52 protein-coding genes and 2 pseudogenes (1 of these 54 only partly in view) are annotated in these 56,925 nt (G+C 64.6%); 28 read left to right on the top strand and 26 right to left on the bottom strand.

Annotated features, from left to right (window positions below; all coding sequences use genetic code 11):
• The 8 genes and pseudogenes from HWY30_RS21975 to HWY30_RS21940 form a co-directional block, all read left to right on the top strand.
• A protein-coding gene (locus HWY30_RS21975; RefSeq protein ID WP_244144958.1) for a type II secretion system F family protein crosses the window boundary here: on the top strand, positions 1-479 show its end. It extends 508 nt beyond the left edge of the window; the window shows 479 of its 987 coding nt (coding positions 509-987); its start codon lies beyond the left edge, outside the window; its stop codon occupies positions 477-479.
• Positions 480-514: 35 nt separating this feature from the next.
• Positions 515-1,447 carry a type II secretion system F family protein gene (locus HWY30_RS21970; RefSeq protein WP_244144957.1) on the top strand — a complete coding sequence of 311 codons (933 nt, stop codon included), beginning with the start codon at positions 515-517 and terminating at the stop codon, positions 1,445-1,447.
• Positions 1,444-2,322 (top strand): tetratricopeptide repeat protein, encoded by an 879-nt coding sequence (locus tag HWY30_RS21965; RefSeq protein WP_090809305.1) that lies wholly within the window; start codon positions 1,444-1,446, stop codon positions 2,320-2,322. The genes HWY30_RS21970 and HWY30_RS21965 overlap by 4 nt, the downstream gene beginning before the upstream one ends.
• Positions 2,319-2,837 carry a TadE/TadG family type IV pilus assembly protein gene (locus HWY30_RS21960; protein ID WP_090809307.1) on the top strand — a complete coding sequence of 173 codons (519 nt, stop codon included), beginning with the start codon at positions 2,319-2,321 and terminating at the stop codon, positions 2,835-2,837. The genes HWY30_RS21965 and HWY30_RS21960 overlap by 4 nt, the downstream gene beginning before the upstream one ends.
• Positions 2,825-3,553, top strand: a complete 729-nt coding sequence (locus HWY30_RS21955) for a TadE/TadG family type IV pilus assembly protein (RefSeq protein ID WP_176078928.1) — start codon at positions 2,825-2,827, stop codon at positions 3,551-3,553. Before HWY30_RS21960 ends, HWY30_RS21955 begins: the two co-directional genes overlap by 13 nt.
• Positions 3,554-3,709: 156 nt before the next feature.
• Positions 3,710-5,461: a VWA domain-containing protein gene (locus HWY30_RS21950; protein ID WP_143037260.1), complete on the top strand. Its 1,752-nt coding sequence runs from the start codon at positions 3,710-3,712 to the stop codon at positions 5,459-5,461.
• Positions 5,458-6,738, top strand: a complete 1,281-nt coding sequence (locus tag HWY30_RS21945; RefSeq protein ID WP_090809311.1) for a glycosyltransferase family 87 protein — start codon at positions 5,458-5,460, stop codon at positions 6,736-6,738. Before HWY30_RS21950 ends, HWY30_RS21945 begins: the two co-directional genes overlap by 4 nt.
• Positions 6,739-6,746: 8 nt before the next feature.
• Positions 6,747-7,808: pseudogene (locus HWY30_RS21940) on the top strand (glycosyltransferase family 2 protein); the annotation flags it as partial.
• Here HWY30_RS21940 and HWY30_RS41760 read toward each other — a convergent pair.
• On the bottom strand, positions 7,780-8,790 hold the full coding sequence (locus tag HWY30_RS41760) for a glycosyltransferase family 87 protein (RefSeq protein WP_425199394.1): 1,011 nt from the start codon (positions 8,788-8,790) through the stop codon (positions 7,780-7,782). The pseudogene HWY30_RS21940 and the gene HWY30_RS41760 sit on opposite strands and share 29 nt — an antisense overlap.
• Positions 8,791-9,099: 309 nt before the next feature.
• Entirely contained in the window at positions 9,100-9,462 is a 363-nt protein-coding gene (locus tag HWY30_RS21935) for a GtrA family protein (protein WP_090809315.1), read from the bottom strand.
• A 210-nt stretch (positions 9,463-9,672) separates the two neighbouring features.
• Here HWY30_RS21935 and HWY30_RS21930 point away from each other — a divergent pair, with 210 nt between their 5' ends.
• Together HWY30_RS21930 and HWY30_RS21925 are read left to right on the top strand one after the other, a co-directional pair.
• Positions 9,673-10,299: a LysE family translocator gene (locus HWY30_RS21930; protein WP_090809317.1), complete on the top strand. Its 627-nt coding sequence runs from the start codon at positions 9,673-9,675 to the stop codon at positions 10,297-10,299.
• Between the two features lie 111 nt (positions 10,300-10,410).
• Positions 10,411-11,040, top strand: a complete 630-nt coding sequence (locus HWY30_RS21925; protein ID WP_090810447.1) for a 2-hydroxychromene-2-carboxylate isomerase — start codon at positions 10,411-10,413, stop codon at positions 11,038-11,040.
• 16 nt (positions 11,041-11,056) lie between these two features.
• Here HWY30_RS21925 and HWY30_RS21920 read toward each other — a convergent pair whose 3' ends face one another.
• Positions 11,057-11,311 carry a DUF2866 domain-containing protein gene (locus tag HWY30_RS21920; protein ID WP_090809319.1) on the bottom strand — a complete coding sequence of 85 codons (255 nt, stop codon included), beginning with the start codon at positions 11,309-11,311 and terminating at the stop codon, positions 11,057-11,059.
• A gap of 342 nt (positions 11,312-11,653) precedes the next feature.
• Between HWY30_RS21920 and HWY30_RS21915 the strand changes: the two genes are divergently transcribed.
• Positions 11,654-12,769 (top strand): GGDEF domain-containing protein, encoded by a 1,116-nt coding sequence (locus tag HWY30_RS21915; RefSeq protein ID WP_090809321.1) that lies wholly within the window; start codon positions 11,654-11,656, stop codon positions 12,767-12,769.
• A 27-nt stretch (positions 12,770-12,796) separates the two neighbouring features.
• Here HWY30_RS21915 and HWY30_RS21910 read toward each other — a convergent pair whose 3' ends face one another.
• Entirely contained in the window at positions 12,797-14,536 is a 1,740-nt protein-coding gene (locus HWY30_RS21910) for a peptidoglycan D,D-transpeptidase FtsI family protein (protein ID WP_090809323.1), read from the bottom strand.
• A 321-nt stretch (positions 14,537-14,857) separates the two neighbouring features.
• The gene (locus tag HWY30_RS21905; RefSeq protein WP_090809325.1) at positions 14,858-16,399 is read right to left on the bottom strand and encodes a methyl-accepting chemotaxis protein; all 1,542 of its coding nucleotides are present in this window, start codon (positions 16,397-16,399) and stop codon (positions 14,858-14,860) included.
• 550 nt (positions 16,400-16,949) lie between these two features.
• Here HWY30_RS21905 and aepX point away from each other — a divergent pair.
• Genes aepX through HWY30_RS21890 form a run of 3 tightly spaced genes read left to right on the top strand, consistent with a single transcriptional unit; the run spans position 16,950 to position 20,931 of the window.
• Positions 16,950-18,680 carry a phosphoenolpyruvate mutase gene (aepX, locus tag HWY30_RS21900; RefSeq protein ID WP_090809327.1) on the top strand — a complete coding sequence of 577 codons (1,731 nt, stop codon included), beginning with the start codon at positions 16,950-16,952 and terminating at the stop codon, positions 18,678-18,680.
• On the top strand, positions 18,677-19,840 hold the full coding sequence (gene aepY, locus HWY30_RS21895; protein ID WP_090809329.1) for a phosphonopyruvate decarboxylase: 1,164 nt from the start codon (positions 18,677-18,679) through the stop codon (positions 19,838-19,840). The genes aepX and aepY overlap by 4 nt, the downstream gene beginning before the upstream one ends.
• Positions 19,841-19,863: 23 nt before the next feature.
• A complete protein-coding gene (locus HWY30_RS21890; protein WP_090809331.1) occupies positions 19,864-20,931 on the top strand; it encodes a 2-aminoethylphosphonate aminotransferase in 1,068 nt (355 codons plus the stop codon).
• Between the two features lie 45 nt (positions 20,932-20,976).
• Here HWY30_RS21890 and HWY30_RS21885 read toward each other — a convergent pair whose 3' ends face one another.
• From HWY30_RS21885 to hyfB, 12 genes are all read right to left on the bottom strand, one after another.
• On the bottom strand, positions 20,977-21,129 hold the full coding sequence (locus HWY30_RS21885; protein WP_166618176.1) for a hypothetical protein: 153 nt from the start codon (positions 21,127-21,129) through the stop codon (positions 20,977-20,979).
• 129 nt (positions 21,130-21,258) lie between these two features.
• Positions 21,259-21,966 carry a PIG-L deacetylase family protein gene (locus HWY30_RS21880; protein WP_090809333.1) on the bottom strand — a complete coding sequence of 236 codons (708 nt, stop codon included), beginning with the start codon at positions 21,964-21,966 and terminating at the stop codon, positions 21,259-21,261.
• A gap of 350 nt (positions 21,967-22,316) precedes the next feature.
• Positions 22,317-22,904, bottom strand: a complete 588-nt coding sequence (locus HWY30_RS21875) for a nucleotidyltransferase family protein (RefSeq protein WP_090809335.1) — start codon at positions 22,902-22,904, stop codon at positions 22,317-22,319.
• A gap of 131 nt (positions 22,905-23,035) precedes the next feature.
• Positions 23,036-25,249 (bottom strand): xanthine dehydrogenase family protein molybdopterin-binding subunit, encoded by a 2,214-nt coding sequence (locus tag HWY30_RS21870; protein WP_090809337.1) that lies wholly within the window; start codon positions 25,247-25,249, stop codon positions 23,036-23,038.
• Complete coding sequence (locus HWY30_RS21865; RefSeq protein ID WP_090809339.1) at positions 25,246-26,247, bottom strand: FAD binding domain-containing protein; 1,002 nt, start codon at positions 26,245-26,247, stop codon at positions 25,246-25,248. Before HWY30_RS21865 ends, HWY30_RS21870 begins: the two co-directional genes overlap by 4 nt.
• An 11-nt stretch (positions 26,248-26,258) precedes the next feature.
• On the bottom strand, positions 26,259-26,981 hold the full coding sequence (locus HWY30_RS21860; protein ID WP_090810449.1) for a (2Fe-2S)-binding protein: 723 nt from the start codon (positions 26,979-26,981) through the stop codon (positions 26,259-26,261).
• Positions 26,982-27,250: 269 nt separating this feature from the next.
• Entirely contained in the window at positions 27,251-27,760 is a 510-nt protein-coding gene (locus tag HWY30_RS21855; RefSeq protein WP_090809341.1) for an NADH-quinone oxidoreductase subunit B family protein, read from the bottom strand.
• Positions 27,760-29,319, bottom strand: a complete 1,560-nt coding sequence (locus HWY30_RS21850) for a hydrogenase large subunit (protein ID WP_090809343.1) — start codon at positions 29,317-29,319, stop codon at positions 27,760-27,762. The genes HWY30_RS21855 and HWY30_RS21850 overlap by 1 nt, the downstream gene beginning before the upstream one ends.
• A 3-nt stretch (positions 29,320-29,322) precedes the next feature.
• Positions 29,323-30,786: a hydrogenase 4 subunit F gene (locus HWY30_RS21845; RefSeq protein WP_090809345.1), complete on the bottom strand. Its 1,464-nt coding sequence runs from the start codon at positions 30,784-30,786 to the stop codon at positions 29,323-29,325.
• Positions 30,779-31,438, bottom strand: a complete 660-nt coding sequence (locus HWY30_RS21840) for a formate hydrogenlyase (RefSeq protein WP_090809347.1) — start codon at positions 31,436-31,438, stop codon at positions 30,779-30,781. Before HWY30_RS21840 ends, HWY30_RS21845 begins: the two co-directional genes overlap by 8 nt.
• Positions 31,439-32,389, bottom strand: coding sequence for a respiratory chain complex I subunit 1 family protein (locus tag HWY30_RS21835; RefSeq protein ID WP_090809348.1), 951 nt, complete (start codon positions 32,387-32,389; stop codon positions 31,439-31,441).
• Positions 32,383-34,389 carry a hydrogenase 4 subunit B gene (gene hyfB, locus HWY30_RS21830; protein WP_090809351.1) on the bottom strand — a complete coding sequence of 669 codons (2,007 nt, stop codon included), beginning with the start codon at positions 34,387-34,389 and terminating at the stop codon, positions 32,383-32,385. The genes HWY30_RS21835 and hyfB overlap by 7 nt, the downstream gene beginning before the upstream one ends.
• A 251-nt stretch (positions 34,390-34,640) precedes the next feature.
• Here hyfB and HWY30_RS21825 point away from each other — a divergent pair, with 251 nt between their 5' ends.
• Both HWY30_RS21825 and HWY30_RS21820 read left to right on the top strand, forming a co-directional pair.
• The gene (locus HWY30_RS21825) at positions 34,641-35,408 is read left to right on the top strand and encodes a YoaK family protein (protein ID WP_090809353.1); all 768 of its coding nucleotides are present in this window, start codon (positions 34,641-34,643) and stop codon (positions 35,406-35,408) included.
• Between the two features lie 81 nt (positions 35,409-35,489).
• Positions 35,490-35,675, top strand: a complete 186-nt coding sequence (locus HWY30_RS21820; protein WP_090809355.1) for a CopG family transcriptional regulator — start codon at positions 35,490-35,492, stop codon at positions 35,673-35,675.
• Between the two features lie 61 nt (positions 35,676-35,736).
• On the opposite strand, the pseudogene HWY30_RS21815 reads toward HWY30_RS21820, so the two are convergent.
• Positions 35,737-36,075 (bottom strand): annotated as a pseudogene (locus tag HWY30_RS21815) (spermidine synthase); the annotation flags it as partial.
• 35 nt (positions 36,076-36,110) lie between these two features.
• Positions 36,111-36,455, bottom strand: a complete 345-nt coding sequence (locus tag HWY30_RS21810; RefSeq protein ID WP_090809357.1) for a zinc ribbon domain-containing protein YjdM — start codon at positions 36,453-36,455, stop codon at positions 36,111-36,113.
• 383 nt (positions 36,456-36,838) lie between these two features.
• Between HWY30_RS21810 and xth the strand changes: the two genes are divergently transcribed.
• Entirely contained in the window at positions 36,839-37,648 is an 810-nt protein-coding gene (gene xth / locus HWY30_RS21805) for an exodeoxyribonuclease III (protein ID WP_090810451.1), read from the top strand.
• Positions 37,649-37,744: 96 nt separating this feature from the next.
• Here xth and HWY30_RS21800 read toward each other — a convergent pair whose 3' ends face one another.
• Together HWY30_RS21800 and HWY30_RS21795 are read right to left on the bottom strand one after the other, a co-directional pair.
• Positions 37,745-38,011, bottom strand: coding sequence for a CsbD family protein (locus HWY30_RS21800; protein WP_013091250.1), 267 nt, complete (start codon positions 38,009-38,011; stop codon positions 37,745-37,747).
• 181 nt (positions 38,012-38,192) lie between these two features.
• A complete protein-coding gene (locus HWY30_RS21795; protein ID WP_090809359.1) occupies positions 38,193-38,876 on the bottom strand; it encodes a Pr6Pr family membrane protein in 684 nt (227 codons plus the stop codon).
• A 283-nt stretch (positions 38,877-39,159) separates the two neighbouring features.
• On the opposite strand from HWY30_RS21795, the gene HWY30_RS21790 reads away from it, so the two are divergent.
• Positions 39,160-40,572 (top strand): DUF2252 domain-containing protein, encoded by a 1,413-nt coding sequence (locus HWY30_RS21790; protein ID WP_090809361.1) that lies wholly within the window; start codon positions 39,160-39,162, stop codon positions 40,570-40,572.
• 35 nt (positions 40,573-40,607) lie between these two features.
• On the opposite strand, the gene HWY30_RS21785 is transcribed toward HWY30_RS21790, so the two are convergent.
• Positions 40,608-41,441 carry a polysaccharide deacetylase family protein gene (locus tag HWY30_RS21785; RefSeq protein WP_090810454.1) on the bottom strand — a complete coding sequence of 278 codons (834 nt, stop codon included), beginning with the start codon at positions 41,439-41,441 and terminating at the stop codon, positions 40,608-40,610.
• Between the two features lie 271 nt (positions 41,442-41,712).
• Here HWY30_RS21785 and HWY30_RS21780 point away from each other — a divergent pair, with 271 nt between their 5' ends.
• From HWY30_RS21780 to HWY30_RS21755, 6 genes are all read left to right on the top strand, one after another.
• Positions 41,713-42,477 carry an SDR family oxidoreductase gene (locus HWY30_RS21780; protein WP_090809366.1) on the top strand — a complete coding sequence of 255 codons (765 nt, stop codon included), beginning with the start codon at positions 41,713-41,715 and terminating at the stop codon, positions 42,475-42,477.
• A 102-nt stretch (positions 42,478-42,579) separates the two neighbouring features.
• Entirely contained in the window at positions 42,580-42,855 is a 276-nt protein-coding gene (locus HWY30_RS21775) for an oxidoreductase-like domain-containing protein (protein WP_090809369.1), read from the top strand.
• Between the two features lie 41 nt (positions 42,856-42,896).
• The gene (locus HWY30_RS21770; protein ID WP_090809371.1) at positions 42,897-43,766 is read left to right on the top strand and encodes an NAD-dependent protein deacetylase; all 870 of its coding nucleotides are present in this window, start codon (positions 42,897-42,899) and stop codon (positions 43,764-43,766) included.
• Positions 43,767-43,822: 56 nt separating this feature from the next.
• Entirely contained in the window at positions 43,823-44,431 is a 609-nt protein-coding gene (locus tag HWY30_RS21765) for a DUF938 domain-containing protein (protein WP_090809373.1), read from the top strand.
• Between the two features lie 268 nt (positions 44,432-44,699).
• Positions 44,700-46,109, top strand: a complete 1,410-nt coding sequence (gene gndA, locus HWY30_RS21760; protein ID WP_090809375.1) for an NADP-dependent phosphogluconate dehydrogenase — start codon at positions 44,700-44,702, stop codon at positions 46,107-46,109.
• 276 nt (positions 46,110-46,385) lie between these two features.
• Positions 46,386-46,721 (top strand): DUF4148 domain-containing protein, encoded by a 336-nt coding sequence (locus HWY30_RS21755; protein ID WP_090809377.1) that lies wholly within the window; start codon positions 46,386-46,388, stop codon positions 46,719-46,721.
• Positions 46,722-46,874: 153 nt separating this feature from the next.
• On the opposite strand, the gene HWY30_RS21750 is transcribed toward HWY30_RS21755, so the two are convergent.
• The gene (locus HWY30_RS21750) at positions 46,875-47,195 is read right to left on the bottom strand and encodes a hypothetical protein (RefSeq protein ID WP_090809379.1); all 321 of its coding nucleotides are present in this window, start codon (positions 47,193-47,195) and stop codon (positions 46,875-46,877) included.
• Positions 47,196-47,423: 228 nt separating this feature from the next.
• Here HWY30_RS21750 and HWY30_RS21745 point away from each other — a divergent pair, with 228 nt between their 5' ends.
• The 3 genes from HWY30_RS21745 to ltaE all read left to right on the top strand — a co-directional run bounded on the left by HWY30_RS21745 (position 47,424) and on the right by ltaE (position 49,883).
• Positions 47,424-47,735, top strand: a complete 312-nt coding sequence (locus HWY30_RS21745) for a cupin domain-containing protein (RefSeq protein ID WP_090809381.1) — start codon at positions 47,424-47,426, stop codon at positions 47,733-47,735.
• Between the two features lie 149 nt (positions 47,736-47,884).
• The gene (locus HWY30_RS21740; protein WP_090810456.1) at positions 47,885-48,688 is read left to right on the top strand and encodes a peptidoglycan DD-metalloendopeptidase family protein; all 804 of its coding nucleotides are present in this window, start codon (positions 47,885-47,887) and stop codon (positions 48,686-48,688) included.
• Between the two features lie 187 nt (positions 48,689-48,875).
• The gene (gene ltaE, locus HWY30_RS21735; RefSeq protein ID WP_090809383.1) at positions 48,876-49,883 is read left to right on the top strand and encodes a low-specificity L-threonine aldolase; all 1,008 of its coding nucleotides are present in this window, start codon (positions 48,876-48,878) and stop codon (positions 49,881-49,883) included.
• A 141-nt stretch (positions 49,884-50,024) separates the two neighbouring features.
• On the opposite strand, the gene HWY30_RS21730 is transcribed toward ltaE, so the two are convergent.
• Positions 50,025-51,395: an MFS transporter gene (locus HWY30_RS21730; protein ID WP_176078930.1), complete on the bottom strand. Its 1,371-nt coding sequence runs from the start codon at positions 51,393-51,395 to the stop codon at positions 50,025-50,027.
• A 782-nt stretch (positions 51,396-52,177) separates the two neighbouring features.
• On the opposite strand from HWY30_RS21730, the gene HWY30_RS21725 reads away from it, so the two are divergent.
• A complete protein-coding gene (locus HWY30_RS21725; RefSeq protein ID WP_090810458.1) occupies positions 52,178-54,631 on the top strand; it encodes a glycogen/starch/alpha-glucan phosphorylase in 2,454 nt (817 codons plus the stop codon).
• Between the two features lie 113 nt (positions 54,632-54,744).
• Here HWY30_RS21725 and HWY30_RS21720 read toward each other — a convergent pair whose 3' ends face one another.
• Complete coding sequence (locus HWY30_RS21720) at positions 54,745-55,134, bottom strand: DUF6232 family protein (protein ID WP_090809387.1); 390 nt, start codon at positions 55,132-55,134, stop codon at positions 54,745-54,747.
• A gap of 391 nt (positions 55,135-55,525) precedes the next feature.
• A complete protein-coding gene (locus HWY30_RS21715) occupies positions 55,526-56,842 on the bottom strand; it encodes an IS701 family transposase (protein WP_176078927.1) in 1,317 nt (438 codons plus the stop codon).
• Positions 56,843-56,925: the final 83 nt, after the last annotated feature.

Here is a 56,925-nt window from a genome sequence, read left to right as displayed (position 1 = left end):
TTCCCGTGGTCAAGGTATTGCCCATGGTGGCTCAGGAGTCAACACAGCCACTGGCCGGCGAGTTCAAGCGCATTGGCGATTCGCTCCAGCTCGGGATGGATCTGGGGGAAGTGCTGAGCGCGGCGGTACATCGCGTTCACGTGGCCGATTTTTCCTTTTTTTGCGTGTGCTTGCTGCTGCAGCGCGAAACGGGCGGACAACTGGGCGAAACGCTCGAGAACCTGGCTGGGATAGTGCGTGCCCGCCGCGAAATTCGTCAGAAGACCAAAGCGTTGACGGCGGAGACGCGGATCACGGTCAAGATCCTGGCAGCCATTCCCGTTCTCATCGTGGTGTCGCTGTACATGTTGAATCGCGCCTACATCATGCTGCTGTTCACCACGCCGACCGGCCATTCCATTCTGACCTTCGCCGTGACGGCGATCGTCGCGGGCGTTGCAGTCATCAACAAGATCGCCAACCTGGATACCTCGCGATGAGCACGATGCGTATTGATCAGCTGGCCAATCTGTTGATGCTGCTGCTGCTGCTGGGTGCGCTCGTCCTGTGGTGGGCGTTTAACCGGGGCGGGTATCGAGGCCGGATTGCGGAACGGGTACGCGAGGTGAGTGTGGGCGCTGCTACGGGAGCCGCTTCCTCGGGCAACGACCCGTCGAAAAATGGCTTCGTGTTCGTCCGCCGTGTCGTGGCGTCATTGATCCGGTTCGGTGAACGCATGCCGCTCTTCACGTCCGATCAGCGGCTGAAGCTGGCACGGGATCTGGTCAAGGCGGGTTTTCGCGGTCCCAATGCCGTGCCGACCCTGATCGCACTGAAATTCGTCTCCGGCGTGCTGTGGGCCGCGTTGGTTGTGCTGTGGGTAGCCGATCTGTTCGCGCTCGGCCATGTCGTGGCGATCCGCGTGCTGATGATGTTGGCGGCATTCGTGTTCGGGATGATCGTGCCGGAATACGCGCTGGACATGTACGCGCGCCGGCGGCGAAAGCAGATCCTCGCGTATTTTCCTGACGCGCTCGATCTGTTCGTCATTTGCACCAATGCGGGCAATAGCCTCGGTGTAGCGCTGCGTCGCGTCGCCCAGGAGATGGCGCTGATCTGCCCGGCGCTGGCATCGGAACTCGCGCTGACCGCCGACGAACTGCATCTTTCCGGCGACGGCGCGCGCGCGCTTCAAGCCATGGCCGACCGTGTCGACGTGCCGCCGGTACGCGCGCTGATCTCGACGCTGACCCAATCGATGCGCTATGGCACGCCCATTTCGCAGGCACTGCGCACGCTCTCGCGCATCGAGCGTACCGCCCATATCGTGCGTATCGAGGAAACCGCAGCCAAGCTCGCGCCGAAGATGGTCGTGCCGATGATGCTGTTCATCCTACCGGCCGTGGTCGCAATTTCCGCCGGGCCGGCCATCATGCAACTCGCCACTTCACTCAAGCACTTGACATGAAACTCACTCGCTCACTTCCAGCCGCTTTGATTTCCGGCGCCGCGGCGTGCAGGCTTGGTGCCGCCGTGTCGCTGCTGATACTGGCGGCCTGCACGACCACGGTCAAGCAAAGTTTCGGGCCGGTTGCGCCCGTTTCCAGCCCGGCTACGCTGAGCCTCAAAGGGGAACTGCATGTGGCAGAGGCCGCGCTGGAGTCGGGCAATGTCGATCTGGCCACCACCATTTACATGCAGATCGTCCAGTCCAATCCGGATTCCGTGCCGGGCCTGACGGGCCTGGGCGATACGCTGTATGCGCAGGGCGACTATACGCGAGCGAATGTCTACTACAACAAGGCGTTGTCGCTCGATCCGAACGCGCTGCCGGCCATGACGGGCAATGCTCGCGTGGCCATCCGGCAACGACGGCTGGGCGATGCCGTCGCAGATTACCGGCGCGTGCTCGCGCAGTCGCCGAATGATCCGATGGCGGCAGCGGGGCTCGGAACCGCGCTCGACATGCAGGGACACCACGACGAAGCCCAGGCGGTCTTGCGCAACGCACTGCTCGACAATCCAGGTGACCCGCGACTGCAGACCGATCTGGGGCTCTCTCTGGTGGTGGCGGGCAAGCCGCGCGAGGGTGCGAACGTGCTGCTCGACGTCACACGTTTTCCCGCCGCTCCGGCCGAGGCGCGCCAGAATCTCGCGATGGCCTACGGCATGCTCGGCAACAACGAAGCTGCCGAGAAAATTCTGGACGCCGATCTGCCGAAAAAATCAACACAGGACAATCTCCGCTATTACGCGATGCAGCGCATGCGTCTGGCCGAAGTGCAAGGCAATCCGGCGGGCCCGGGCAGAACCTCCCTCGCGACGGAGAAAAAGGCGCAATGAAGCGATCTGTCCGCTCCTGGCCCTGCCTCTCTGCCTGGCGGCGTCTGCGGACTTTGCCGCGGGACGAGCGCGGTGCAAGCGCGATCGAATTCGCGCTCGCCTCGCTGCCCATATTTTTTCTGTTCATCGCTACGATCGAGTTCGCGCTCGATATGACCGTCGACGTGACCGTGCAGATCGCGGCCCAAGCGGCTTCGCGAGCCGGACTGACGATGACCGCGCCTGCCACTGGCACGCGCGCGACGCAGGCGGAGCAGATCGCGACGCAGTACCTGGGGACGTGGAAGAACGTTGGCGCGACCGTGACGGTGACCCAACTCGACTACGTGGCCTTCAGCAACTTCGGTTCATCCACCTACAAAGCGGCCAACGGGCCGGGCAACTGCGGCGACGTGGAGATGTACACCATTCAGGTCACCATGCCGGCCTTTACAGGGCTGGCATCGTGGTTCGGCATGCCCACGCTGAATTTCCAGCGCAACTACATTGTCCAGAACGAAGAATGCACAAGTTAACGAGTGCCCGGAGAAACGGGCTCGCACGGCGCCGCTCACGCGGGGTGGCGGCGCTCGAAGTGGTCATCATCGTGCCGGTGATGATGTTCATGCTATTCGGCTTCACCGAGGTGTATCTGTACCTGCGCGCAGTGAGCATGGTGGAGCATGCGGCGTTCGCGCTCGCCAATTCGCTCGGGCAGATGCAGAATGTGACGGATCAATCCGGCACGACCAATGCGAACAGCCTCGGCTCGTTATGGGCGGACGCGAACCTGCTCGCCAGTCCCGATACACTGACGGCGAACGGCAACGTCATCGTCACTTCCGTTTGTGACAAGTCGTCTTCGGAAAACAACTGCGGCTTGAACGTGGTCGGCACGCCGTCGCTGACCAGCGGTAAGCCGACCATCTGCTGGCAGGCCGAGGCCAACTCGACCTCAGCCATGAAATCCCAGGTCACGACCAGCAATGTTCTGCCGTCCACCTGGCCGTTCTATCAAGGCGACGCCGCGCTCGTAGTCGAGGTTTTCTACCGCTACAACCCGTTTCCTCTGCTCTCCTCGTTCTGGCCCGGCGCTCCGGGTTCGACCGTGCTCTATCGGCGGATCTATGCGCGGCAGCGCGTGCTGAACTGGACCTCGATGCCGTTGATTGACACGACCGGCGCTGCCGTCGCAGCGGGAAGTGGTTTGTCGGCAGGCTGTCCGGGCTCGACGATCATCGTGGGCTCCTGACAGGTGCCACCTTCGATAAGCCAGCGCTCGCGCGAGGTACCGGGGACAATCATGAATCTAGCTACCGCTGTTTGTACCGCTCGCCTGCGCGATGCCGCCGTGTTCGCGCGATGCCGCGAATTTTTTGCCGGCGCAGATCGCGGAGCGGTTTCGCTGATGTTCGCCGTCAGCGCCAGCATGATGCTCGGTGCGTTGTCGATATCGATCGACCTGGGACGCTACGCAATTTCGCAGGCTCGTATGCAGTCCGCACTCGACGTGGCGAATCTTTCGGCTTCGATGGACATGGGCCACTATGCGAGCACGGCCTGTCCGACGACCCTCGCCGCGTGGAAGAACGATGCGCTCAAGTATTACAGCACGAACATGCCGGACGGCTATCTCGATCTGCTGCTTTCGAGCAGCAATTTCAATGCGACCTGCGCGAATAACCCAAGCAGCAACGGCGGTGGCCAACTGGTGCAGCTTTCCGCGACGGGCGAATTGCCGTTGATGATGCCGGCGTTCCTGGCATCGAAGAACACCGGCACCAGCACCGGGTCGACGGGTAGCAACGACATGCAGGTCGCCGCTTCAAACGAGGTAGCGCGTAATCCGCAAACTGAACTGGAACTGGCGCTGGTGCTGGACAACACGGGGTCGATGGCCCAGACGCCAAGCGGCGGTAGCGCGAGCACCCTCTCGCAGGAAAAGATTTATGGACTGAAGACTGCAGCCAATAACCTGTTGACACAACTGTTCGGCCAGTCGGGATCGTCGCAGTACTACATCGGAATCGTGCCATTTGCCAGCACGGTTAACGTCGGCAAGACCCCGTCATGGCAGGGAGCGAACAGCGCGACGATTTCCGCATCGCTGAGTACGGGGACGTGGCTCAAGCAGACGTTCAGCTACAACTCGACCGGCGTGTCGATGAGCGGTACGCCGACGGTTAGCCTGTCGGGTTCGACGTGGGCGTGGAGTGGTAGCGGGTGGGGCGGTTGCGCCGCAGAGCCGCGGGACAGCAGCGGTAATCTGGCCGCGGCAGCCTATTCGCCGTCCTCGACGACGGCGTCGTCGACGTCGCCCTATTTGCAGTTCACGCCTTACTACTACAACGTGCCGTCCACGGGGCTCACGGTCTATACCAAAACGAAGTCGAAACAGCAGACAACCTGCACGACTTCCACGATCTCGGGGGTTCCCTCGACAGTCGGATCCGGATCAGAAGGCACGTGCACCACGACCAGTTCGACACTTCCGGTCAGCCAATGGGACCAAACGTCGACCAATAGCGCTTATACGTTGAACCAGAACAATCTGTGCATTGGTACGCCAGTGACGTTCCTGACCAACGACCAGACGCAACTGACCAATGCAATCGCCGCGATGCAGCCAGCGGGTAGTACGATCATTCCGCTCGGGTTATCGTGGGGATGGCGCATGCTGTCTTCGAGCTGGGCCGGCACCTGGAAGCAACGTTCGACCATCACCACCCCTCTGCCGTTATCGGAGAGCACGATGGGCCTGCAGCGCGTGCTGATCCTGATGACGGACGGGCAGAACGACGTCAGTGCGAGCTACGTTCCGGGCCAGGAGGTCACGCATTTCAACGGGTTGTCCGGAGTCGGCACGAATAGCCTTCACGCTCCATCCGTGGCGAGCACGGATTACAGCAGCGGCACGCTGGCGAGCGGCACGATCAACCTGAACGACATCAACTCCTATCAGGTGGGGGTCTGCACCGCGATCAAAAACGCAGGCATCACGATCTATACGATCGCGTTCGGATCGGGGGCCGCGGCCAATACAGGGTTGCAGTCGTGCGCGTCGCCAGGCGACTACTACACCGCATCCAGCAACTCGGCGCTAAATTCGGTCTTCCAGCAGATCGCATCGAACATCGGCATTCTGAGGCTCCAGCAATGACGATATCGGACAATGCATCGATCGAAGAACTCGCGGTCCCGAAAAGGAATGCAAGCGACCGCGCGAGCCAGCGGTCGCATTGGCTGACACGGCAACGTCTATACGTCTACGCAGGCGCATTGCTGCTGATTTACGTCCTTGTGCCAGCAGTGCAAGTGTTTCGCGAAAACTGGCGGCACCAGTTGTCTTTCGGCAACAATGCGCGAGACTACATCGCGTTCTGGAGTGCTTCCCATCTGGCGCTGCAAGGACACGCCGCCCATGTGTACAGCGCGAAGCTGCTGGGAGCCGTGGAAAAAGCTGTGCTACCTGATCTGAAGGGCACCTTGCCCTGGTTGTATCCGCCGACATTCCTGTTGTTTCTCTACCCTGCAGCGCTGCTTCCTTACGAGCCTTCGGCCTGGCTCTTTTTTGGACTGACGCTCATAGCGTTCGTCGTAGCCATCAACTCGATCGTGCCGGGCAAGATTTCGGCCTTGCTCGCACTGGCTTTCCCAGGAGTGATCATTTCGGCACTGTCGGGACAGAACGGCCTGCTGACCGCCTCACTTATGGGATCCGGACTCGCACTATTGCCGCGGCGTTCGGTCTGGGCAGGCGTTTCGCTAGGACTGCTGTGCATCAAGCCGCATCTCGCCGTACTGATTCCGCTTGCACTGATCTGCTCGCGCTCGTGGAGAACTCTGGTGGTAACCGGATCGATCGCAGCCGTGCTGAGCGCGATATCGGTTGGATTGTTCGGTGTGGAAACACTCGCCGCTTTCGTGCATAGCATGGGGGAAATCCAGGGCATCGTCATTTCCGACAGCAAGCTGCTGCCTCGCATTCCCACGTTTTTTGCGCTGGCAAGGCAGTTGTCCATGCCCGCCGCCGCCGCCTATGCCTTGCAGGCAGCTTCAGCGAGCTTGGCCGTCGCTTCGGTTGTCTACGTTTGGTCCCGGCCGGCCGCCCACGAATTGCGCGCGGCGACGCTCGTCTGCGCGACGCTGGCCTTCACTCCATACCTTTACGATTACGACCTGACCTGGTATGGCCTCGTCATTGCCTGGTATGGCCGGTTCGGGTCGGCTCACGGTTTCCGGCGTTACGAGCGGGAGGGGCTAATACTGCTCGGGTTCGCTCCGCTAATGGGGCTACTGGTCGTACCCCGCGTTCATTTCCAGTTCCTGCCCATCCTTACGCTACTCACCCTCGCGGTGCTCGTCACGCGCGTAAGCAAAGAGAGGCGCGGCGTGAATGGGGGCAGCAGTGTCGCGTTCGTTAAGGGGATCTGCTGATGAACACGATGTCCTCCGTCAACATCCGAGATCTGTCGAAGCGACCGCGGGTTCCGCTGATTTCGATCATCGCGCCGTTTCATAACGAGCGCGATGCGGTCAATCTGTTCTTCACGCAAATACGAAACGTCATCGCCCCTCTTCATGCGTTTCATTTCGAAATCGTTTGCATCAACGACGGCAGCCAGGACGGCACGCTCGACCAGTTGCTCGCGGCTGCCGCCGAGGACGCGCGCATCCGCGTGCTCGACCTGACGCGTAATTTCGGCAAGGAGGCGGCGCTAACGGCCGGACTCGACGAGGCGCGAGGCGATGCCGTTATCGTCATTGATGCCGATCTGCAGGATCCGCCGGAGTTGATTCCCGACATGATCCAATGCTGGCAGGACGGTGCGCCGGTCGTACTGGCGCGTCGCGCCCACCGCAGTTGCGATTCGTTTGCGAAGCGCGTGACGGCCAGTCTCTTCTATCGCGTTCACAATGCCCTGTCGAATGTGAAGATCCCCCCGAATGTCGGTGACTTCAGGTTGATGGACCGACAGGTAGTCGAAGCGCTGCGTCGGTTGCCGGAGCGGCGTCGATTCATGAAAGGGCTCTTCGCGTGGGTAGGCTTTCCCGCCGTAACGCTCCACTACGAGAGAGCACAGCGCAGTGCGGGCCGTTCGAGTTTCTCGGGTTGGCGCCTATGGAACTACGCGATCGAAGGCATTACCGGCTTCAGTACGATTCCGCTACGTGCCTGGACTTACGTCGGGGCATTGATTGCCATGCTCGCGTTTTTATACGGAGGGTTCATGGTCGTGCGCACGTTGCTGTTCGGCAATCCCGTACCCGGTTATGCATCGCTGTTTTCGGCAGTGCTGTTCATAGGTGGAATCCAATTCGTCGGTATCGGCGTGATTGGTGAATACATCGGCCGGATTTATGACGAGTCGAAACAACGGCCGATTTACCTCGTTCGCCAACGTTATTGCGCTGCGCAAACGGTGCGTGATGCGCGTCTCGTCGAGGGTGCACACGGATTCCAACGGAAAAAGCGCATCAGCCGCACGTTTCGACGAGACGGTCGGAGCGCTCATCCGCCAGCCCGGAAAGACGTTGCGTGGGGCGATACGAGGTCCGATGCCGTCGCACGATCGCCGTCAGCATCAGGATCATTGCGACGGGTGCCAGATGAAATGGCAACCGAGAAGTAGCGCCAATCAGCTCGTATACCGGCATTGACCATACCGCGCCAAGCGCGAGCCGGTCCAAGCGCGTTAGCCCGCCCGCTACCGCATCGCGTATTAGAATCGCCGCCGGAAAGCCGAGCCACGCGAGATCGTAGGTCATCAAATAGGGTTGTACGAGCAGGCTGGCGACGAGCAAGGCTGCAGCCCTCAATTCGTACCGTGCGCTCACGAGCCAAAGATAGGCAACGGCAAGCACGGCGGGAATGGCCGCTAGCGCCTGAACGGCGTAAGCCACTGCCACGGGCGCACCGGCGAGTCTGGCGGCGGCGAATAATGTTGGCATCCCGAACCAATGATCCCGGCCATCCAGCAGGACGGCTTGTCTGAATACGGGAAGGTACGAGAAAAACGAAGACCATGCCTCAATTCCTAGTATCGCGATACTCGACAGCATAAATACCGAGCAAAAGAAAATAGTGGCGAGCAACATCTTCCAGCGGCGTCCGCAAATGAGGGCGATCGGGAAGAGCACACCCAGTTGCGGCTTGACTAGGAGCACGGCGAGGCAAGCACCCGCGCAAATCGGCGCCCCGTCCATCAGTACCAGCGCCGCGGCAGCGGCGGCGGCGGTGAAGAGGGTATTCTGTCCCGCAAAGATAGCCAACGGCATCCCGCCAAGCGCGGCGATCAAGATGGACTGGCGCTGTGTTTGTTCCAGGCGGCGGCCGATGCGTAATGCGATAGTGCAATAAACACCTATGCCGAGTGCCAGGAACAGGACGAGGGCGCACGGATAACTCAAATAGCCCAGTGGCCGAATGGCGAGCAGGAACGTCGGCGGATAAGGGCAGGAATCATAGTGCGACGAGGAGCGCACCATGGCTTCTAGCGGTTGCATCCAGCGAGGTGAGAATACCGCTGCCGCGCCGTGCGCCAGCTCGACACGGGCTGCAGCCCAGAAAATCCCGAAGTCGAACCCGACGGCCGGCGCATTGCGGATGCCGATTATGTCGCGTGCGGCGAGGCTGATGGCGAGGGGGATGAATTGTATGCTGAGCAAGAAGCCCGGCACGAAAACCAGCAGGAACTGGAAAGTGGACGTTACCTTCCTGCGCGTCTCTTGTGTAGTCATGGTTGTTGTGTAACGTTCGGGTGCTGTGCGCAGGTCAGGGCGGCAATGACTTCCGCGTCAGCCTTCCATCCGATAGGTCCACCGCGCGTGAGCAATATATGAGCATACTGGAATGCAGCACACGACGATCAGCGTGGGCGCCCAGAGATGCTGTCGACCTACTAGCAGCGGCACGGGTGCTGAAACACCGAAGCCCGCGCAGGAGACGACGCAGAAGCGGGAAAAATTCGAGAACGTTGGCCTGCTCGAAAAACTCCAGAGTGTTTGTAGCAGGAATGAAACGACATTGGCAAGAACAAATCCGGCGAGATTGGCAATTGCTGAATCTGCAATGAGCCGACTGAAAACCAGCCAGGCGACGCACAGATGCGTGCAGGTGGCGACGACGCCGGCTATGGCGAAGCGGATGATCCTGGGCATTTCGGGAACGCGCTAATGTTTGGTTTCGTCATTATCGCAGGTAGAGCGGAACCCAGGCGATGCGTCATGGTGGTGGTTCGCGGCGCGGTGCCGGTCATTGTAATGGAGCGTCCGTGCGCGGGGCGTGCGCAGGGAGGTTTCGTGCATTCGTCTACAATGGTCCGCTGAACGCACCCATAGCTTCGATCCCGCGCGTCGCAAGGAGACGACATGCTTGACCTATCCACGTTGGGGACGTTCGTTGCCGTCGTGCTCGGGCTCTTTCTGATTCCAGGCCCGGCCGTGCTGCTAGTTTTGACACGCACCATGCACGGCGGACGTAAAGCCGGCATTCTGACCGGTCTCGGTATCGCAACTGGCGATTTCGTGCATACGCTGGGCGCCGCGGTTGGCCTCTCCGCGCTGCTGATGACGTCCGCGCTGGCCTTCAATGCGGTGAAATTCGTCGGTGCAGCGTATCTCGTCTATCTGGGCATTCGCGCGTTGCGCGAAAAGCAGGCGAGTGCGCACCTGCCGGTCGTCGCGCCGGTGTCGGGTTCGAAGGCGTTCTTGCAGGCGATTCCCGCCGAAGTGCTGAACCCGAAGACCGCGCTGTTTTTCCTTGCGTTTCTGCCGCAGTTCGTGCGCCCCGAACATGGCTCGACGTTTCTGCAGTTCGCGACACTCGGGCTGATTTTCGTTGCCATGAGCGCGCTTTATACGACGCTGATCGTCCTGACGATGCGGCCGCTGGGCAAACTCGTGAAGCGTTTGACGTGGTTGACGCGCTGGCAGAACAAGCTCATCGGTGTGCTGTTCATTTCGCTCGGCCTGCGCGTGGCAGTGCAAACACGCTGAGTCCGGAAGCGCGAGTTCAGGACGGCGCCAGCAGGATCAGCGACCCAACGACGCGACTGTTAAGCATTGCAAGGCGACGATGCCATGGCTCGCCCGATTCAGGAGACAGCGATGATTGAAGACGCAACTTCGACGGCGCGCGCAATCGAGTTCTGGTTCGACTTCGGCAGCAACTACAGCTATCTGAGCATGATGCGGATCGAAGCGTTGGCGGCCGCGCGCAACGTGACGATCGTCTGGCGGCCGTTTCTGCTCGGTCCGGTATTTCGCCAGCTCGGTTTCGACAACTCGCCCTTCGTACTGCAGAAAGAAAAAGGCGCGTACGTGTGGAAAGACATGGAGCGTCAATGCCGCAAATACGGCATTGCGCTCACGCGCCCCAGCACGTTTCCGCGCGCGGCGCTTCTCGCGATGCGTGTCGCGCTGCTGGGTGCGAACGAGCCGTGGATCGGTGCCTGGTGCCGCAAGATCATGCAGTTGAATTTCGTCGACGACCGCGACATCGGTTCAATCGATGTCGTCAGTCACGCGCTCGACTCGCTTGGCTTACCGGCGCAGAGCGTGATCGACGCCGCGCAAAGCGACGCGAACAAGCTCCGCTTGCGCGAGCAGACCGAACGGGCCATCAACAAGGGGATTTTCGGTGCGCCGACGTTTTTTGTCGGCGGGGAGATGTTCTGGGGCAATGACAGGCTGGAGGACGCGTTGGACCACTGCGACGCGATCGCGGCGCGTCATTGAACATCAGCGGGAGCGCTTAATCAGCCTGCTGACAGAAGCGCCGACCCGGCACGTGAGAGACCACGGCCTGGGCGATTTCGAGCGGAGTACTTTCGGCGGGAACGACGCGACGGCTCGGTTCGGGCGCGTGCTTCATCGTCCATTCGACGAGCCGGTATGAACGGCCCCAGGGCGGTTGCAGCGGATCGGAGACCTTGCAGGAATGAATCTGGCGAGTCCATTCATGGCCGGGCATCGCACGCAGGTGTTCGACTACCATCTCTTCAACCATGATTTACCTCCTTCTTGTGCGCGTAACCGTTTTCGGTCGCGCTTCTGGCACCCCTCAAGAAAAAGCGCCGCCGATGTTCTGGCGGCTCAACAGGGGATGTGCCACATACTTGCAGGGAACAATTAAGCGAAACTTAAGAACCGCAATCATTACGCAAACGGATCTCATTGCGTGTAAGCGAGTGCAAGTGAATGCAAGCGAGAGCTGACAACAGTGGGCATGAACGCTGGCAGGCCGGCCGACACGTCGCGAGCCTGCCCTCAAGACCCCGGCGGATCGGCCGTTATCAGTAGAGTTGGGGCGTCGACCCCGCTTCGCCTTCAGGGCCGCGCTACTGATACCGTGACGAATCTCGCCCAAACGCCGCTTGCCGAGCGCCTTCGCACGCTCGTCGACACCGTGCAGCACAACGAGCGCACCTTGCGCCGCTTCCAGAACGTCGAGTTGCGGTTGATCGGCGCGCAGGATTTCGCATCGTTTCTCGATACGTTGTTCAGCCATCTGCCGCGGGAGTTCTCGCTCGCGAACGTGGTGCTGTGGCTCGACGAGCGCGCGCCAATGCTGCTCGAACTGCTCGAGCCGGGCAACCTGCGCGCGCTCGATCATGCGCAGCTGAAGACGTCGCGCGAGGGCGGTCTCGTCGCGCAATCCTTGTGCGAAGACGATCGGCCGTGGCTCGGCCGCCCTGGCGAACTCGACGACGACACGCGCCGCGCGTTCTTCGGTGCCGCGCCAGCTCACGTGCCGGCCAGCGCGATCCTGCTGCCGCTCGCCGCGGGCACGAGCGTCAGCGGCTATCTATGCCTCGGCAGCGACGACCCCGCGCGCTTCGGCGCGGGCATGGCCACCGACATTCTCGAGCGCTTCGCGAGCATCGTCACCGCGAGTCTCGACAACGTCGCGCATCGCGAGCGGCTCAGGCAGCTCGGCATGACCGATTCGCTGACCGGCCTCGCGAATCGCCGCTATTTCGACGAACGGCTGCGCGAGGAGTTGATGCGCGCGGCCCGTTATCGCGTGCCGGTCGCGTGTCTTTTCATCGATATCGACGGTTTCAAGCGCATCAACGATAGCCACGGCCATCAGAGCGGCGACCGCGCGCTCGCGGCGGTGGCCGCCTGCGTGCGACAGCAGGTGCGGCTTGGCGACACCGTCGCGCGCTATGGCGGCGAGGAGTTCGCCGCGCTGCTGCAAGGCGATCGCAGCGACGCGTTGACCGTCGCGGAACGCGTGCGGCGTGCGGTCGAGAATCTCGACGTGCGCGACGAGCACGGCGTGCTCATTGCATTGACCGTGTCGATCGGCGTGGCCGGGCGCGTGGTCGCCGGCAGCCCGGCCGAGGCGATGTCGCTCGGTCAGGCGATGATGGACGAGGCCGATCGCGCGATGTATCAGGCCAAGCGCAACGGCCGCAATCGTATCGAGGCGCAGGTCGATGCGCTCGATGAGCAGGGCTGATCGACCGTAACCAACACTAACTACGCGTCACACTCCTGCCGCATCCGGCGGTACCCCGAGCAGCTGCAACGCGCCGCCCATCACGCCGCTGAACACCGGTCCAGCGACCGTGCCGCCATAGAACGCCTTGCCAGCCGGATCGTCGATCATCACGGCGACGATCAGGCGCGGATCGCTCATCGGCGCCATGCCGACGAACAGCGCGCGGTAGCGGTTCTTCGCGTAGCCCGCGCCGATCTGCTTGCGCGCGGTGCCGGTCTTGCCGCCGACGCGATAACCCGCCACGGTCGCGGCGCGTCCGGTGCCGCCGTCGCCCGTGGCCATTTCGAGCATGTTGCGGATCGCGCGCGCGGTGCCGGGCGTCGTGACCGATTCGCCGCGGTCGGCGAACGACTCGGGGCTATCCGCGTCGAGCGGCTCGCGCAGCAGGCTCACACGCCTCAGCGCGCCGTCGCCCGCATAGGCGGTGTAGACCTGCGCGATTTGCAGCAGCGATACCGACAGCCCGTAGCCATATGCCATCGTGGCCTGTTCGATCGGGCGCCAGCGTTTATATGGCCGCAGCTTGCCGGCGGCCACGCCAGGGAAGGGCAGCTCGGGCTTCAGACCGAGTCCGTATTGCCGATACTTGGTCCAGATCGTCTCGGCCGGCAGATTCAGCGCGAGCTTTGCCAGCGCGATATTGCTCGACTTCTGCACCGCCTCGGCGACCGTCATCGCGCCATGATTCGACGTGTCGTGAATCACGGCCGGGCCGATCCGATACCAGCCGGGCGCGGTATCGATGATGCTCTGCGGCCGCACCTTGCCTTCGTCGATCGACAGTGCGACGACCAGCGGCTTGATCGTCGAACCCGGTTCGAACGTGTCGATCACCGCGCGGTTGCGCAGCTGCCGGCCGGACAGGTGCGTGCGGTCGTTCGGATCGAAGCTCGGGTAGTTGGCGAGCGCGAGGATCTCGCCGTTGCGCGCATCGAGCACGACCACGCTGCCCGCTTCGGCGCGGTGCTGCGCGATCGCGGCTTTGAGTTGTGTGTATGCGAGTTGCTGGATGCGCCGGTCGATCGTCAGCTGGATCGTGGCGCCGTTGCGCGCGGGCACGAGCGGCCGCGTCTCCGAGATCACGCGGCCGAGCCGGTCGCGGATCACCTCGCGGTGGCCGGGCACGCCTTGCAACTGCGCATTGGCGGCGAGTTCGACGCCTTCCTGGCCGTTGTCCTCGATGTCGGTGAAGCCGACCACGTGCGCGGCCGACTCGCCCTCGGGATAAAAGCGTTTGGTGTCGGCGATCTGCGTGATCCCGGCGAGCCCGAGGCGGGACAGCTGCCCGGCAGTGTCGGCATCGACCTGGCGCTTGAGCAGCACGAAGCTGCGCTCGCCGTTCAGACGCCGACGCAGTTCCGCGAGCGGCAGATCGAGCAGCTTTGCCAGCGGCGCGAACGCGCTTTCGTCGACGAGCTTCGGCGTGGCCCAGATTTCGTAGGTCGCGAGACTGACCGCGAGCATCGAACCATTGCGATCGACGATCCGGCCGCGCGTCGCGTCGAGTTCGAGCAGGCGCTGATAGCGTTTCTGCCCTTGGTCGACGTAGAAGTCCTGATTCACGACCTGCACCCAGAACGCGCGGAGCGCGAGCGTCGCGAACGCGCCGAACACGAGCAGCACGACGAACTTCGAGCGCCACGCGGGTAGTCGCGCATCGAGCAGCGGGTTCTTCGCGGCTAAGGCATAGGGATCGGACGACGGCGGTTTTTTCTGGCGGATCATGGCGGCGGGCAGCGGACCTCACGTACTTTCGATTGAACGAGGCCGCCAAAGCCACGAGGCCTGGCGGCAAGGACTGTCGCCGGGCCGATTGTAAATAAAACGTAATTTAAATGCGAGGAATGTGAAAGGAGGCGCGTTCGAGTTGGAGCAAAGGCGAGCCGAGCCGCAGCTTGATCACGAAAAGCCGCGCGAACTTGCAAAATCAGCGCGGCTGATTCGTTCGATTGATGCGTCGACTCCGACGCGGCGTGTTGAATAGGCGCTCCCTGCCTGTGGGGCGCCTTCTTTTTTCGCGCCCGTCGCGGGCGCGGCGGGGCAAGCTCAAGCCGGCAACGCGAAACTCGCAATCGCGTCGCGCAACACGGCGACCTGGTCCTTCAGCGAATGCGCGGCGGCCGCGGCCTGTTCGACCAGTGCCGCATTCTGCTGCGTGACCTGATCCATCTCGCCGACCGCGCGATTGACCTGTTCGATGCCCGCGCTCTGCTCGCGCGACGCGTGGCTGATTTCTTCGAGGATCTCGTTGACCCGCCGCACCGACTGCACGATCTCGCCCATTGTCGCGCCCGCGTTGGCGACCAGTGACGAGCCGGTCTCGACGGTATCGGTCGAGGTTTCGATCAGCGCCTTGATCTCCTTGGCGGCCGTCGCCGAGCGCTGCGCGAGGCTGCGCACTTCGGCCGCGACCACCGCGAAGCCACGGCCCTGTTCGCCGGCGCGAGCCGCCTCGACGGCGGCATTCAGCGCGAGGATATTGGTTTGGAACGCGATGCCGTCGATCACGCCGATGATGTCGCCGATCTGCCGCGAGCTCGCGGTGATCTCGCCCATCGTGCGCACCACGTCGTCGACCACGCGGCTGCCGCGCGTCGCGACGTTCGCTGCGTCGCTCGCGAGTTGCGCGGCCTGGGTCGCGCTGTCCGCGTTCTGCTTCACGTTCACCGTCATCTGATCCATGCTCGACGCGGTTTGCACGAGCGCCGCCGCCTGCTCCTCGGTGCGCTGCGACAGGTCGGTGTTGCCCGCTGCGATTTCGGTCGCGCCGACGTTGATGTTCTCGGTGCCCTGGCGCACTCGCGAGACCGTGTCGACGAGTCCCGCCTGCATCGTGCGCAGCGCATGCAGCAGGCTGCCGCTGTCGTGCGGCTCGATCGGCACCGGCGTCGCGAGGTTGCCTTGCGCCATCAACCGGGCGTGCTCGACGGCCACTTCGAGTTCGCCGCCGAGCGAGCGGCGGATGCTGCGCAGCACGACCAGCATCACGACCGTAGAGAGCGCACCGAGCGTGACGGTGATCGCGAGCCAGCGCAGCAGGTTGCGGTAGAACGCGCTTTGCACGTCGTCCATGTACATGCCGGTCACGAGGTACCAGTCCCACGGCGCGAAGTGCACCGAGTAGCTGGTCTTCGCGACGGGCTGCTCGCTGCCGGGCTTGGCCCACAAATAATCGACGAAGCCGCCGCCGTCGTGATTGCCCGAGTTGACGATATCGACGAACAGATGATTGCCGGCCGGATCGGTGAACTGCGCGAGGTTCTTGCCGATCAGTTCGGGCTTGATCGGATGCATCAGCATGACCGGCTGCGAGTCGTTGATCGACAAATAGCCGTCCTTGCCGTAGCGCATCGCGCCGAGCGTCGCGAGCGCCTGCTTTTTCGCGTCGTCCTCGGACAGCGCATGCTGCTGGGAGAGCGAGTAGTAGTGGCCGACGACGTGGTTTGCCTCGTCGATCAACGAGCGCAATTGCTCGCGTCGGTCCGAGATCATCGATGCGCGGTTCTGCCACGCGCCGAACGCGCCGATCAGGATCAGGCCGACCCACAGAACGGCGATCATGGACGCCAGTTTTCGGTTCAGAGTCATAGCGATGGGAATAGGCGTTTTGGCCAGTGAGGTCCATTGAATTGCGGTCGGATGCTGCTCGCTGTGTTTACGGCGCGAAATGGCATTGATCGAGACAGGGAAAACCCGCTGCTCGACATCGCTATTCGTCCGATTAATAGGCGAATTTATTGATCGTTTTAAGCGGCGTTCATACGCACAATTCGAAAAAGACTTTTGTGCATCATTCGCGAATCTGAATTAACCGGCGATTATCGGTAAATCGCAGCGATTGAAAAATGCGCGAGAAAATCGACATGAAAAAAGGCCGGCGCTGGTCTGCGTAAAACCTGCTGAGCCCAATCCAGGAGGGTTCGCACCAACATCCCACAAAACGCCAATCAAATCCAAAGATCCCGTTAAATGGTCACGCATGCAAAAAACAACACATTTTTCCACTTAAGCGCAACCACGAAAGACCGTTGAGACCTTCAAAGACTCGTCATAAAAAATTCCGCTATAGTCGCCCTTTTCCGATTGCCAGCCTGGCATCGAAGAACGCCAATAAGCCCGCCACCAGGAGTCCCGAAGAGTGAATGCACGCGATCCCGCTTTCGTTTCCCAGTCCCGCAGCGCGCGCCTGCGCCAGATGCTCGTCAGCAGCGAACTCGAATTCATGATGGAGGCGCATAACGGCCTGTCCGCGCGCATCGTTCGCGAAGCTGGGTTCAAGGCGATCTGGGGCTCGGGCCTCGCGATCTCCGCGCAGTTCGGCGTGCGCGACAACAACGAGGCGAGCTGGACGCAGGTGGTCGATACGCTCGAATTCATGGCCGACGCGAGCGATCTGCCGATCCTGCTCGACGGCGACACCGGCTACGGCAACTTCAACAACGTGCGCCGCCTCGTGCGCAAGCTCGAACAGCGCGGCATCGCCGGCGTGTGCATCGAGGACAAGCAGTTTCCGAAGACCAACAGCTTCATCAACGGCGAGGCGCAGCCGCTTGCCGATATCGACGAATTCTGCGGCAAGATCAAGGCGGGCAAGGACTCGCAGAACGACGAGCATTTCTCGATCGTCGCGCGCGTCGAGGCGCTGATCGCGGGCTGGGGCATGGACGAAGCCCTGCGCCGCGCGCAAGCGTACGCCCAAGCTGGTGCCGATGCGATCCTGATTCACAGCAAGCTGTCGCGCCCCGACGAGATTCTCGAATTCGCGCGCGAATGGGCCGGGCGCGCGCCGCTCGTGATCGTGCCGACCAAGTACTACAGCACGCCGACCGAGGTGTTCCGCGAAGCGGGCATCAGCACCGTGATCTGGGCGAACCATCTGATCCGCGCGTCGACCTCGGCGATGCAGGCCGTCGCGAAGGAAATCCATTCGAGCGAGACGCTCGTCAACGTCGAGGACAGCATCGCGGCCGTCAACGAAATCTTCCGTTTGCAGGACGCCGACGAATATTCGGAAGCCGAAGACCGCTATCTGTCGAGCGGCCGCGCGGCCGGCTCGGCCGTCGTGCTCGCCGCGAGCCGCGGCAAAGGCCTTGAAGCGGTGACCGGGGACCGTCCGAAGGTGATGCTGCCGATCGCCGGCAAACCGCTGCTGCGCTGGCTCGTCGACGCGTTCAAGAAGCAGGGCGTCAACGACATCACCGTGGTCGGCGGCTATCGCGCCGACGCGATCGATACCGCGGGCATCCGCCTCGTGGTCAACCAGCAGCACGCGCAGACCGGCGAGCTTGCCTCGCTCGCGTGCGCACTCGACCACCTGACCGGCGACACGGTCATTTCGTACGGCGACCTGCTGTTTCGCAGCTACATCCTGCGCGATCTGGTGGAAAGCGAGGCCGCGTTCAGCGTGGTCGTCGATTCGTCGCTGACCGATGCGGAGAACGCGAGCGTGCGCGATTTCGCGTGGTGCTCGGCCGCCGACGACCGCGGTCTGTTCGGCAACAAGATCGTGCTGCGGCATGTCGCGAGCGGGCGGGAGCAGTCGTCGGCGGCGGGCGTCGCCCCGGTGCCGCATGGCCGCTGGGTGGGTCTGCTGAACGTGCGCGGCGCGGGTCGCGAGCGCCTGCGGGCGGTCATGCGCGAGTTGCGCACGCGCGACGATTTCGCGTCGCTCGACATGCCCGCGCTGCTGAACGCGTTGATCGAAGCGGGCGAGTCGATCGAGGTGCAATACGTGCACGGCCACTGGCGCGGCGTCAACGATCTCGACGATTTCCGCCGCGCGGGCGACTTCGCGCACGCGCAGGCGCCGTTCGCGACGGCCGTCGGCGGCGGGGCGACGGCGAACGATGCACACGGAGGCGCGCAATGATCGAAGCAGCACAGTTCGTCGAGGCGGCGCGCGAGCGCGGTTTCGACTGGTACGCGGGCGTGCCGTGCTCGTATCTGACGCCGTTCATCAACTACGTGCTGCAGGACGAGTCGCTGCACTACGTGTCGGCGGCCAACGAGGGCGACGCGGTCGCGCTGATCGCCGGCGTTACGCTCGGCGCGAAAAACGGCCGGCGCGGCATCACGATGATGCAGAACTCCGGGCTCGGCAACGCGGTAAGCCCGCTGACGTCGCTGACGTGGACCTTCCGCCTGCCGCAACTGCTGATCGTCACGTGGCGCGGCCAGCCCGGCGTTGCCGACGAGCCGCAGCACGCGCTGATGGGCCCGATCACACCGGCGATGCTCGACACGATGGAAATTCCGTGGGAGACGTTCCCGACCGAGGCCGACGCGATCGGTCCGGCGCTCGATCGCGCGATCGCGCACATGGACGCAACCGGCCGTCCGTACGCGCTCGTGATGCAGAAGGGCAGCGTAGCGCCGTATGAACTGAAGGACGGCGGCGCGCCCAGGCGGCGCACGCCGGTCGAGCCTCGCGCGCGGTTTCGCGACAGCGCCGCGGACGAACTCGCGACGCGCCACGACGCGCTGCAAAAGGTGATCGCGCATACGCCGCTCGACTCCACGGTGGTGCTCGCGTCGACCGGCTTTTGCGGCCGCGAACTCTATGCGATCGACGATCGCGCGAACCAGCTATACATGGTCGGCTCGATGGGCTGCGTGACGCCGTTCGCGCTCGGCCTCGCGCTCGCGCGCCCCGATCTGCGCGTGGTCGCGCTCGACGGCGACGGCGCCGCACTGATGCGCATGGGCGTGTTCGCGACGCTCGGCGCGTACGGCCCGTCGAACCTCACGCACGTGCTGCTCGATAACGGTGCGCACGACTCGACCGGCGGCCAGGCGACGGTATCGTCGCAGGTGTCGTTCGCGGGCGTGGCGGCCGCGTGCGGTTACGCGTCGGCGGTGGAGAGCGACGATCCTGCGATCATCGACGAGCTGTTCGCGGCGCCGCCGCTCGACGGGCCGCGCTTCGCGCGCCTGACGATCCGCCGCGGCACGCCCGACGGCCTGCCGCGCCCGACCATTACGCCGCCCGATGTGAAGACGCGCCTGATGCGCCACATCGGCGCGATCTGAACCCAACGCCAACAGGAGCGCCCATGCTGCTGCTCAACCCCGGCCCGGTGACGCTCACCGAACGTGTCCGCAACAGCCTGTTGCAGACGGATCTGTGCCATCGCGAGAGCGAGTTTTTCGATCTCCAGGAAGAGGCGCGCACGCGTCTCGTCGACGTGTACGGGCTCGACCCGAACGAATGGCAGGCAGTACTGATGACCGGCTCCGGCACGGCCGCCGTCGAAAGCATGACGGCCGCGCTGGTGCCGCACAACGGCAAACTGCTGGTCGTCGAAAACGGTGTGTACGGCGAGCGTATCGCGCAGATCGCCGCGCAATACGGCATCGCGCACGAAGCGCTGAAGCACGACTGGATGGACGCGCCCGATCTGGCGAAGATCGCCGAACGGCTCGACGCCGACAAGTCGTTCACGCACGTCGCGGTGATTCATCATGAAACGACCACGGGCCGTCTGAACGACATCGCGGCGCTCGGCGCCTTGTGTCGCGAGCGCGGCCTGCGTCTGCTGGTGGACGGTGTCAGCAGCTTCGGCGCCGAAACGATCGATTTCGCGGACGCGAGCCTCGACGCGCTCGCCGCGACCGCCAACAAGTGCCTGCATGGCGTGCCGGGCGCGTCGTTCGTGCTGGTGCGGCGCGCGGCGCTCGCGCGCGCGGCGAGCCGCACGTACTACCTCGATCTCGCGCGGCTCGCGCGTTTGCAGGATCAGCGCAACACGCCGTTTACACCGTCGGTGCACGCGTATTACGCGCTGGTCGAGGCGCTGCGTGAGCTCGCCGACGCAGGCGGCTGGCGCGCGCGTCACGCGCGCTATGCGGCGCTTGCCGAGCAGGTGGGCGCTGGGCTGGCGGCGCGCGGCATCGACAGTGTGTTGCCGGCCGGGCAGTCGTCGGTGGTGTTGCGCGCGTACCGCTTGCCCAACGGTATCGCGTATCCGCAACTGCACGACGCGCTGAAGGCGCGCGGCTTCGTGATCTATGCGGGGCAGGGCGGGCTGTCGGCGGAGCTGTTCCGCATCTCGACGATGGGCAACGTTCACGCGGCCGATATCGACCGCCTGCTGCAGGGCTTCAGCGACTTGATGCGCTGACGCTGCGCCGAGCGGCGCGCCGCGACCGCGCCGCTCGCGGCTCCCTTACACAGGATCCTTGTCCGGCGGCCCGTCAGGCCGCTGCGGCTCCTCGGCATGATGCCCCGGCGACGGCGGCACGAGCGGGTCGGCTTCCGGGTCGCGGTTCGGATCGGCGTTCGGGTCGGGAATCGGGCTGGTGTGCATGTCGTAGCTCATTGCGTCACCCTTGCGGTTGAAATGCGCGGGTCCGGCCGAAGCGGCTTGATACCGCCGATCTGTGCCGCCGCGTCGGCTATCTGTCTTCAAGCGTAGGCGCTCGCCGCGCTTCCTGCTCGCTCCTTTTTGCTATTTCTTCGCGCGTTTGCGGCCGGCGCTGAGCTGCCAGTAGCGCTCGGTCGCGAACACGTCGTCGTAGTTGCCTGCGCCGAACGCCCGCAACTGGCTCGCGTACGCGTTGACCGCTTCGCGTTTCAGATGCGCGCGGCGCTGCACGTCGATGGTGTGGCCCGCGCTCGGCGTTGCCGGCGTCGCGACGATGCCGCGCTGCGCGAGATCGGCGAGCCGCGCCTGCACCGCGCCCGGCGTGAGCCGGTGAATCGCTTCCTCGTAACCGAACCAGTCCAGATGCGTGAGCCGCGGCAGGATCTCGCAGCACGCTTCGAATACCCGGGCGTGATCGTCGTGATGCAGGCCAAGCGGCATCAGCAGCGTGTTCGCGGTCGTGCGGTAAATCGTTTCCTCCAGCGCCGCGGCCATCTGGCTGATCGACGGCGAGTCGGCGTACTGGCTGTCGCGAAACGGCATGCGCAGCGGGATCGCGTCGAGCACTTCGAGCGCGCGGTTGTCTTCGATGGTGCGTTCGCGGACCGCTTCATGGGCGTTCGCGAAGCCTGCTTTTTCGTCCCACTCCGTGTGCATGTCGTGCTCGGGCGGCGCGGCGAACACGGTGCAGACAGCGGCGTCGGGATGGGCGGCGAGCAAGGCGCCGCAACTGAAGACGGCGTCGTCGAAATGGGGCGAGACGATGAAAAGGCGTGGAGTGGTTTCGCTCATGGGCTTGCGTTGTGGCGATTCGAGGCGGGACGGATGAGGCATCGAGGCTGCCGGTCGTCAAGGCGCCGCGTGCGAAAAAATGGCGTCACCTCAGCTTAGGCGCAATTGGTGCGGCTTGCGCGCGAAACTTGCGGCGCGCAAAGCGCGTGCCTGAAAGATCGCGGAGGGGCCCTTGAAGCGCACGTTTTTGGTATGAGTCGCCGTCTCGACGGCTCAAGTACAACCAGAAGGTTGAGATCGAAACGCGTCAGATCCAGGGGCTTCATGCCGTATCAGTGTTCCTTGCCCGGCAAGATTCTCGATGTCGACCGGCTGCGGGCAGCCAGTCTCGGCGAGTGTGATGTTAGCGGCTAGAGCGTGCGCAAATCGTCCGGCGTGTCCACGTCGCGCAGAATGCCGGGATCGTCGACGTCGATGCGCGTCAGCGCGTGTGACCTGAGCAGTGCTTTCGCGCCGGTGTCGCCGTCCAGCGCGAGTAGCGCGTCGCGATGCTCGCTGCCGAAGCCGACCGGATGGCCGCGCTGGCCGTAGTAGAACGGCGCGACGAGCGGCGCGCCGTTGTCGAGCGCACGGGCTACCGCTTCGATCGTCGGAACCGCAATGCGCGGCATATCGGCGAGCGCGACGATCCAGCCCTCGGCGTCGTCGCTCGCTTCGATACCGGCGGCGAGGCTCGCGCCCATGCCGCGTTCGGCGCTCGCCGCAAACACGACATCACAGCCGGCATCGTTCAGCGCGCGGGCGAGCGCGTCGGAGCCCGGCCGCACGACTGCGAGCACCCGCGTCACGACCCGCAGCAGCCGATGCGCGGCTTCATGCGCAACCGGCGTGCCGTCGGGCATACGTGCGAGCAGTTTGTTGTGCAGCCCGTGCGGATCGAAGCGCGAGCCGAGACCGGCGGCGAGCAACACACCAGTGGCGAGCGAAGCGTAGGCCATCGGCGGATACCGGTAGACAGGAATGTCCCCGATTGTGCGATGCAACGGTGCGCGAAGCAAGCGGCAAGGCACGCCCGATGCAAGCCGCCCGCCGCTTTCGCTTTCACTCCAACTCCGGCACTGCCGCCGGTTCAGGTCGGCACCGCCTTGTCCAGCGTGATCGGCAGATCGCGCACCCGCACGCCGGTCGCGTTGTACACCGCGTTCGCGATAGCGGCCACCACGGCCGTGATGCCGATCTCGCCGATACCGCGCACGCCGAGCGAGTTGATATAAGGATCGGGCCGGTCGATGAAGGTGATGTCGAGCGTGCCGATATCGGCATTCACCGGCACGTGATACTCGGCGAGGTTCGCGTTCGTGAAGCGTCCGAAGCGCGCATCGAGCGTGCTTTCCTCCTGCAGCGCCGCGCCGATGCCCCAGACGATGCCGCCCATCATCTGGCTGCGCGCGGTCTTCTGGTTCAGCACGCGGCCGACGTCGTACACCGCGACCACGCGCGGCACGCGGATCGTGCCGAGCTCGGCATCGACGTGGACCTCGACGAACACCGCGCCGAACGAGTGGAACGAGTACTTCTGCTTCTCGTCGCCGGGCTTCACGGTTGCGCTCGCCTCGATCGGCTTGCCGCCCGCGCGCGCGATGATCGCCGCGGCCGGATCGCGCTTGCCCGGTTGCGAGCGGCTCACGACCCAGCCGCTTGCGACGGTGACGTCATCGAGCGGCAGGCCATGCACGGGCGACGCCGCATCGGCAAGCGCCAGCGCGATCAGCTGGCTGCGCGCCTGGCTCGCCGCGTCGCGCACCGCGGGCGACACGCTGGCCGCCGACTGCGAGCCGCCCGAGACCGGCGCGCGCGGCAGCGACGAATCGCCGAGCGCGAAGTGGATCTGCTCGGGCGTGAAGCCGAGCGCATCGGCGGCGACCTGGGTCATCACCGTGTAGGTGCCGGTGCCGATGTCCTGCGTGCCCGATGCGACCACCGCGGTGCCGTCCGGCAGAATCTGCGCAAGCGCCGACGCCTCGCTGCGGTTGGCCGGATAGGTCGCGGTCGCCATGCCCATGCCGATCAGCGTGTCGCCGTCGCGCCTCGAACGTGGCGCGTGCGGGCGGCGCGACCAGCCGAACTTCTCGGCGCCGATCTGATAGCACTCGCGCAGCGACTTGCCCGACCACGGCTTGTGCTCCTGCGGATCGCTGTCAGCGTAGTTCTTCAGGCGCAGCGCGAGCGGGTCCATCTTCAGCGCGACGGCGAGTTCGTCCATCGCCGATTCGAGCGCGAACGAGCCGGTGGTTTCTCCGGGTGCGCGCATGAAGGTCGGCGTGCCGACATTGAGTTGCACGAGCCGGTGCGTCGTTATCTGGTTGGGCACCGCGTACAGCATGCGCGTGACCATGCAGCAGGTCTCGGTCCAATCTTCGATCATCGACGTGTTCGAGATGCTGTCGTGACGCATCGCGCTCAGCGTGCCGTCATGCCGCGCGGCGATCACGAAGTGCTGCTCGGTGCGCGGCCGCGCGCCGACCGGGCCGAACATCTGCGGGCGTTCGAGCGCGAGCCGCACGGGCCGCCCGGTTTGCCGCGCGGCCATCGCGCACAGCGATACGTGCGACCACGACGAGCCCTTGCAGCCGAAGCCGCCGCCGATCAGCGGCGAGATCACGCGCACGTCGGACACAGGGATGGCGAACGTCTTCGCGAGCACCTGCGCGGCGCCGCTCACGCCCTGCGTCGAGTCGTAGACCGTCAACTGCGGGCCGTCCCATTGCGCCATCGTCGCGTGGGGCTCCATCGGGTTGTGGTGCTCGATCGGCGTCGTATAGGTCGCTTCGATATGCACGTCGCCGCTTTGCATGCCGTCTTCGAAGCTGCCGCGCTGCGTGTCGGTCTGACGGCCCTGCGGCTTGTCCGGCGCATGCGCGTGCGCCTTCGCCTGCTCGAAGTCGAGCGCCGCCGCGCCCGGCTGATAGGCGATGCGCAGCTGGCGAGCGGCATCGGCCGCATGTTCGAGCGTATCGGCGACGACCACCGCGACCGGCTCGTTGCTGTAGTGCACTTCGTTATCCTGCAGAAGCGACAGATGCCGGCCGGCCGGCGGCGCGAGCGCGGGCCGGCCGCCATTTGGCAGGCGCGGCGCGTTCTGGTAGGTCATCACGAGCAGCACGCCGGGCACGGCCTCGGCGCGGCTCGCATCGATCGACGCGATCGTGCCGGCCGCGATCGTGCTCGTCACGAGCACCGCATGCGCGAGGCGCGCCCCGGGGAATTCGGCTGCATAACGCGCGTCGCCGGTCACCTTCAGCAGTCCGTCGACGCGATCGAGCGGTTGTCCGATCAGATTCATGCGACACCTCCCGCGTTGCCGGCTGCCTGATTGACCGCACGCACGATCGCGCGCTGCGCGAGCTGCACCTTGAAGGCGTTGTCGTGGCGCGGCTGCGCGCCGCTCAACGCGGCCGCGGCGGCGTTCTTCAGCGTGGCCTGGCTGAGCGGCTGGCCGCTCAGCATCTGCTCGGCCACGTTCGCGCGCCATGGTTTGGGCGCGACGCCGCCGAGCGCGATGCGCGCGCTCTGAACACGCTCGCCGTCCATCTGCAACGCGGCCGCGACCGATACGAGCGCGAACGCGTAGCTGGCGCGGTCACGCACCTTCAGATAGTGCGAATGCGCGCTGAAGAGCGGCGGCGGCAGATCGACCGCGGTGATCAGCTCGCCGGGCTGCAAGGTGGTATCGACATCGGGCCGGTCGCCCGGCAGCCGATGGAAATCGGCGAACGCGATCGTGCGCTCGCCGCTGGGGCCGCTCACGCGCACGAGCGCATCGAGCGCGGCCAGCGCGACGCTCATATCCGACGGGTTGACCGCAATGCATTGCGGGCTCGCGCCGAGGATCGCATGCGCGCGGTTGTGGCCGTCGAGCGCCGCGCAGCCGCTGCCGGGCAGGCGCTTGTTGCACTGCGTGAACGCGGTGTCGTAGAAGTAGCCGCAGCGGGTGCGTTGCAGCAGATTGCCGCCGACCGTCGCCATGTTGCGCAACTGCGCCGACGCGCCCGCGAGCAGCGCTTGCGACAGCAGCGGGTACTGCTCGCGCACCAGCGCGTGATTGGCCGCGTCGCTGTTGCGCACCAGCGCGCCGATGCGGATGCCGCCGCCGGGCAGCGTCGTCACCGAGTCGAGGCCGCCAATGTGCGTGATATCGATGAGCCGCACCGGCCGCGCGACGCCGCCCTTCATCAGATCGAGCAGATTCGTGCCGCCGCCGATGAATACCGCGCCCGGCTGTTGCGCGGCGCGCACCGCGCTGGCGACGTCGCCGGCGCGTTCGTAGGAGATCGCATCCATGTCGGTCTCCGTCAGGCGTTGTCGTGCGCGGCGCGGACCGCGGCGACGATGTTCACGTACGCGCCGCAGCGGCAGAGGTTGCCGCTCATGCGTTCGCGGATTTCGTCGTCGGTGAGCGCGGCGGGACGCGCGCGCACGTCGGCGGTCACGGTGCTCGCCGTGCCGTTGCGGAATTCGCCGAGCAGGGCGGTCGCCGAGCACAACTGCCCGGGCGTACAGTAGCCGCACTGGAACGCATCGTGTTCGATGAACGCGGCCTGCACCGGACTCAACGCGCCGTTGCTCGCGAGTCCTTCGACGGTCGTGATGTTCTCGCCTTCGTGCATGACCGCGAGCGTCAGGCACGAGTTGATGCGGCGGCCGTCGACGAGCACCGTGCAGGCGCCGCATTGACCGCGGTCGCAGCCTTTCTTCGTGCCCATCAGTCCCGCGTATTCGCGCAACGCGTCGAGCAGCGTCACGCGCGGTTCGAGCTGCAGCGTGTAAGCGCGGCCGTTGACGGTCAACGTGACGGGGCGCGGCGGCACCACGGGGTTGCCTGGCGGCGCGGGTGAGGCGGGCGCCGGCGCTTGCGTTTGCGCGCGCAGATGCGGCGCCGCACCGATCGTCGCGGCGGCCGCCGCAGATTGCAGGAAGCGGCGTCGTGACGGTTGGGAAGGCGTGGTGGTGGGCTCGGCGGTGGACTCTGATGCGGGGGTGTCCCCGCAATGCTGACATTCTGTAGGCGTAGTCATGACGATCTGTTGACTCCACTGAAAGGTCAATGCAGGCTGACGACGCGTCGATGTCCAACGCATCGCGTTGAAACAAAACTATTGCGCAGCAATTTGAATGCCGTTGCAGCTAACACGGTATTAAAAACTCGCTGCAAGCGCAAAGCCGATCTGCGCAATAAAGGCAGGCCAATATGCGCAATGACCGCGATGGAGCCCGGCTGGAGCCGCGCGAACACGGGCAAAAGTTGCACGTTGCAACGGGGAAAATGCGAAATCGACCTCCGGGCTCAACGCGCCCGGCAGGCTGCGAGGATGCCTCGCAGCAAATCGATCGGCGGCGGCGGACATCCGGGGATCGTTACGTCGACCGGCAAGATCGACGAAACAGGGCCGCACACCGCGTAACTGTCGGCAAAAATGCCGCCCGTGCACGCGCATTCGCCTGCGGCAACGACGAGTTTCGGGGCGGGTGTCGCGTCGTACGCGGCGAGCATGGCCGCTCGCATATTCAGCGTCACCGGCCCGGTCACGAGCAGCAGGTCGGCATGCCGCGGACTCGCGACGAATTTGATTCCAAGTCCTTCGATGTTGTAGTACGGGTTGTTCAGTGCGTGGATCTCCAGTTCGCAACCGTTGCATGAACCCGCGTCGATCTGTCGGATGCACAGCGCCCGCCCGAGCAGATCGAGAATATCCTCGCGAATGCGTCGCTCGTCGTGATGCCACGCGTGTTCTGCCGCCGGTGCGGGTTCGCCGGGAAAATCGGTGCGTGCGAATTGCCGGATCAGTTGCCACATCAGAGATCGTGCCCCGCGTAGTTCAGGTTGAACGACTTGTTGATCAGCGGGAAGTCGGGAACGATGTTGCCGATGATCGCGTGCTCGAGCGCCGGCCAGTTCTGCCACGACGGATCGTGGCAATGGCATCGGGCGATGACGTCGCCGGGGGCGAGATCGAGGGCGACGAATACGTCCCCCCGCCAACCTTCCACCCAGCCTATGCCTTGCGCGGGCGCCGTTGCAGGCGTCGTGGCGACGACCACCGGACCATCCGGTAGATTGGCCAGCAGCGTGCGGATCAGGCGCAGGGATTCATCGATTTCGGCGAAGCGCACCGCGACGCGCGCGGCAACGTCGCCGCGCGCATCACTGACCGCCTTGACCGCTATATCGTCATACGGAGCGGGCCGCAAGTTGGCGCGAACGTCGAAGGTTCGACCGCTGGCGCGGGCGGCCATGCCACGCACGCCAAAATGCTCGACCACAGCGGGGGTCAATCGGCCCGTGCCGAGGAATCGATCCTGCAGCCCGGACTGATCATCGTAGACTTTGCGCATCACGTGGACCTCGCGTTCGATGCGTTCGCATTGCTCCGCCAGCACCGCCGCGTCGTCGGGGCGAACGTCGATCGATACGCCACCCGGCACGATCCGATCCATCAGGTACCGATGTCCGAATGTACGGGCGTTCATCCGTATCCAGTCCTCCTTGAGCCGCGAGAACTGCGCGAGTCCGAAGCCGAACCCGGCGTCGTTGCCGAGCGCGCCGAGGTCGCCGAGGTGGTTGGCCACGCGCTCGCGTTCCAGCAGAAGCGCACGCAGATACAGTGCGCGCTTCGACAGTATCGTGCCGCCGGCTTGTTCGAGCGCCATGCAAAAGGCCCACGAGAACGCGACGGTCGAGTCGCCCGCAATCCTGGCGGCAACCCGATGACCGCGCGATGCAGGAGTACGTTCGAACAGACGCTCGACGCCACGGTGGACATAGCCGAGACGTTCTTCAAGGCGCAACACCTTCTCGCCGACGACCGAGAACCGGAAATGCCCCGGTTCGATGATGCCGGCATGAATCGGCCCGACCGCGATCTCGTGTACGCCATCGCCCGCGACCTGCACGAATGGGTAGTCCGCCTCGCTCGAATCAAAGTCTTCGACACCCGTCGCCTGCCGTTGCAGCGGGAAATAATCTTCGGGCCAGTTGCCGTGATTGAGCCACGGCCGCGTGTCCTCGGCGCCACGCGCCCGCAGGCCGAGCAGATCGAAGATCGCCCGTTGCATGCGAGTCGCGCACGGGAAAACGGTGGCGAGATCTGGATAGTCCCCATCGGCATCCTGCTTACGCCCGATCGCGAGGCGTACCCACAATATGCCGTCATCGCATTCGTACGCGGCATTCACCGAGAAACCGTCTTCGACTGCTTCGCTGCCCCACATTGCAACGAGGCGCCGCTGCTCGGATCTCGCGGTTCGCGCCAGCTCGAGCCAGACTGATTCATCGGCGCTCACTACATGCGCTGGAATCTGGCCCGCACGGTGCGTGAGGCGGGTGGCGGCAATCTGCATCGATTCGAGTCGCATCCGTCACCCCGCCAACATCGTTGCGGCCTGGCGATACCACGTCGCCAGGTAGGGTGGCACATAAAGCCCAAGCATCAGCCCCAAACCCAGATGCACGAATACCGGCAGCGGCGCGGGGCGATGCTCGAGCGGTTTGGCCGTCGTCGTTTCACCGAACACCATTTGCTGCACGCGCGCGAAGATCGCCGCGAATGCGACGGCGAGGCCGAGCAGCAACAACGGCGCCGTCCACGGTATCGTGTTCATCGCGGTCGTCAGGATCAGGAATTCGCTTGCAAACACACCGAACGGCGGCAAGCCGAGAATCGCGAGCGCGCCGAGCAGCATGCCCCAGCCGACCGTCGGGCTGACCTGCAGCAGCCCGCGAATGCCTTCGATCGCCTGGGTACCGGCCTTCTGCGTTGCGTGGCCAACCGCAAAGAAGATTGCCGACTTGACGAGGGAATGGACGGTCATGTGCAGCAGACCGGCGAACGTCGCGACCGGGCCGCCGAGGCCGAACGCGAACGTCATCAAGCCCATATGCTCGATCGACGAATACGAGAACAGCCGCTTGACGTCCTTCTGCCGAAACTGCGAGAACGAGGCGACCAGCACCGACACGAGCCCGAACCCGACCAGCAATCGCCCCGGCAGGCCGTTGCCAAGCGCACCGTCCGCCAGCACCTTGCAGCGCAGCACCGCGTACAGCGCGACGTTCAGCAGCAGCCCGGACAGCACCGCTGAAATCGGTGTCGGGCCTTCGGCGTGCGCGTCCGGCAGCCAGTTGTGCATTGGCACGAGGCCGACTTTCGTGCCGTAGCCGACCAGCAGGAACACGAAGGCGATCGACACGATGGACGGGTCGAGGTGCGTCTTGACGGCGGCAAGGCTCGTCCACAGCAGCGCATCGCCGTCGGTCAGTTGCCGGCTCGCGGCGAGGTACAGCAGGATCGTGCCGAACAAAGCCTGCGCGATGCCGACACCGCACAGGATGAAGTACTTCCAGGCGGCTTCGAGGCTCGCGGCGGTCCGATAGACGCTGACGAGCAGCACGGTCGCGAGCGTGGCGCCTTCCATCGCGACCCACAGCACGCCAAGGTTATTGGTCAGCAGCGCGAGCAGCATCGCGAACATGAACAACTGGTACATGCTGTGATAGAGGCGCATGCGCGTCGCCGTCGTCCGGCCGCGCGCCTCTTCGACCTGCATGTACGGCCGCGAGAACAGCGACGTCGTCCAGCCGACGAACGCAGTCAGCGCGACGAGGTACACGTTGAAGGGATCGACGAAGAAGGCGCGTTCGAACGCGAACGACGGTCCATGTTCGACGGTACGCGCGGCGAGCACGAGCGTCGCCGCGAACGTCACGGCGCTGAAGCCGGCGTTCAGGTTGCGCGCGACATGAGCGGGTCGCACGGCCGCAAGAGAGACGGCCGCCACGAGCGGAATGCCGAGCACGGCGAGCACGACGTGGGCGTCATTCATCTTTGAGTGTCTCGAGGTGACGGATGTCCAGGCTGTCGAACTGCTCGCGAATCTGGAACATGAACACGCCCAGAATCAGAATCCCGACCAGCACGTCGAGTCCGATACCGAGTTCCACGATCATCGGCATGCCATTGGTGGCGGCCGTTGCGGCGAAGAACAGCCCGTTCTCCATCGACAGGAAGCCGATCACCTGGGGAATCGCCTTCGCGCGCGTGATCATCGCCATGAACGACAGCAGCACGCACGCAAGCGCGATCCCGAGCGTGCCGCGCGCGGCCGACGTCGCGAGCTGGCTGATCGGCGACGCGACGTTGAACGCGACGATCACGAGCACGATGCCGATCAGCAGTGTCGTCGGAATGTTGATGAGCGGCTCGACGTCGGCCTGAATGTCGAGCTTGCGCACGAGGCGATACAGGAGCCACGGAATCACGCCGACCTTCAGCACGAGCGTCAGTCCGGCCGACACGTACAGATGCGCATCACCGGTCACGAAACCGAGGATCAGGTTGGCCAGAACGAGCGCGACACCCTGTAGCGTATAGAGGTGGATCAGCGACAGGATCCGACGCTGACTCAGCATCGCGAACGACAGCATCAGCAGCACCGCCGCGAGGAAATTGATCAGTTGCGTCGCGTAGGGGTGCATTCATGCTCCCAGTGGCAGGTGAACGAGCATGCCGATCACCGCGAGCAGGAAGGCGGTCGCGAGGAACTCCGGGACCCGGAAAATCCGCATCTTCGCGTTGGCGGTCTCGATCACGGCCAGCGCGGCGCCGCCCGCCATCAGCTTGACGAAGAGTGCCGGCACCGCGAGCAGCAGCGCGAGCGGATTACCCGCCGCGGCGATCCCCCACGGCATGAACAGCGCAATGCCGATGCACGAGTAGGCGAACAGTTTGAGGCTGGCCGCCCATTCCATCAGCGCGAGGTGCCGACCCGAATATTCGAGGATCAGCGCCTCGTGGATCATCGTCAGCTCGAGGTGGGTGGTCGGGTTGTCGACGGGCAGCCGCGCATTCTCGGCGAGCGAGACCAGCGTGAACGCTATGCCGGCGAACGCCAGGCTCGGATAGATCGTCAGCTCGCTGTGTCCGAGCGTCGCGACGATGCTCGTGAGCAGGGTCGACTGCGTGATCAGCGAGGCCGACAGCAGCACCATCAGCAAGGCCGGTTCCGCGAGGAAACCGACCAGCATCTCGCGGCGCGCGCCGAGCGTGCCGAACGCCGTGCCGATATCCATCGCCGCGAGCGACAGCGCGACGCGCGCGAACGCAAACAGGCCGACGAGCGCGATCGCATCCGCGGCGGGAGACAGCGGCAATTCGGTCGACAGCGTCGGCACGATTGCACAGGCGAGCGTCATTGCCGCCCACACGACATAGGGCGCGCCACGGAACACCGGACTCGCGCCATAAGCGACGACTGATTCCTTGTTGAACAGCTTGTGGAGCATCCGGTACGGTTGCCAGATGCTGGGCGCGCGCCGGTTCTGCAGCCACGCGCGGCACTGGTTGACCCAGCCCGTGAGCAGTGGCGCGGCGGCAAGCGCCAGCACGATCTCGAGGGTTTGCGATAGCACGCCGGATAGGGTCACCATCGTCTCACCAGCAGCAGGAGCAGGATCAGCACGGCGAAGCTGTAGGTCAGGTACACGGCAATCTTGCCCGTCTGCAGCCGCCCCGCCCATTCCGCCGCGCGTTGCGTGAGTGCGGCGATACGGTCGTAGAGAATCGACCACGTGCGGTCGGCGACCGAGACCCGGTAGGCCGGCTGTGCGTCGAACGGCGACGGCAGTTGCCGCTCGATGCGCAGCAGCGGCGCGAAGATCTCCCGGATCGGTTGCCCGAAGCCTTCCGCCGTATCCTGCATCCGCGCGGTCGTAAACGGGAAGCCGCAACTCCACGGCGCGGCCCGTCGCAGCCGACCGTGGTAGAAGCGCCGTACCAGCACCCACGCAAGGCCGCAGCAAGCGACGAAAAACAGCATGAACACGACGGGCATGTAACTCGCCCGCGCGGTCGACACCGGCACGAAGATCAACCAGCCATGATTTTCCGCGCCGATTCCGGCACCGACGAGCACGCGCGTGACCCGGTCCAGCACCTTGACGAACTGCGTAGGCATCAGTCCGAGCAGCACACCGGCCACCGCGAACCAGCAGAACGCGAGCCGTTCCCAGGTATTCGCGTCGTGTGCGCGACTCAGTTTTGCTTCTCTCGGCTGCCCGAGGAAGACGATGCCGAAGAACTTGACCATCGTGTAACCGGCGAGAGCTGCCGTCATCGCGACGAGTGCGGCCGCAATCGGCACCGTCATCGCCAGCACGGAATTCTGCAGACCCGGCGTGAACAGGAAGCTTTGCAGCAGGAGCCACTCCGCGACGAAACCACTCATCGGAGGCAAGCCAGCGCTGGCTGCGACGCCAGTGAGCACGGCCCAGGCGGTCCACGGCATGACACGGATCAGGCCGCCAAGCTTGCCGAGATTGCGCTCCCCGGTGGCGTGCAGCACGGCCCCGGTGCCGAGGAACAGCAGGCTCTTGAAGGCCGCATGCGCGACGATCTGGTAGAGCATCGCGCTCAGCGCAAGCGCGCACAGGGCCGTCATCCCGTACGCGCGAAACAGCACCGCGAGCCCGAGCGAGACGATCATCAGGCCGACGTTGTCGATCGACGAATACGCGAGCAGGCGCTTCATATCGACCTGGATCGTACTGAACACCACGCCGAGCAGCGCGGTGCCGATACCCAGCACGAGCAGCAGCACGCCCCACCAGGCGAGCTGCACGTGCAGCAGGTCGAACACGGTCCGGATCAGGCCATACAGGCCGACCTTCAGCACGAATCCACTGAGCAGCGCCGATACGGGGGACGGCGCCGCGGGATGGGCATCCGGCAGCCACACGTGCAACGGGAACACGCCCGCCTTGGCACCGAATCCAACCAGCGCGAACAGGAACGCGAGCGATGCCCACAACGCGTCGGGCGACTGCGCGCGCAGATTGGCAAACGTGTAGTCACCGGTGCGCGCCTGCAGGATGCCGAAGCAAAGCAGCAGCGCGAGCGCGCCGACGTGGGAGATCAGGAAATACAGGTAGGCTGCGCGGCGGATCTCGCCGATCCGATGGTTGGTCATCACGAGGAACGTCGCGGACAGCGTCAGCGTTTCCCAGGCGACCATGAACACATACGCATCGTCGGCGATGAGCACGAGCGCGATGCTCGCGATGCAAACGTGGTATTCGAAGCAGATGAGTCCCGGCGCGGACCCTTCGCCCTTACGGAAATAACCGGCGGAGAAGGCGCCGATCCCCGCGCTGACGACACCAAGCACGAACAGGAAATAGCCGGATAGCCCATCGACGCGCAGATGGAACGGCAACCCGGGCAGTCCGATCGGCAGCACCGCGGTGGTCGGCTCGGAAAAGATGCCGGCGAGTCCCGCCGCGCCCAGCAGCAGCCCTCCCAGCGCGCCGAGCGGAAACAGCCCGTGTGCAACGAATCGCGTGCGATGCAGAACTCCGAGACCCAGCGTGCCGGTCACAAGCCAGGCGGCCGCGACCAGCAGGACGAAATGGACGACCGTGAAAGGTGCCATCCGGAATGTCTCCAGTACGCTCGGATTGGGACGAGGAGCATGGAATGAGCTCCAGCTTGCCGGGCTCACTCAAACCGCATTATGACATCAGAAAACCAATCTGGATAACAGGATATGATAATGGCGTTATCATGTGAACCACATGTTCGAGCGAATCGGGCGCCTCTGTGCGCAGCTCGCCTGCATGCGGTGCGCGAAGCGTCTATTCGCCGCGTCTTTGCTGTTGTTCCGAGCGATTGAGTGAAGATCCTATGCCTGCGCAGTACTTTCGAAGCCTGACGGGAAAACACCGCAGCACGACCGCGAACCGTCAGCTCGGGTTGTCTCTTGCCTTCGTCGCCGGCGCCACCAATGCCGGCGGCTTCCTCGCGGTCAAGCAATACACGTCGCATATGAGCGGCATCGTGTCGGCGATCGCGGACCAGACGGCGCTCGGGGACATCCGGCTCGTGCTGGCCGGCATCGGTTCGCTGGCATCGTTTGTCGTCGGAGCGGGGGGCTCGGCGGTGCTCGTCAACTGGGGGCGCCGCCGCGGCCTGCAAAGCCAGTACGTGCTGCCATTGGCGGTCGAGGCCGCGCTGCTGCTCCTGTTCGGTCTGCTCGGCAGCCACCTCGCGCTACGCGAAGCGTTCTTCGTCCCCGTGACCGTGATCCTGCTGTGCTTCATCATGGGGCTGCAGAATGCGATGATCACCAAGCTGTCGGGCGCGGAGATCCGTACCACACACATGACCGGCATCGTCACGGACCTCGGAATTGAGTTGGGTAAGCTTTTTTACTGGAATCGATCGGCGCTCATCGACGACGCGCACGCGGTCATCGCAAACCGCGCGAAGCTGAAGATCCACGGCACGATGCTCGCGTCGTTTTTCGTGGGCGGCCTGATCGGCGCAATCGGTTTCAAGCATGTGGGCTACGTGTCGACCGTGCCGCTCGCCGGCGCGCTCGTCACACTCGCGATCGTGCCCGTCGCCGACGATGTGCTGGCCTATCTCTATCGGTTCGAGCGCAGGCACTGACCTCATAGGAGGCGGGGTGAATCCTCGTCGAAAGCAAATGCATTATAATTTGGTTAGCATATTCGCCGACCCGTCCTCGTAATGGAAACGAAAACCGCACGCCTGACCGTCCTGATCGACCCCGCCAAGAAAGAAGCATTTGAAATGCTCTGCTCGGCGCAAGATCTGACGCCGTCACAAGTCGTCCGCCAACTGATCCGCGAGTATCTCGAGCGTCACGGCGTGACCTACAAGACCAAGAGTCCACTCGCCAAGCGGGGAAAGTGACGCCCAGCTCGAGGCCTGGTGCCGGTCAACCGCCGATTTCCCAGTGCCCTTGCCCTTGCCCTTACCCTTGCGCATGCCAGATCAGCCGCTTCGGATCGAGGCGCTCTCCCGCTTTCAGGTGGCAAGCAGTGACGGACAGCTTGCGTTCGCCTGCAAAGTCAAACGAGAGGGCGCGCTCGAACAGGACTTGTCGGGGCGGCAAGCGACGCCCGCTTTTCCAGGCAAACGCGACGAAGTTGCTGTCGTCGCCGCACCGAACGATCGCATAGGAAACGCCAAATACGGATTTCAGCCGCTCGAGGTGCCGCGGTATGGCCGGATCATCGTCCGTAAAGTTGATGACGAGGACGCCCGTCCCGGTTAAACGCTCGCGACAGGCGGCGAAGAACGCGATGTCCGCGCTTCCGGGCGGGGCCGCCAACGGCGAACGGCCCGTCAGACCTTCTTCAGAAAGCAGGCCTTGAGCATGAAGCTGCCGGCGTCCGTCTTGCAGTCGATTTGGTGATCGCCACCGACGATCCGGATGCTTTTCACCTTGGTGCCCATCTTCAGCGTGATCGACGAGCCCTTGACGCGCAAATCCTTGATCAGCACGACCGAGTCACCGTCCGACAGCACGTTGCCGTTCGCATCCTTGACGACGCTGCCCGCCGGTTCATCGCTCGCGTCGGCGCCAGCGTTCGCCGACCATTCGTGACCGCAGTCCGCGCACACGTACAGCGTGCCGTCAGGGTAAGTGTTTTCCATTGCGCATTGCGGGCATGAAGGGGCAGCGTTCATTGCAGCTTCCATTGAAACGATTTTGAGTCAGTCAGTAAAAAAACAGGCGCGCAACCCGCCAGGCCTGAGCCGGTCGTCGTGCCGGCGGCTCGTGGGTGCAAAAAATTATAATGCAATACACATGCTCTTACCGTCCGATTATCATCGGACTTTCAGTCCCATTCATCAGACTTACGGGTAGCTTCGCCGCGGATGTCGACAGGTTTGAACTGGATGGAAAATGTCCGCTTTGCGGGTGATAAATTTGGAACTGGCCAACCGGGCCAAAATGGAGTCGGTGCTATGAGCAAAACCGATCGGGGACAACACCCTGATTGCCGCGCGCGTTCGCGGCCGACCGAGTATCGCGACGTCGCGGAGCAATAGGCGAGGGAGAGATGATCATGGCGAAGCTGCGCATTGCGACGTTCAACATCAACGGTATCCGCTCGCGGCAGGCGGCGCTATTGCAATGGCTCGAGCGCGAGGCGCCTGACGTGGTCTGCCTGCAGGAACTGAAGGCAGTGGATAGCGCATTTCCAGTCGACGCATTGCGCGACGCCGGTTATGGCGCCGTGTGGCAAGGCCAGAGCGCATGGAACGGTGTGGCGATTCTGGCCAAAGGCGACGCACCACTCGAACGTCGGCGCGGTCTGCCCGGTTTCGAAGACGACACGCATAGCCGTTATATCGAGGCCGCGGTCGGCGGCGTACTGATCGTGTGTTTGTACCTGCCGAACGGCAATCCGCAGCCCGGCCCCAAGTTCGACTACAAGCTCGCGTGGTTCGATCATCTGATCGCGCATGCGGCGCAGCTCTACCAGAGCGGCCACCCGGTCGTGATCGCTGGGGACTTCAACGTCGTGCCGACCGACGAAGACATCTACAACCCGCGCTCGTGGCTAAAGGACGCGCTGCTGCAGCCGGAGAGCCGCGAGCGTTATCGCAGGCTGCTCGCGCAAGGCTGGACCGATGCGCTGCGCACGCATTTCGGCGACGAACGCGTGTACACGTTCTGGGATTATTTTCGCCGTCATTGGGATACGAATTCGGGGCTGCGCATCGATCATCTGCTGCTGAGCGCCGACCTCGCGCCGCGCCTGCGCGATGCGGGCGTCGACCGTTGGGTGCGCGGCGAACCGCATGCCAGCGACCACGCGCCGACGTGGATCGAACTGGAAATGGGCGCCGGCCGCAAGAAGAAGAGCGGCTAGTGAAGCGGCGGGCGATCCGCTTGCGGCGGATCGCCCGCTTTGGCGCGACTGCTGCGCCCTGTTGATCGGCGCCTATGATCCGGCGCCGTGCCTGCTTCAGTCGTAGTCGCGACCGCCGCGCGACCACAGCGCGCCCATCACGAACCCGGCGAGAGCAACCACGGCCAGCGTCGTGAACGGGTTTTCGGCCGTCGTATCGCGCACGAGGCTCGTCGTATTCGCGCATAACTGCTGCGCCTTGCCGCTCAATTCGCGCGCCTTGCCCGCCACCTGCGCGCTGGTGTCGCCGACGGCATCGCCGACCGCGCTTTGCACCTTGCCCGCGACTTCCTTTACCGCGCCTGCCGCTGAATTCGTATCCATATGCATCGCTCCTGTTGTCATATTTACGTGCGGGCCCGCTGCAATTGCAACGCGCTCGCACAAGGGCGCCGCGCAAGCCGTGCCAGTGCGGCGTGAGCCTGCGTCAGTGACGAAAGGGGCGCAAGAAGTGCGCCCGGCGACGGGACGCCATGCATCCGGCCAAAGGGGACGTGCTGGAACATCATCGTCGGCGCCCGAAATTGATGCCGACGAACACGGCCAGCAGCATCAGAAAACCGCCGAACAGCAGCGCGGCATTGACGAGCACCTGGCGCAGCCCGAGCGTTTCGACGTCGATGAACGGATACGGATAAAAATCCGACAGGCTGCCGCGCCAGAACGTGATGCCGAGATAGGCGAGCGGATAGACGAGCCACAGCGGAGCGTGGCGCAACCGCAGATGAAAACGCGGCACGAACAGCACCCAGTAGAGCGCGGCGAGCATCGGCAGCACGCTGTGCAGCGACTCGTTGAGCAGGCGCCGGTAGGGCGACAGCGGCCACAGTCCGCGCAACAGCAGGTTGTACGCGAGGCCGACGAACACGATGTACGCGACCACCGCGGTCACGACCGTGGGCTGCCGGAAAAAGCGCACGAGCGGCGAGCGGTGCTTCCGCAGCACGATGCAGGTGAAGCAGAGCGCACTGGCGAGCACCGTCAGATTGGTCAGGTAGCTGCTCATGCGCGCGAGCGCGTCGAACACGGTGAGCCCGCGCGCGAGCGAGCGATCGATCGTCAGGTCGGCTTGCGCGAGGATCGCCATCCACGCGATCAGCGCAATGACCGCCGCCAACGTCAGCGACGACACACTGGGCGTATGCAGCGGCAGCTCGGGCTCGCGCTGCGGAGCGAGGGTAGGGCGCATGCGCTTGATTCTACGCGCGGTGCGCGCGCGGCTGCATGGGCTTTCGCGCCCACGCGCGCCGGCGTTGGCAAAATACTACGGCGTACTACGCGAGCTACTGGCTGGCTGTAAAGCGGGTTGCAAGCTCGCCGCCACGGCTGCAAGCGCCGCGCTCACTGGCGGCGATTCATTGTGTGTTTCGACCCGTTATGATCGCGGCTGCAGCCCTCGATGTTAACGACGCCGTGCGCGGCAAGCAGTCTCTGTCAGCGCCGGCTCAAGACTCGCAAAACGGAGAGAAAGCATGAAAGCCAGCACCATTGCCGAACGGGAAGCGCGCGGCCGCGCCGCGCGCGAGCATTCGAAACGCTCGAGTCACCGGGCGGTCGGCGAGTTGCACCGCGATCCGATCGAGCTGCTGAAACAGAGCAGCGCGGAGCGCGTCGAGAATCTGGTGCCGCTGCGCTATGGGCGCATGGCTGCCTCGCCGTTCTCGTTCTTTCGAGGCAGCGCGATTCTGCAGGCGCACGATCTGAGCAAGGTGCACGACACCGGCCTCACCATGCCGATCTGCGGCGACGGCCATCTGATGAATTTCGGCGGCTTCGCAACGCCCGAGCGGCAACTGGTCTTCGACCTGAGCGACTTCGATGAAGTCTCGATCGGCCCGTTCGAATGGGACCTGAAACGCCTGTGCGCGAGCCTCGTCGTGGCCGCGCGCCAGATGCGCCTGAGCCGCGGCACCGCCGAGAGTCTGGTGATGACCGCGGTCGGCTCGTATCGCGATCGCGTCGCGCAATACGCGCAGTTCGGCGCGCTCGACCTGTGGTACGACCGCATCACGTTCGACCGCATGGCCGAGATCGCACTGACGCCCGAGCGCCGGCGCGCGGTGCGGCGCGGCATGGAGAAGGCCGCGAGCCGCATGCATGAGAGCCTGCTCGAAAAAATGGCCTCGTTCGACGGCAATCGTTGGACCATCCACGATGCGCCGCCCGCGCTGTTTCACGTGCACCGTGCGAACACGTTGTTGACGGCCGAGGAAACCGAAACCTACCGGAGCGGCAACGTCGACAAGATGGTCGAGCAAGTGTGGGACGAGTACCGCAAGACGATGTCGCACGATCGGCGCGAACTGCTGGATCAGTTCACGAGGCACGACGTCGTGTTCAAGGCGGTCGGCGTCGGCAGCGTCGGCACGCGTTGTCTGGGCGTGCTGCTCGTCGATCACATGGGCAAGCCGTTGTTCCTGCAATTGAAGGAGGCGCGGCCGTCGGTCATCGCGCAGTTCTACAAGTCGCCGGCGGTCACGCATCAGGGCGAGCGCGTCGTGCAAGGACAGCGGCTGCTGCAGGCCGCGAGCGACGTCTTCCTCGGCTGGGGGACCGGGCCGCTCGGGCGGCATTTCTATTTCCGCCAGCTGCGCGACATGAAGCTGTCCGCGAATATCGAGCTGTTCGACAGCGATCTGCTCGACGGCTATGCGCGGCTGTGCGGCTGGATCATGGCGCGCGCGCATGCGAAGGCGAGCGGCCAGGCGATCGAGATCAGCGCGTACATCGGCCGCGGCGATCAGTTCGGCGAAGCGCTGAGCGGCTACGCGAGCGCCTACGCGGATCAGGTCGAGCGCGACCACGACGTGTTCATCAAAGCGTGCCGCGACGGCAAGCTCGAAGCGCGCACCGACGAGGACATGGCGGCGGATTTCCGTGTGTAGCGCTGCGTGCGCGTGGTGTCACTTCACGCGCGCCGTCACGCATCGGCGCGCGCTTCGCGCAGCGTGACGAAACGCAGATGGCGCTCGCGTGCCGCTTCGATCACGCTCGGCAGCACCGCGAGAATCAGCGGCTGGCCTTCGATCGTCAGCGCGGCGTTGCCATCGTGCAGCAACAGGATGTCGCGCGCGGCGAGATCATCGAGCAGCCGCCGCGCAACCACGTGAGGGTCACGCTCGCGCGTATCGTAGCCGCGCCGTGTCCAGGCCGCGAGACGCAGATCGAGCTTGCGCAGCACCGGCTCCAGGAAGAGGTTGCGCAGGCCGGCGGGCGCGCGGAAAAACATCGGCCGCGCGCCGCTGACGGTTTCGAGCGTGCGTTGCGCGGCGGCGATCTCGCGCGTCAACGCGCGCGGAAACGTGACCGAAAACGTATGCATGTGCACCTGCGAGTGATTTTCGAGCCCATGCCCACGCGCGACGATCTCGCGCGCGAGTTGCGGATAACGCTCCACCTTCGCGCCGATGCAGAAGAACGTCGCGCGCACGTCGAACGCGTCGAGCAGATCGAGCACTTTTGGCGTGACGACGGGATCGGGACCGTCGTCGATGGTCAGCGCGATTGCATCCGCGTTGCGCGGGTTCGCGGGCAGGCGGGTCCAGTTGGGCCCGAGCAGGGTGGTGCGCGGCAATAGTCCGGCGATCGTGAACAGCGCGTGGTTCGCGACAATCGCGGCGAGCCACCATGGCCACGCGGCCGGTGCGACAGCCACGCCGATCAGCACGATCACGTGCCAGCCGATCGTGCCGTTCAGCAGTGCGGAGTTGCGGCTACGCGGCCAGCGGCGCGGCGGGTTCGGGCATTCATTCATCGAACGTGCTTCCAGTACGCCTTCCTCCGTCCCGGGAAGGCCGTGAATCTTGCGCGATGCGCAGCCGCGAACGATACCACTGTTGCGCTCGTCGACGTGCCGTTCGGCGGCCACGTATCCGGTGAAAGCGCGCTGAAAGACGTCGCGCGGTTTGCGATCGCTGATTCGCTGTTGTATGGTGCGGGGCGAAAAGAGTCGCGCGTGTCGATGGCGATCGGACCGATTGCCGCAACAAGCTCGCGTCGCTACCCAATACAACAGGAGATGCGTGATGTCGGAAACAGGAAACGGAAAAGTGGCGCTGGTGACGGGCGCGGGCAGCGGCATCGGCCGCGCGTGCGCACTGACGCTCGCGCAGCACGGCTATAGCGTGGTGCTCGCCGGCCGCCGCCAGGCCGCGCTCGATGCGGTCGCGCAGCAAGCGCGGGCGCTGCGCGGCGACGCGCTCGCGGTTGCGTGCGACGTGACCGACGCCGACAGCGTCGCCGCGCTTTTCGACACGATCCGCGCGCGCTTCGGCCGGCTCGACCTGCTGTTCAACAACGCGGGACGCAACGGCTCGCCCGTCGATCTCGACGAAGTGAGCATCGACGAATGGCGTTCCATCGTCGATACCAATCTGAACGGCGTGTTCCTGTGCACGCGCGCGGCGTTCGGCCTGATGAAGACGCAGAACCCGCGCGGTGGCCGCATCATCAACAACGGCTCGATCTCCGCGCATGCGCCGCGTCCGAACAGCGCCGCTTACACGGCGACCAAACACGCGATTACCGGACTCACGAAAGCGGTGTCGCTCGACGGCCGCAAATACGACATCGTGTGCGGGCAGATCGACATTGGCAACGCGGGGACCGAGATGGCCGCGCGAATGGCGCGCGGCGTGCCGCAAGCGAACGGCGAGATCGCGGTCGAGCCGCTGATGGACGTGCAGCACGTCGCCGACGCGGTGCTGCATATGGCGAGCCTGCCGCTGTCGGCGAACGTGCAGTTCATGACGATCATGGCGAGCAAGATGCCGTTCGTCGGGCGCGGCTGAGCGGCGCGCAGCACCGGCTCACAACGCCGGGGCGGGGAGCGGGGCGCGCGCGTTCAACTTATACTGGGCGCTCCGCCGTCTTTCCACGCAAAGCAAGCCGCCGTGCCCCGCGCCACACCCAGCGACGACCCGCCGCCACAGCCGCCCGTGCGGCCCGATCTCGACGACTGCTGTCATAGCGGCTGCACGCAGTGTGTGTTCGATCTCTACGATGAAGCGCTGGAGCGCTACGAGCTCGCGCTAGCTGCGTGGCACAAGCGGCAGGCGCAGAAGGCGCGGCCAGCGCGGCGACCGGACACGCAGGGCGCGAAGTCGAAACCGCAAGCCGACGCGCGTCGCTCGACACCCACGCGCGGCAAACCGAGCCCTCGCCGCTGATTCGCGCACGAATTCGCGCACGATCGTCCACCGTCCCCGTTATGACCGACCTTCAGCTCACGCCGACCGAATCTCTCACCGATCCGCACACGCTCGACGATCTGCACCGCTTCGTGCAGCGTCATCCGCGCCTGTTCGTGCTGACCGGCGCGGGCATCAGCACTGACTCCGGCATCCCCGGCTACCGGGACGACAACGGCGCATGGAACCGCTCGCCGCCGATCACGCTGCAGGAGTTCCTTGGCACGCCGGCGATGCGTCAGCGCTACTGGGCGCGCAGCATGGTCGGCTGGCCGCTCGTCGCGCGCGCGCAGCCGAATGCCGCGCATGTCGCGCTCGCGCGGCTCGAAGCGGCCGGTCACGTGCCGACGCTGGTCACGCAGAACGTCGACGGCTTGCATCAGCGCGCGGGCAGCCGCGACGTGATCGAGCTGCATGGCGGCATCGACGGCGTCAGTTGTCTCGACTGCGGCATGCAGCACTCGCGCGCGGCGATCCAGCAGACGCTCGAAGCCGACAACCCCGCTCTGCTCGACGTCACGGCCGAAGCCGCCGCCGATGGCGACGCGCATCTCGAGTGGCACGATCTCGGCGGTTTTCGCGTGCCGGCATGCGCGAACTGCGGCGGGTTGCTGAAGCCGTCGGTGGTGTTCTTCGGCGAGAACGTGCCGAAGGCGCGCGTCGAAGCGGCGTCGCATGCGCTCGATGCGGCCGACGCCGTGCTCGTGGCCGGCTCGTCGCTGATGGTGTATTCCGGCTACCGCTTCTGCGTGTGGGCGCAGCGCCAGGGCAAGCCGATCGCGGCGATCAACCTCGGCCGCACGCGCGCCGATCCGCTGCTGTCGCTGAAGGTGGTCGCGCCGTGCGGCGATACCTTGAGCACGCTCGCCGGTCTGCTGGCTGGCGATTGAGAATGAATAGATCCCGTGGATCACCGTCAAAACCTGAGGAACACCCAGAGCCGACCATGACTGACTCCCGGCAACATTCGCCATCCGCCGAACGCAATCGCGAACCGATCCTCGCCGTGCTGCGCGAGGCGCTGCCGGCGAGCGGCCGCGTGCTCGAAATCGCGAGCGGCACCGGTGAGCACGCGATCTGCTTCGCCGGCGCGCTGCCCGGTCTCGACTGGCAGCCGAGCGATGCCGATGCGCAGGCGCGCGAGTCGATTGCCGCGTGGACCGCGCACGCGGGGCTCGCGAACGTGCGCGCGCCGCTCGCGCTCGACGTGCATCAGCCGGACTGGGGCGTCGATGCGCTCGACGCCGTCGTCTGCATCAACATGATCCACATTTCGCTGTGGAGCGCGGCGCAGGCACTTTTCGACGGCGCGGGGCGGCGCCTCGTCGACGGCGGCGTGCTCTATCTATACGGTCCTTACCGGCGCGGCGGCGCGCACACGGCGCCGAGCAACGAAGCGTTCGATCAATGGTTGAAGAGCCGCGATCCCGAATGGGGCGTGCGCGATATGGAAGCGGTCGTCGCGCTCGGCGACACGGCGGGGCTCACCTGCGAACGGGTGGTCGCGATGCCCGCGAACAACTTCAGCCTGGTATTCACGAAGCGGGCAGGGTAGCGGGTGCACCGACGGGCCGCGCATTCGTCCACGCCTTGCGCCAAACCTCGGTCCGATCCCAAACCGAACCCGCCGCGCAAACGCCGACGCGCGCACAATACCTGTCGTCACGCGCAAACATGAGCACGACAGGAGCACGAGCAACTGGCGTGCTTGCCCCCTCCCAAGCGGCAAGCGCGCATTTCTTTTATCCTTTCACCCTCGACGCCGCGCCCGCCGTTCTCATGGCGCGGCGCCACGACATTTTTTTGGACTCTGGAGAATTCAAATGGGCAAACAGGCAATCGGCGTGGTGGGGCTGGCGGTCATGGGCCGCAATCTGGCGCTCAACATCGAGAGCCGCAGCCACGCGGTGTCGGTCTACAACCGTAGCCGCGCGAAAACCGACGAACTCATCGCCGAATTTCCGGACCGCAAACTGGTGCCGGCTTTCACGCTGGAAGAGTTCGTCGACTCGCTCGAAAAGCCGCGCCGCATTCTGATGATGGTCAAGGCCGGCGAGCCGACCGACGCGACCATTGCCTCGCTCAAGCCGCTGCTCGAAAAAGGCGACATCCTGATCGACGGCGGCAACACGCCTTTCACCGACACGATCCGCCGCAACCAGGAACTCGCGAAGGCGGGTCTGCATTTCATCGGCACCGGCGTCTCGGGCGGCGAGGAAGGCGCGCTGAAAGGCCCGTCGATCATGCCGGGCGGCCCGCGCGACGCGTACGACCTCGTCGCGCCGATCCTCACCGAGATCGCCGCGAAGGCGCCGGACGGCGAGCCCTGCGTCGCGTACATGGGACCGGACGGCGCGGGCCACTTCGTGAAGATGGTGCACAACGGCATCGAGTACGGCGACATGCAGCTGATCGCCGAAAGCTACGCGGTGTTGAAGCAGGTCGTCGGATTGTCGAACGAGGAACTCGGCAAGGTCTACACCGAGTGGAACCAGGGCGAGCTCGACAGCTATCTGATCGAAATCACGTCGAAGATCTTCGGCAAGAAGGACGACGAAACCGGCAAGGACCTCGTCGACGTGATTCTCGACCGTGCCGCGCAGAAGGGCACCGGCAAGTGGACCAGCCAGAACGCGCTCGACCTCGGCGCGCCGTTGCCGCTGATCACCGAGGCGGTGTTCGCGCGGGTGCTGTCGTCGCTGAAGACGCAGCGCGTGGCCGCGAGCAAGGTGCTGGAAGGTCCGCAGGCGAGACCGCTCGAAGGCGCGAAGGACGCGTTCATCGAATCGGTGCGCCGCGCGTTGTACTTCAGCAAGGTGATCTCGTACGCGCAGGGCTTCGCGCAGTTGCGCGCCGCGTCGGAAGAGTACAACTGGGATCTCGACTACGGGACGATCGCGAAGATTTTCCGCGCGGGCTGCATCATCCGCGCGCGCTTCCTGCAGAAGATCACCGACGCCTATTCGAAGGACAAGGCGCTCGCGAACCTGCTGCTCGACCCGTACTTCCGCGACATCGCGAAGAACTACCAGGCGGCGCTGCGCGAAGTCGTGGTGGCCGCGGTCAACGCGGGTGTGCCGGTGCCGGCATTCGCGTCGGCGATCGCGTATTTCGACGCCTACCGCTCGGAGCGTCTGCCCGCGAACCTCGTGCAAGCGCAGCGCGACTTCTTCGGCGCGCATACGTTCGAACGCATCGACAAGCCGGGCAGCTTCCACGCGCAGTGGAGCTGAGCGGTTGAAAAAACGGCCCGGCGCGCCATGGTGACAGGGCGCGCCGGGCCGTTGCTCCGTTTGGATCGGCAAGGAAACGCCGCATTATTACCAAATGTCTTGCGGGTTAAAAGCGGACTTAAAGAATGCCCAAATGATTATTGCGACGGCAGCAATAGAGTTTCACTGGTTTAAGGGTTTACCCTAGGTCGAGACACCTCTAGACTTGTTTTCAATCGCTGAGGGATAAGCAGAAACCCGAAGCGCACCACACAACAAGTCCTTTGGAGGTTAATCATGAAGACCCTGATTTCCGCTGTTGCTATCGCCGCCGCCCTCGTTGTTCCGGTCGCGTCGTTCGCTCAAGCGAGTCAGCCGGTGACCCGTGCTCAGGTTCGCGCTGAACTGATTCAACTCGAAAAGGCCGGCTACAACCCGAGCGCCAGCGACGTGAACTACCCGGCCGACATCCAGGCAGCGCAAGCACGCGTCGATGCGCAACGCGGCACGGCCATCGCGGCCAACCCCGCAGACACCAGCGGCTACGGCGCTCCGGCCGCCGGCACATCGCAAGCCGGCCACGCTGTCATTCCGGCGAAGGCCAACCGTGACTCGGTGTACTTCGGCAACTAATCGCAGTAGAAGTCCGCAGATATAGTGGGTAGTTGTAGTGCGCTGTAGACGCCGCTTCGTGGAATAGCGCGAACGCGGCGGGCAAGAAAAAACGCCATCCAGTTCGATCGGATGGCGTTTTGTCGTTTACGGCGCCGTGCTGCGACGTTCCCGTCAATGCAGCGTTCGCTGCCGCCGGCCGATGTCATCGAACAGCGCGCGGCTCGGCTCCAGCGCGAGCAGCCACGATTCGTCGTAGTCGCTCAGGTTGTCGAGCGCCTCGCGCAGCCGTTCGAGCGCCACCGCCGGCAGCTCGACGCTCGCTTCGACCCCGCTCGACAGTCTCGCGATGCTCGCCAGTTGCACGAGCGCGTCGGCGGCCTCGGCAACTTCGGCGGCGAAGATCAGATGCGTGTTCAGCAGTTCGACGAGGCCGGCAGACGCCGCCACATCGTCGACGTTGAGTTGCACGGCCAGAAAGGTGGCTTTGTTCATGCTCGATTCCTCCCAGAATCCCAACGTTGTCGTGAGCTGCTCCGCGCGGCTTGACTGAGTATAGGCGATGGTCGATCGCCTGCAATGATCGGACGGAACGACCGTGGCGGCTTGCTCGCCCAGACGCGCGGGCCACGCGACCTATAATAGGGCCAGCCGCGCGAGCGCCGACGCCGTGGGCGCACGGCGCCGCCCGCCGGGTTTGCGCTTGCCAATTGCTCATCGACCATGAAGATCATCCGCAGCAGAAGCTTCACCGCGTCGCGTGCCTGGGGCGCGCTCGACATCGCGAACATGAACGGCATCACCACGCGTCTGCATTGGACCGACCAGCCGTACAAGTGGCACGTGAACGACGGCGAGGAGGTATTCGCCGTGCTCGACGGCCGCGTCGAAATGCGCTATCGCGAAGACGGCGTCGAACGCACGACAGTGCTCGAAACCGGCGACGTGTTCCATGCGTCGGTCGGCACCGAGCATGTCGCGCATCCGCTGGGCGCGGCACGCGTGCTCGTCGTCGAAAAGCAGGGCAGCGTCTGAAGAACACGGCAGTTTGCCGGCGCGCGTGTGGCGGTCGCGCACAATATCCAGGCGGCAACGGACAACCGCGACCGTGTGCAAGCGTGACGGCACGGCAATTGCTACGGCGTCGATTGAATTGGATTGAGACACAGGTCGAGGAAAATCAGATGACACGACAATGGCAACCGACGGCGATCCGCCTGCTGATGGCGGCGGCGCTCGGTGTGGCGATCGCCGGCTGCACGACGATGCCGTGGGAAAGCACGCCGTTCTACAGCAACGCGCCGTCGAGCACGACCAGCCTCGCGACCGTCCCGGTGCCCGCCGGCTACTATCGCGTCAATCCGGGCGATACGCTGTCCGGCATCGCTTCGGCCTATGGACGAAGGCCGCAGGAAATCGCGGCCTGGAACGGCTTGCCGGTCAACGCGGCGGTCGCGCCCGGCCAGGTGCTGCGCGTTTCGCCGCCGATGGCCTCGGGCAGCGTGGTCACGCCGCCGGTCGCGGTGGCGCCGGGCGCGCCAGCCGCGCCGGGCGCGACGGCGAACGTGCCGCCGGGCGCCGTACCCGGTGCGCCGGCCCCTGCCGCCGTGCCACAGCAGGGCGTGCTGCAATGGCCATTGCGCGGACCGATCCTGCGCGCGTTCGCGCCGGGCAAATCCAACGGCATCGTGATCGGCGGCCAACCCGGTGATCCGGTCAAGGCCGCGGCGACCGGCCGCGTGGTGTACGCGGGCACCGGCATCGAAGCCTACGGCCCGCTCATCATCATCAAGCACAACGATTCGCTGATCACCGCGTACGGCCAGAACAGCCAGCTACTCGTCAAGGAAGGCGATGCGGTGGCGCAAGGGCAGACGATCGGCGAGGTCGGTGTCGATAGCCACGGCGTCGCGTCGATCCAGTTCGAAGTGCGCGAGAACGGCCAGCCGGTCGATCCGCTCCAGTGGTTGCCGAAGCCTGGCGGCTGAGCGTCCCCGTCGCGACTGTTGGCTCATCGCAGCCGGATCGGCGCGCTTCTCGGGGATGCATCGATTTTCAGCGTCGTCTGAATTGAATACACTGTATGGCTCGTTTGCCGGCGCGCGCGTTCCTTCCGGGAATGAACGGGCGGCCGGTTGCCGTAGGCTGTCATTCATGGACGCACAGGGACACACAATGATCGATTTGCGCAGCGATACCGTTACCCGTCCGACTCCGCCGATGCTCGCGGCGATGTCGGCGGCCGAAGTCGGCGACGACGTCTGGGGCGACGACCCCACCGTCCTGCGTCTGCAGGCCACGCTGGCCGAGCGCACCGGCAAGGAAGCGGGGCTGTTCTTCCCGAGCGGCACACAAAGCAACCTCGCCGCGTTGATGGCGCACTGCGCGCGCGGCGACGAATACATCGTCGGCCAGCTCGCGCACACCTACAAATACGAGGGCGGCGGCGCGGCCGTGCTCGGCAGCATCCAGCCCCAACCGCTCGAAAACGCCGCCGACGGCTCGATCCCGCTCGACAAGATCGCCGCCGCAATCAAGCCGATCGACGATCACTTCGCGCGCACGCGGTTGCTCGCGTTGGAAAACACGATCGGCGGCAAGGTGTTGCCGGCGCAGTACGTCGCCGATGCGACGCGGCTCGCGCGCGAGCGCGGCCTCGCGACCCACCTCGACGGCGCGCGCGTGTTCAACGCGGCGGTCGCGGCGGGCAAGCCGGTCGCGGCGCTGGCCGAGCCGTTCGATTCGGTGTCGATCTGTTTTTCGAAGGGACTGGGCGCGCCGGTCGGCTCGGTGCTGGTCGGCAGCCGCGCGCTGATCGACGTCGCGCATCGCTGGCGCAAGGTGCTCGGCGGCGGCATGCGCCAGGCTGGCGTGCTCGCGGCGGCGTGCCTGTACGCGCTCGATCACAACGTCGAGCGGCTCGCCGACGACCACGCAAACGCCGCGCATCTGGCGGCGGGGCTGGAGACGATCGAGCAGGTGAAGGTGCAGTCGGTCGCGACGAACATGGTGTTCGCGCAGTTTCCGCAGCAGCATTGCGCGCCGCTCGAGGCGTGGCTCAAGGAGCGCGGCATCCTCACGCAGATGCTGTACGCGTCGCGCTTCGTCACGCACATGGATGTGTCGCGCGACGATATCGACACGTTCATTGCCGCGGTGAAGGGGTATTTCGCGGCACGTTGATCGCGCCGCGTTGCTCGGAAGCGAGGCGGCTCGCGTGGTTGCCGCCTCGTCTTCCCGCACTGGCTCCAACTCGTGCGCGCTCGTTCGAGGCGCGCTTCATTCAGGCTTCATCCCCGCCTCACGCGCCGTCCGGCGCATATCTCACCTGACCGCTGCCTTCGTCTGCACGCCCGCGCGATGCGACGGCGCGAGCAGCCGCAAGCCGCTCGCCAGGCTCGCCGCGCCGGCGAAGAACGCGCCGAGGCCGAGCGCGAGCGTCGGCCCATGCTGGCGGCCGGCAATGCCGAAGCACAGCGCGACCAGCGCCGCGCCGGTCGCCTGTCCGAGCAGCCGCGCGGTCGCCACGATGCCGCTCGCGCCGCCGCTACGCTCCGGCGGCGCGCTCGCCATCAGCGCCTTCAGGTTCGGCGACTGGAAAAAGCCGAAACCCGCGCCGCAGATCGCCATACGGATGCCGATGTCGAGCACGTGCGGATGGGCGGGCAGCATCGCCAGCGAGGCCATCCCCGCCGACAGCACCGCTAGCCCGATCGCGCCGAGCAGCCCCGGCGGGTAGCGGTCCGACAGGCCGCCCGCGAGCGGCGCGGCGAGCGCGACCACGACGGGCCACGGCGTCATCAGGAAGCCGGTTTCGACCTGGCTGCGCAGCAGCACGTCCTCGAAATAGAACGGCAGCGACACGAACGCTAGGCCCTGCGCGGCGAACGAGCACACGGCCGTCACCGCCGACAGCGCGAACACCGGCCGCTTGAACAGATCGACAGGCAGCATGGGCGCGGGGTGGCCGGCCTCGCGGCGGATCAGCAGCAGCCCGAACACGCCGGCGAGCGCCGCGGCGCTGAGCACGATCTGCAGCGACGCGCGTTGCGCCGCCTCGCCGAGCGCGAAGATCAGCGCGGCGAACGTGACCACGTTGAGCAGCGCCGCCACCGGATCGAGCGGGTGCCGGCTCTGCGCGGTATGCGGCAGCGCCGGCATCGCGAAGCTCAGCGCGAGTACACCGAGCGGCACGTTGACCGCGAACAGCCACGGCCAGGTCGCGACCGACAGAATCAGCGACGCCACCGTCGGCCCGACCGCGAACGACACGCCGACGATCAGCGCATTGGTGCCAAGCCCGCGACCGAGCCGATGCGGCGGGTACAGATAGCGGATCAGCGCGGTGTTGACGCTCATGATCGCGCTGGCGCCCAAGCCCTGCACGATGCGCGCGGCGGCGAGCAGCGGCAGCGTCGGCGCCATCGCGCAGCCGAGCGAGCTCAGCGTGAACAGCGCGATGCCGCCGATATAGATGCGCCGATGTCCGACGATATCGCCGAGCGCGGCGAGCGGCAGCAGCGTCGCGACCATCGCGAGCTGATATGCGTTGATGATCCAGACCGAGGCGGCCGGCGCCGCGTGCAGGTCGCCGGCGATCGCGGGCAGCGCGGTGTTGGCGATCGCGGTATCGAGCGTGGCGAGCGCGACGGCGAGCATGATCGCGGCCATCGCCCGGCGGTTGGCGGCCGACATCGGGCCGTCGGCGGGGAGAGTCGGCGTGGGGACGCCGACGGCGGGGCTGAGCTTATCGGACAAGGCGTGGCTCGCGGGGTTGGGCATGCCGGTGTCGGTCGCTTCCGGAGAGGCGACGCGCTCGGGCGGCGGTTTCGTCGAGGGTCAGGCGCGCGCTGTCGGTCCACGGGGGATCGACGTGGCGGCTTGTGCGGCGCAACGTCGCGATTGTTGCAGAGACGGCACGATCGTGCAGGGAGGCGGGCAGGAACCGGGAGGCGGCTAGAAGATGAGGCGCTTTGATCGATCTCAATGAAACGCAACTAACCGCCAATCCCGCCCGCCATCTCCAAATCGGCGCGCGCCCCCCGTCAAATCCAACACACACACGACAGAACCGCCCGGCAGAACGGGCCGCCCGATTCGATCACAAAATCAGGCTATTCGGGGCTTCATCCGCTCGTCACGCATCGGAAAAATAATCGATGTGCGGCTCGCAGATGCTTCGGGCGTTTGCCTTCCCCAACCCGCTTTCGTCACCCGACTCACGCGCGCCGATGCCCACCCAGAGTGCCGCTGCCACGCAGCTTTGCACCGCGTCCGGGCGCCCGCCGCGGCTCGGTCGCGCGGCAGCGGGCGAGCTCGCTGGGCACGCCGTATGCATTACCGTCCGCTCGCGTGCCAGTGTGCGCGATCCCTAAAATGTCCTACTCTATTTTTTTAAACCGCTCCGACAGGCACGCGCCTCCCGTCCGTCTCCCGTGCGGTTCGCGTTTGCGATGTCGACCTTCCCGGAGGCTTCGATGACAGCCGTCGATCTGGAATTCGACCAGCTCAACAGTACCGTCGACGCGCTACGGCGCTCAATTTCGAATCGCATGATGTACGGCGTCGGCAAGGACGCCGTCACCGCTCACCCGCACGACTGGCTGCACGCGGCCGCGCTGGCCGTGCGCGACCGGCTCGTCGCGCGCTGGATGAAGACCACGCGCCTGCAATACGAGCAGGACGTGAAGCGGGTCTACTACCTGTCGATGGAGTTTCTGATCGGCAGGACCTTTACCAACGCGCTACTCGCGCTCGGCATTCACGATCAGATGAAGGAGGCGCTCGCGAGCCTCGGCGTCGACATGGACGCGCTGATCGATCTCGAACCCGACGCAGCGCTTGGCAACGGCGGCCTCGGCCGGCTCGCGGCGTGCTTTCTCGACTCGATGGCGACGCTCGGCATTCCGGGCTTCGGCTACGGCATCCGTTACCAGTACGGCATGTTCCGTCAGGAAATCGTCAACGGCGAGCAGGTCGAGGCGCCCGACTATTGGCTGCGCGCCGGCAACCCATGGGAATTTCCGCGACCCGAAATCAAGTACATGGTGCACTTCGGCGGCCGCACCGTGCAGCGCGGCGACAAGACCGAATGGATCGACACCGAGCATGTGAACGCGACCGCCTACGACACCGTGATCCCCGGCTACGCGACCGACGCAACCAACACGCTGCGCCTATGGTCCGCGCGCGCGACCGAGGAACTCGACCTCGGCGCATTCAATCGTGGCGACTACCGCAACGCGGTCGACACCAAGAACATGTCGGAGAACGTGTCGCGGCTGCTCTATCCGGACGATTCGACGCCGGCGGGCCGCGAGTTGCGGCTGCGCCAGGAGTACTTCTTCGTGTCGGCGACGATGCAGGATCTGATCCGCCGCTATCAGCGCACGCACAGCACGTTCGGACGCTTCTCGGAGAAGGTCGCGGTGCATCTGAACGACACGCACCCGGTGCTCGCGATTCCCGAGCTGATGCGCCTGCTCGTCGACGAGCATCATGTGCCGTGGGACAAGGCGTGGAAACACTTGACGCAGATCTTCTCGTACACGAATCACACGCTGATGCCCGAGGCGCTCGAAACATGGGATGTCGAAATGTTGTCACGCCTGCTGCCGCGGCATCTCGAGATCATCTTCGAAATCAACGCACAGTTTCTGAAGCACGTCAGCGAGCACTCGGGCCACGACGCCGAGATGATCCGCCGCATTTCGCTCGTCGATGAATATGGGCAGCGGCGCGTGCGCATGGCGTATCTGGCGATCGTCGCGAGTCACAAGGTGAACGGCGTGTCGAAGCTGCATTCGCAGCTGATGACGCGCGACATCTTCGCCGACTTCGCGCGCATCTATCCGGACCGCTTCACCAACGTGACCAACGGCATCACGCCGCGCCGCTGGCTCGCGCAGGCGAGTCCGTCGCTGTCGTCGCTGATCGACGCGCGCATCGGCACACACTGGCGCAGCAATCTGTTCGAGCTCGAGCAGCTGCGTAATCTGCGCAAGGACGACGAGTTCGTCGAAGCGTTCCGCGAGGCCAAACGACAGAGCAAGCTGCGGCTCGTGCACCGGCTCGCGCATCACACGAAGCTGCACTTCGATCCGGACGCGCTGTTCGATCTGCAGGTCAAGCGCATTCACGAATACAAGCGCCAGTTGCTGAACTTGCTGCACGTGATCGTACGCTACAACGAGATTCGCGCGAATCCGGAGCGCGACTGGGTGCCGCGCGTCGTGCTGTTCGCGGGCAAAGCCGCGTCCGCGTACCGGATGGCCAAGACGATCATCAAGCTGATCGGCGACGTCAGCGAGAAGGTCAATCATGATCCGCTGATCGGCGACAGGCTGAAGGTCGTGTTCGTGCCGAACTACGGGGTCAGCGTGGCCGAGCTGATCATTCCGGCGGCCGATCTGTCGGAGCAGATCTCGATGGCCGGCACCGAGGCGTCGGGCACCGGCAACATGAAGCTCGCGCTCAATGGCGCATTGACGATCGGCACGATGGACGGCGCGAACATCGAGATCTGCGACGCGGTGGGGCGCGAGAACATCTTCATCTTCGGTCACTCCGCCGACGAGGTGGACGACCTGCGCGCAAGCGGCTATCGGCCGCGGCGGATTTACGAGGAAAACGAAACACTGCGCACCGCGCTCGATCAGATTCGCACGGGCTACTTTTCGCCGGACGATCCGCTGCGCTTCTCGGATATCTTTCACACGCTGGTCGACTGGGGCGATCACTATATGGTGCTCGCCGATTTCGACGCGTTCGCGAAGGCGCAGAACGAAGTGGATGCGCGTTTCGTCGACAAGCACGCGTGGGCCGAAAGCGCGATCGAGAACGTCGCGGGGATGGGGCAGTTCTCGTCGGATCGAACGATCGGCGAGTATGCGCGCAATATCTGGCGCGTGAGTCCGCTCAGTCTCGACTGAGCGCGAGATGACGGCAACGTAGTCGTTGCTTGCGGGCAAGCAGATCGAAAGCCGTGCGAGGCTGGTGCTGATCCGTCGCGCACGGCTTCGTCATGTTCGATCGTCGCCCCGCGTCAAGCCTTCGGCGCGGCAGCCGCGGCCTTCGCCCGATGCACTGCCTCGCCGACGCGTTCGACGAACTCGCGATCCGTACTCATCAGCGCTTCGCGCTCGCCGTCGGCCGTCTTGACCATCAGCCGATGCGTGATGTCCTGGGTCACCCAGGTAAGCCAACCGACCACGATCAGCATCACCCCGCATACGAGTCCCGACGCCGAGTGCAGCACGCCCCCGACGATTGCGCCGATCAGCCCGGCCACCGAGATCACGAGCGGCACGACCTTGTTCTTCTGCACGGTCACGACCCGCACGTCGACGATATCGCGCAGCGGGAAGACCTGACCTGCGGATGAGAGGGCGTTGCGCGTGACCGACACGCCGCGATCGTTGAAAGGGCTTTCCATTGTTTCAATGCGAGGGTGGTGAAGCGCGCAGCGTAGCAGACTTCCTTCAAATTCCTAAAGTTACGGACTTTTCTATCCCCTCTCAGGCCCGTGTTGCAAGGGGGAGCGAATCCAATGACTAAAAAAACAGTTGAGGGATTTTCTGACTAAAATATGGCGGCGCGAGTCAAAGAGTGGTTGCGGCAGCCTTTGTGGCACATCCGTTAGATTCTGGCGCTCAGTGGTAGGCGCTGATTGCAAAATTGAACAGCGAGTCGCGAACCGGCGATTCATCGAAAACGCTTAGTACTACTGTGTCACATAACTAATTGCGCGCCCTATTGTCGTACAGGAGGAGAGCCATCGTTGCATGAGCCTTAGTCCAAGCAGGATGCGTAACGTAGTAATGGAATCAGGAACGTGGCGTTGAGCGCGCTGGACTGCCCCGGGGGATGTAATCCGGGGGAAGGGCAGGCAGCGCGCGTTCAAGGAAGTTTTTTTTATCGCGTCCATCTGATTGCATTCGGAGTCGCTGAGCCATCAGAAACCCATACGCAGCGATACTCAGTGTGGCGTGGTGGTGAAAGCCACGCCAGCCACGCCCTTCGTAATGACCAAGCCCGAACTCCTGTTTCAGGTCCTGATAGTCGCGTTCGATGCGCCAGCGCATCTTGGTCACGAACACAAGCTGCTCAAGTGTCGCCTCCTCAGGGGCGGTAGTGAGAAAGTATTTGAGCGGCTCCGTATCGCCCTCAGGCCATTCAATGAGCAGCCATTCTTCGTCGCGAACGGTACTTCGCCAATAGTCGCGATGTGCGGGACGAACCCGCACGGCGGCAAAGCGCGAGGAAAGTGCTGCGTTGCTGCCTTCGCGCCAGGTTACGGATTGCCAGGCGTCCACGGGTAATTGCATGGCCAGTTCCTTCATGGCGATCGGCTCGTGGCCGGGCGCACGGCGCAACAATGTCGGTGGCTTGCCGCGCCCGCGCCAGGGCCTGGGCGGAAGCGGCGCCGTACCTGGTGCCCACACCGAGGTGCCCGGCCGGATCCCTACCGCGTACAACAAACCCAGTTTCGTTACGCCATCCCGGAAAGCGGTTTCGTCGCCGTACCCGGCATCGGCCAGCACGATGCCCGGCGCAACGCCGGATGCTATAGCCTCGCGAAGCTGGGCCAGCGCAATCTGTGGCTTGGTCTCGAAAGCCAGATCGTCGGGAATGCCCGCACGACGGGCACGTTCCCGGTCGTCAATCCATTCCTGGGGGACATACAACTGCCAGGCAATCGGCAGGCTGCCGCGTTGTGTCGCGATCGACAGGCTCACGGCGATCTGACAGTTATCCTGTTTGCCCAGTTGCCCACAGTATTGCCGAGCTACGCCGACCGAATGCTTGCCCTTCTTCGGGAAGCCCGTGTCGTCAATAATCCAGTAATAGCCAGCCTCTTGAGCAGCGTGCAGGCCTAACGCGGGCATCACCCATTCGCGTACCCGCTCCAGGACCGCCCGGCCACACCATTCTGCCTTGGCCACAAAGTGATGGAGTGACTGGTGTTTCGCACTCGCGTGAACTGGGTCAATATGCGCGGCCATCGGCTCGACGCTCTTGCGTGACAGCGGCAACACCAGGCCCGAACAGTAACCCTTGAGGCCGGCATGGCGATCGGCGTGCCCTAACGCCTGCCCCAGATGATCCAGATACGCGTCAAATTCGTCGACATCTTCTCTCATCGCGATCGCCCGAAGTCTGTATTATTTAATACTACCAGGTATTACCTTGCTGCAAATCAATTTTTGTGACACAGTAAGATTAG

Origin of the sequence: Paraburkholderia tuberum STM678 (assembly GCF_902833905.1) — a bacterium.
GTDB classification, from domain to species: domain Bacteria; phylum Pseudomonadota; class Gammaproteobacteria; order Burkholderiales; family Burkholderiaceae; genus Paraburkholderia; species Paraburkholderia tuberum.
This window is presented reverse-complemented; position numbering and strand designations above follow the sequence as displayed.

Coding starts and splice junctions, on each gene's coding strand:
- HWY30_RS21720 (WP_090809387.1), bottom strand. CDS start 55,134: ATGGAAAGCCCTTTCAACGATCGCGGCGTGTCGGTCACGCGCAACGCC.
- HWY30_RS21850 (WP_090809343.1), bottom strand. CDS start 29,319: ATGCGACTCGAATCGATGCAGATTGCCGCCACCCGCCTCACGCACCGT.
- HWY30_RS21905 (WP_090809325.1), bottom strand. CDS start 16,399: ATGACTCTGAACCGAAAACTGGCGTCCATGATCGCCGTTCTGTGGGTC.
- HWY30_RS21920 (WP_090809319.1), bottom strand. CDS start 11,311: ATGGTTGAAGAGATGGTAGTCGAACACCTGCGTGCGATGCCCGGCCAT.
- HWY30_RS21835 (WP_090809348.1), bottom strand. CDS start 32,389: ATGGTGACCCTATCCGGCGTGCTATCGCAAACCCTCGAGATCGTGCTG.
- HWY30_RS21755 (WP_090809377.1), top strand. CDS start 46,386: ATGAAGACCCTGATTTCCGCTGTTGCTATCGCCGCCGCCCTCGTTGTT.
- hyfB (WP_090809351.1), bottom strand. CDS start 34,389: ATGGCACCTTTCACGGTCGTCCATTTCGTCCTGCTGGTCGCGGCCGCC.
- HWY30_RS21785 (WP_090810454.1), bottom strand. CDS start 41,441: ATGAATGAATGCCCGAACCCGCCGCGCCGCTGGCCGCGTAGCCGCAAC.
- HWY30_RS21965 (WP_090809305.1), top strand. CDS start 1,444: ATGAAACTCACTCGCTCACTTCCAGCCGCTTTGATTTCCGGCGCCGCG.
- HWY30_RS21780 (WP_090809366.1), top strand. CDS start 41,713: ATGTCGGAAACAGGAAACGGAAAAGTGGCGCTGGTGACGGGCGCGGGC.
- HWY30_RS21810 (WP_090809357.1), bottom strand. CDS start 36,455: ATGAACGCTGCCCCTTCATGCCCGCAATGCGCAATGGAAAACACTTAC.
- HWY30_RS21930 (WP_090809317.1), top strand. CDS start 9,673: ATGCTTGACCTATCCACGTTGGGGACGTTCGTTGCCGTCGTGCTCGGG.
- HWY30_RS21910 (WP_090809323.1), bottom strand. CDS start 14,536: ATGATCCGCCAGAAAAAACCGCCGTCGTCCGATCCCTATGCCTTAGCC.
- HWY30_RS21855 (WP_090809341.1), bottom strand. CDS start 27,760: ATGTGGCAACTGATCCGGCAATTCGCACGCACCGATTTTCCCGGCGAA.
- gndA (WP_090809375.1), top strand. CDS start 44,700: ATGGGCAAACAGGCAATCGGCGTGGTGGGGCTGGCGGTCATGGGCCGC.
- HWY30_RS21960 (WP_090809307.1), top strand. CDS start 2,319: ATGAAGCGATCTGTCCGCTCCTGGCCCTGCCTCTCTGCCTGGCGGCGT.
- HWY30_RS21745 (WP_090809381.1), top strand. CDS start 47,424: ATGAAGATCATCCGCAGCAGAAGCTTCACCGCGTCGCGTGCCTGGGGC.
- HWY30_RS21875 (WP_090809335.1), bottom strand. CDS start 22,904: ATGGCCTACGCTTCGCTCGCCACTGGTGTGTTGCTCGCCGCCGGTCTC.
- HWY30_RS21825 (WP_090809353.1), top strand. CDS start 34,641: ATGCCTGCGCAGTACTTTCGAAGCCTGACGGGAAAACACCGCAGCACG.
- HWY30_RS21935 (WP_090809315.1), bottom strand. CDS start 9,462: ATGCCCAGGATCATCCGCTTCGCCATAGCCGGCGTCGTCGCCACCTGC.
- HWY30_RS21820 (WP_090809355.1), top strand. CDS start 35,490: ATGGAAACGAAAACCGCACGCCTGACCGTCCTGATCGACCCCGCCAAG.
- HWY30_RS21725 (WP_090810458.1), top strand. CDS start 52,178: ATGACAGCCGTCGATCTGGAATTCGACCAGCTCAACAGTACCGTCGAC.
- HWY30_RS21750 (WP_090809379.1), bottom strand. CDS start 47,195: ATGAACAAAGCCACCTTTCTGGCCGTGCAACTCAACGTCGACGATGTG.
- HWY30_RS21880 (WP_090809333.1), bottom strand. CDS start 21,966: ATGAGCGAAACCACTCCACGCCTTTTCATCGTCTCGCCCCATTTCGAC.
- HWY30_RS21765 (WP_090809373.1), top strand. CDS start 43,823: ATGACTGACTCCCGGCAACATTCGCCATCCGCCGAACGCAATCGCGAA.
- HWY30_RS21840 (WP_090809347.1), bottom strand. CDS start 31,438: ATGCACCCCTACGCGACGCAACTGATCAATTTCCTCGCGGCGGTGCTG.
- HWY30_RS21870 (WP_090809337.1), bottom strand. CDS start 25,249: ATGAATCTGATCGGACAACCGCTCGATCGCGTCGACGGACTGCTGAAG.
- HWY30_RS21795 (WP_090809359.1), bottom strand. CDS start 38,876: ATGCGCCCTACCCTCGCTCCGCAGCGCGAGCCCGAGCTGCCGCTGCAT.
- aepY (WP_090809329.1), top strand. CDS start 18,677: ATGATCGAAGCAGCACAGTTCGTCGAGGCGGCGCGCGAGCGCGGTTTC.
- HWY30_RS21740 (WP_090810456.1), top strand. CDS start 47,885: ATGACACGACAATGGCAACCGACGGCGATCCGCCTGCTGATGGCGGCG.
- HWY30_RS21945 (WP_090809311.1), top strand. CDS start 5,458: ATGACGATATCGGACAATGCATCGATCGAAGAACTCGCGGTCCCGAAA.
- xth (WP_090810451.1), top strand. CDS start 36,839: ATGGCGAAGCTGCGCATTGCGACGTTCAACATCAACGGTATCCGCTCG.
- HWY30_RS21800 (WP_013091250.1), bottom strand. CDS start 38,011: ATGGATACGAATTCAGCGGCAGGCGCGGTAAAGGAAGTCGCGGGCAAG.
- HWY30_RS21860 (WP_090810449.1), bottom strand. CDS start 26,981: ATGACTACGCCTACAGAATGTCAGCATTGCGGGGACACCCCCGCATCA.
- HWY30_RS41760 (WP_425199394.1), bottom strand. CDS start 8,790: ATGGTGCGCTCCTCGTCGCACTATGATTCCTGCCCTTATCCGCCGACG.
- HWY30_RS21715 (WP_176078927.1), bottom strand. CDS start 56,842: ATGAGAGAAGATGTCGACGAATTTGACGCGTATCTGGATCATCTGGGG.
- HWY30_RS21955 (WP_176078928.1), top strand. CDS start 2,825: ATGCACAAGTTAACGAGTGCCCGGAGAAACGGGCTCGCACGGCGCCGC.
- ltaE (WP_090809383.1), top strand. CDS start 48,876: ATGATCGATTTGCGCAGCGATACCGTTACCCGTCCGACTCCGCCGATG.
- HWY30_RS21845 (WP_090809345.1), bottom strand. CDS start 30,786: ATGAATGACGCCCACGTCGTGCTCGCCGTGCTCGGCATTCCGCTCGTG.
- HWY30_RS21970 (WP_244144957.1), top strand. CDS start 515: ATGCTGCTGCTGCTGCTGGGTGCGCTCGTCCTGTGGTGGGCGTTTAAC.
- HWY30_RS21890 (WP_090809331.1), top strand. CDS start 19,864: ATGCTGCTGCTCAACCCCGGCCCGGTGACGCTCACCGAACGTGTCCGC.
- HWY30_RS21770 (WP_090809371.1), top strand. CDS start 42,897: ATGACCGACCTTCAGCTCACGCCGACCGAATCTCTCACCGATCCGCAC.
- HWY30_RS21885 (WP_166618176.1), bottom strand. CDS start 21,129: ATGAGCTACGACATGCACACCAGCCCGATTCCCGACCCGAACGCCGAT.
- HWY30_RS21925 (WP_090810447.1), top strand. CDS start 10,411: ATGATTGAAGACGCAACTTCGACGGCGCGCGCAATCGAGTTCTGGTTC.
- HWY30_RS21790 (WP_090809361.1), top strand. CDS start 39,160: ATGAAAGCCAGCACCATTGCCGAACGGGAAGCGCGCGGCCGCGCCGCG.
- HWY30_RS21865 (WP_090809339.1), bottom strand. CDS start 26,247: ATGGATGCGATCTCCTACGAACGCGCCGGCGACGTCGCCAGCGCGGTG.
- HWY30_RS21730 (WP_176078930.1), bottom strand. CDS start 51,395: ATGTCGGCCGCCAACCGCCGGGCGATGGCCGCGATCATGCTCGCCGTC.
- HWY30_RS21950 (WP_143037260.1), top strand. CDS start 3,710: ATGTTCGCCGTCAGCGCCAGCATGATGCTCGGTGCGTTGTCGATATCG.